The sequence below is a fragment of the Stenotrophomonas sp. TWI587 genome (genome assembly GCF_039674145.1).
Lineage (GTDB): Bacteria > Pseudomonadota > Gammaproteobacteria > Xanthomonadales > Xanthomonadaceae > Stenotrophomonas > Stenotrophomonas maltophilia_AY.
In genome coordinates, this window is the sequence record NZ_JBDJMW010000004.1 from 284,581 (window position 1) to 342,251 (window position 57,671).

45 protein-coding genes (1 of these 45 running past the window's edge) are annotated in these 57,671 nt (G+C 67.4%); 14 read left to right on the top strand and 31 right to left on the bottom strand.

Annotation, left to right across the window (positions count from 1 at the left end; translation table 11 throughout):
• Positions 1-34: 34 nt before the first annotated feature.
• Positions 35-946, bottom strand: coding sequence for a tRNA 2-thiocytidine(32) synthetase TtcA (gene ttcA, locus ABE464_RS08810; RefSeq protein ID WP_346471632.1), 912 nt, complete (start codon positions 944-946; stop codon positions 35-37).
• 96 nt (positions 947-1,042) lie between these two features.
• On the opposite strand from ttcA, the gene ABE464_RS08815 reads away from it, so the two are divergent.
• A complete protein-coding gene (locus ABE464_RS08815) occupies positions 1,043-1,246 on the top strand; it encodes a YdcH family protein (RefSeq protein WP_259260658.1) in 204 nt (67 codons plus the stop codon).
• A gap of 124 nt (positions 1,247-1,370) precedes the next feature.
• Here the strand turns inward: ABE464_RS08815 and plsB are convergent, their stop codons facing one another.
• From plsB to ABE464_RS08835, 4 genes are all read right to left on the bottom strand, one after another.
• On the bottom strand, positions 1,371-4,085 hold the full coding sequence (plsB, locus tag ABE464_RS08820; protein ID WP_346471633.1) for a glycerol-3-phosphate 1-O-acyltransferase PlsB: 2,715 nt from the start codon (positions 4,083-4,085) through the stop codon (positions 1,371-1,373).
• Positions 4,085-5,053, bottom strand: a complete 969-nt coding sequence (locus ABE464_RS08825; RefSeq protein ID WP_346471634.1) for a hypothetical protein — start codon at positions 5,051-5,053, stop codon at positions 4,085-4,087. Before ABE464_RS08825 ends, plsB begins: the two co-directional genes overlap by 1 nt.
• Positions 5,054-5,213: 160 nt before the next feature.
• On the bottom strand, positions 5,214-5,939 hold the full coding sequence (gene pyrF / locus ABE464_RS08830; RefSeq protein ID WP_346471635.1) for an orotidine-5'-phosphate decarboxylase: 726 nt from the start codon (positions 5,937-5,939) through the stop codon (positions 5,214-5,216).
• Complete coding sequence (locus ABE464_RS08835; protein ID WP_346471636.1) at positions 5,936-6,859, bottom strand: 5'-nucleotidase, lipoprotein e(P4) family; 924 nt, start codon at positions 6,857-6,859, stop codon at positions 5,936-5,938. Before ABE464_RS08835 ends, pyrF begins: the two co-directional genes overlap by 4 nt.
• A 111-nt stretch (positions 6,860-6,970) precedes the next feature.
• On the opposite strand from ABE464_RS08835, the gene ABE464_RS08840 reads away from it, so the two are divergent.
• A complete protein-coding gene (locus tag ABE464_RS08840) occupies positions 6,971-7,639 on the top strand; it encodes a DUF480 domain-containing protein (protein ID WP_346471637.1) in 669 nt (222 codons plus the stop codon).
• Between the two features lie 23 nt (positions 7,640-7,662).
• Here ABE464_RS08840 and ABE464_RS08845 read toward each other — a convergent pair whose 3' ends face one another.
• Together ABE464_RS08845 and ABE464_RS08850 are read right to left on the bottom strand one after the other, a co-directional pair.
• Positions 7,663-8,199, bottom strand: a complete 537-nt coding sequence (locus ABE464_RS08845; RefSeq protein ID WP_346471638.1) for a GNAT family N-acetyltransferase — start codon at positions 8,197-8,199, stop codon at positions 7,663-7,665.
• A gap of 72 nt (positions 8,200-8,271) precedes the next feature.
• Positions 8,272-10,248 carry a UvrD-helicase domain-containing protein gene (locus tag ABE464_RS08850; RefSeq protein WP_176990295.1) on the bottom strand — a complete coding sequence of 659 codons (1,977 nt, stop codon included), beginning with the start codon at positions 10,246-10,248 and terminating at the stop codon, positions 8,272-8,274.
• Positions 10,249-10,374: 126 nt separating this feature from the next.
• Here ABE464_RS08850 and ABE464_RS08855 point away from each other — a divergent pair, with 126 nt between their 5' ends.
• On the top strand, positions 10,375-11,100 hold the full coding sequence (locus ABE464_RS08855) for a hypothetical protein (RefSeq protein WP_346471639.1): 726 nt from the start codon (positions 10,375-10,377) through the stop codon (positions 11,098-11,100).
• A 38-nt stretch (positions 11,101-11,138) separates the two neighbouring features.
• The gene (locus ABE464_RS08860) at positions 11,139-11,759 is read left to right on the top strand and encodes a thymidine kinase (RefSeq protein ID WP_346471640.1); all 621 of its coding nucleotides are present in this window, start codon (positions 11,139-11,141) and stop codon (positions 11,757-11,759) included.
• On the opposite strand, the gene ABE464_RS08865 is transcribed toward ABE464_RS08860, so the two are convergent.
• The 6 genes from ABE464_RS08865 to ABE464_RS08890 form a co-directional block, all read right to left on the bottom strand.
• Positions 11,760-13,361 (bottom strand): glucan biosynthesis protein D, encoded by a 1,602-nt coding sequence (locus tag ABE464_RS08865; RefSeq protein WP_346471641.1) that lies wholly within the window; start codon positions 13,359-13,361, stop codon positions 11,760-11,762.
• Between the two features lie 48 nt (positions 13,362-13,409).
• Positions 13,410-16,286 carry a serine/threonine-protein kinase gene (locus ABE464_RS08870; protein WP_346471642.1) on the bottom strand — a complete coding sequence of 959 codons (2,877 nt, stop codon included), beginning with the start codon at positions 16,284-16,286 and terminating at the stop codon, positions 13,410-13,412.
• Between the two features lie 30 nt (positions 16,287-16,316).
• The gene (locus ABE464_RS08875) at positions 16,317-16,880 is read right to left on the bottom strand and encodes an ECF-type sigma factor (protein ID WP_088435324.1); all 564 of its coding nucleotides are present in this window, start codon (positions 16,878-16,880) and stop codon (positions 16,317-16,319) included.
• 65 nt (positions 16,881-16,945) lie between these two features.
• On the bottom strand, positions 16,946-17,758 hold the full coding sequence (mutM, locus tag ABE464_RS08880) for a bifunctional DNA-formamidopyrimidine glycosylase/DNA-(apurinic or apyrimidinic site) lyase (RefSeq protein ID WP_346471643.1): 813 nt from the start codon (positions 17,756-17,758) through the stop codon (positions 16,946-16,948).
• 74 nt (positions 17,759-17,832) lie between these two features.
• Positions 17,833-18,210, bottom strand: coding sequence for an EF-hand domain-containing protein (locus tag ABE464_RS08885; protein ID WP_346471644.1), 378 nt, complete (start codon positions 18,208-18,210; stop codon positions 17,833-17,835).
• 3 nt (positions 18,211-18,213) lie between these two features.
• Positions 18,214-19,416 (bottom strand): fatty acid desaturase, encoded by a 1,203-nt coding sequence (locus ABE464_RS08890; RefSeq protein WP_346471645.1) that lies wholly within the window; start codon positions 19,414-19,416, stop codon positions 18,214-18,216.
• Positions 19,417-19,566: 150 nt separating this feature from the next.
• Here ABE464_RS08890 and ABE464_RS08895 point away from each other — a divergent pair, with 150 nt between their 5' ends.
• Positions 19,567-20,397: an ATP-binding cassette domain-containing protein gene (locus tag ABE464_RS08895; RefSeq protein ID WP_346471646.1), complete on the top strand. Its 831-nt coding sequence runs from the start codon at positions 19,567-19,569 to the stop codon at positions 20,395-20,397.
• Positions 20,398-20,407: 10 nt separating this feature from the next.
• On the opposite strand, the gene ABE464_RS08900 is transcribed toward ABE464_RS08895, so the two are convergent.
• Positions 20,408-21,616: a DUF4785 domain-containing protein gene (locus tag ABE464_RS08900; protein ID WP_346471647.1), complete on the bottom strand. Its 1,209-nt coding sequence runs from the start codon at positions 21,614-21,616 to the stop codon at positions 20,408-20,410.
• Positions 21,617-21,627: 11 nt separating this feature from the next.
• Positions 21,628-22,461: a hypothetical protein gene (locus tag ABE464_RS08905; protein ID WP_346471725.1), complete on the bottom strand. Its 834-nt coding sequence runs from the start codon at positions 22,459-22,461 to the stop codon at positions 21,628-21,630.
• A 305-nt stretch (positions 22,462-22,766) separates the two neighbouring features.
• Here ABE464_RS08905 and ABE464_RS08910 point away from each other — a divergent pair, with 305 nt between their 5' ends.
• The gene (locus ABE464_RS08910) at positions 22,767-23,615 is read left to right on the top strand and encodes a phosphatase PAP2 family protein (RefSeq protein WP_346471648.1); all 849 of its coding nucleotides are present in this window, start codon (positions 22,767-22,769) and stop codon (positions 23,613-23,615) included.
• Between the two features lie 217 nt (positions 23,616-23,832).
• On the opposite strand, the gene ABE464_RS08915 is transcribed toward ABE464_RS08910, so the two are convergent.
• Positions 23,833-26,100 (bottom strand): TonB-dependent receptor, encoded by a 2,268-nt coding sequence (locus ABE464_RS08915; protein WP_346471649.1) that lies wholly within the window; start codon positions 26,098-26,100, stop codon positions 23,833-23,835.
• A 161-nt stretch (positions 26,101-26,261) separates the two neighbouring features.
• Here ABE464_RS08915 and ABE464_RS08920 point away from each other — a divergent pair, with 161 nt between their 5' ends.
• Positions 26,262-27,257: a patatin-like phospholipase family protein gene (locus ABE464_RS08920; RefSeq protein ID WP_346471726.1), complete on the top strand. Its 996-nt coding sequence runs from the start codon at positions 26,262-26,264 to the stop codon at positions 27,255-27,257.
• Positions 27,258-27,287: 30 nt separating this feature from the next.
• On the opposite strand, the gene ABE464_RS08925 is transcribed toward ABE464_RS08920, so the two are convergent.
• Positions 27,288-27,770 carry an Lrp/AsnC family transcriptional regulator gene (locus ABE464_RS08925; protein WP_123730980.1) on the bottom strand — a complete coding sequence of 161 codons (483 nt, stop codon included), beginning with the start codon at positions 27,768-27,770 and terminating at the stop codon, positions 27,288-27,290.
• A gap of 127 nt (positions 27,771-27,897) precedes the next feature.
• On the opposite strand from ABE464_RS08925, the gene phhA reads away from it, so the two are divergent.
• Entirely contained in the window at positions 27,898-28,794 is an 897-nt protein-coding gene (gene phhA, locus ABE464_RS08930; RefSeq protein ID WP_346471727.1) for a phenylalanine 4-monooxygenase, read from the top strand.
• A 112-nt stretch (positions 28,795-28,906) separates the two neighbouring features.
• Here the strand turns inward: phhA and ABE464_RS08935 are convergent, their stop codons facing one another.
• From ABE464_RS08935 to ABE464_RS08980, 10 genes are all read right to left on the bottom strand, one after another.
• Positions 28,907-30,010 carry a GDSL-type esterase/lipase family protein gene (locus ABE464_RS08935; RefSeq protein ID WP_346471650.1) on the bottom strand — a complete coding sequence of 368 codons (1,104 nt, stop codon included), beginning with the start codon at positions 30,008-30,010 and terminating at the stop codon, positions 28,907-28,909.
• A 176-nt stretch (positions 30,011-30,186) separates the two neighbouring features.
• Positions 30,187-30,942 carry a 2-dehydro-3-deoxy-D-gluconate 5-dehydrogenase KduD gene (gene kduD / locus ABE464_RS08940; RefSeq protein ID WP_070426315.1) on the bottom strand — a complete coding sequence of 252 codons (756 nt, stop codon included), beginning with the start codon at positions 30,940-30,942 and terminating at the stop codon, positions 30,187-30,189.
• 66 nt (positions 30,943-31,008) lie between these two features.
• A complete protein-coding gene (kduI, locus tag ABE464_RS08945) occupies positions 31,009-31,857 on the bottom strand; it encodes a 5-dehydro-4-deoxy-D-glucuronate isomerase (protein WP_346471651.1) in 849 nt (282 codons plus the stop codon).
• Positions 31,858-31,997: 140 nt separating this feature from the next.
• Complete coding sequence (locus tag ABE464_RS08950) at positions 31,998-33,056, bottom strand: LacI family DNA-binding transcriptional regulator (protein ID WP_346471652.1); 1,059 nt, start codon at positions 33,054-33,056, stop codon at positions 31,998-32,000.
• 43 nt (positions 33,057-33,099) lie between these two features.
• Positions 33,100-34,680: a family 43 glycosylhydrolase gene (locus ABE464_RS08955; RefSeq protein WP_346471653.1), complete on the bottom strand. Its 1,581-nt coding sequence runs from the start codon at positions 34,678-34,680 to the stop codon at positions 33,100-33,102.
• Between the two features lie 38 nt (positions 34,681-34,718).
• On the bottom strand, positions 34,719-35,876 hold the full coding sequence (gene pelA, locus ABE464_RS08960; RefSeq protein WP_346471654.1) for a pectate lyase: 1,158 nt from the start codon (positions 35,874-35,876) through the stop codon (positions 34,719-34,721).
• Positions 35,849-37,132 (bottom strand): TRAP transporter large permease, encoded by a 1,284-nt coding sequence (locus ABE464_RS08965; RefSeq protein ID WP_019184091.1) that lies wholly within the window; start codon positions 37,130-37,132, stop codon positions 35,849-35,851. The genes pelA and ABE464_RS08965 overlap by 28 nt, the downstream gene beginning before the upstream one ends.
• 3 nt (positions 37,133-37,135) lie before the next feature.
• Positions 37,136-37,666 (bottom strand): TRAP transporter small permease, encoded by a 531-nt coding sequence (locus ABE464_RS08970; RefSeq protein ID WP_019184090.1) that lies wholly within the window; start codon positions 37,664-37,666, stop codon positions 37,136-37,138.
• 12 nt (positions 37,667-37,678) lie between these two features.
• On the bottom strand, positions 37,679-38,683 hold the full coding sequence (locus ABE464_RS08975; RefSeq protein WP_026069922.1) for a TRAP transporter substrate-binding protein: 1,005 nt from the start codon (positions 38,681-38,683) through the stop codon (positions 37,679-37,681).
• Positions 38,684-38,720: 37 nt separating this feature from the next.
• Positions 38,721-39,542, bottom strand: a complete 822-nt coding sequence (locus ABE464_RS08980; protein WP_346471655.1) for a 2-keto-4-pentenoate hydratase — start codon at positions 39,540-39,542, stop codon at positions 38,721-38,723.
• Positions 39,543-39,692: 150 nt separating this feature from the next.
• Here ABE464_RS08980 and ABE464_RS08985 point away from each other — a divergent pair, with 150 nt between their 5' ends.
• The 4 genes from ABE464_RS08985 to ABE464_RS09000 all read left to right on the top strand — a co-directional run bounded on the left by ABE464_RS08985 (position 39,693) and on the right by ABE464_RS09000 (position 43,876).
• The gene (locus ABE464_RS08985; protein ID WP_346471656.1) at positions 39,693-40,691 is read left to right on the top strand and encodes an alpha/beta hydrolase; all 999 of its coding nucleotides are present in this window, start codon (positions 39,693-39,695) and stop codon (positions 40,689-40,691) included.
• Positions 40,684-42,306, top strand: coding sequence for a carboxylesterase/lipase family protein (locus ABE464_RS08990; protein WP_346471657.1), 1,623 nt, complete (start codon positions 40,684-40,686; stop codon positions 42,304-42,306). Before ABE464_RS08985 ends, ABE464_RS08990 begins: the two co-directional genes overlap by 8 nt.
• 44 nt (positions 42,307-42,350) lie before the next feature.
• Positions 42,351-43,169, top strand: a complete 819-nt coding sequence (locus ABE464_RS08995) for a rhamnogalacturonan acetylesterase (RefSeq protein WP_346471728.1) — start codon at positions 42,351-42,353, stop codon at positions 43,167-43,169.
• A gap of 116 nt (positions 43,170-43,285) precedes the next feature.
• Positions 43,286-43,876, top strand: a complete 591-nt coding sequence (locus tag ABE464_RS09000; protein ID WP_346471658.1) for a cysteine dioxygenase family protein — start codon at positions 43,286-43,288, stop codon at positions 43,874-43,876.
• 44 nt (positions 43,877-43,920) lie between these two features.
• Here the strand turns inward: ABE464_RS09000 and ABE464_RS09005 are convergent, their stop codons facing one another.
• The 3 genes from ABE464_RS09005 to ABE464_RS09015 form a co-directional block, all read right to left on the bottom strand.
• Positions 43,921-47,739, bottom strand: coding sequence for a LamG-like jellyroll fold domain-containing protein (locus tag ABE464_RS09005; protein ID WP_346471659.1), 3,819 nt, complete (start codon positions 47,737-47,739; stop codon positions 43,921-43,923).
• Positions 47,740-47,890: 151 nt separating this feature from the next.
• A complete protein-coding gene (locus tag ABE464_RS09010; RefSeq protein ID WP_346471660.1) occupies positions 47,891-51,070 on the bottom strand; it encodes a TonB-dependent receptor in 3,180 nt (1,059 codons plus the stop codon).
• A gap of 263 nt (positions 51,071-51,333) precedes the next feature.
• On the bottom strand, positions 51,334-54,093 hold the full coding sequence (locus tag ABE464_RS09015) for a TonB-dependent receptor (protein ID WP_346471661.1): 2,760 nt from the start codon (positions 54,091-54,093) through the stop codon (positions 51,334-51,336).
• A 272-nt stretch (positions 54,094-54,365) separates the two neighbouring features.
• Here ABE464_RS09015 and ABE464_RS09020 point away from each other — a divergent pair, with 272 nt between their 5' ends.
• On the top strand, positions 54,366-55,382 hold the full coding sequence (locus tag ABE464_RS09020) for a sugar kinase (protein ID WP_346471662.1): 1,017 nt from the start codon (positions 54,366-54,368) through the stop codon (positions 55,380-55,382).
• Positions 55,369-56,007 (top strand): bifunctional 4-hydroxy-2-oxoglutarate aldolase/2-dehydro-3-deoxy-phosphogluconate aldolase, encoded by a 639-nt coding sequence (gene eda, locus ABE464_RS09025; RefSeq protein WP_346471663.1) that lies wholly within the window; start codon positions 55,369-55,371, stop codon positions 56,005-56,007. The genes ABE464_RS09020 and eda overlap by 14 nt, the downstream gene beginning before the upstream one ends.
• 19 nt (positions 56,008-56,026) lie before the next feature.
• Here eda and ABE464_RS09030 read toward each other — a convergent pair whose 3' ends face one another.
• Positions 56,027-57,671: the 3' portion of a sigma-54-dependent Fis family transcriptional regulator gene (locus ABE464_RS09030; protein WP_346471664.1), read on the bottom strand. It continues 239 nt past the right edge of the window; only the last 1,645 of its 1,884 coding nucleotides appear in the window; its start codon lies beyond the right edge, outside the window; its stop codon occupies positions 56,027-56,029.

A 57,671-nucleotide genomic window follows, 5' to 3' on the forward strand; every position in this document is an offset into this window, starting at 1 on the left:
AGCGTGAAAGGGAGGGCGGGCGCGCCGGCGTGGCTCAGGCCGGGCCGGGGGCGTCGCCGGGGTCGTGGGCAGTGCCGGCCCAGGCCGGCGGATCGGGCAGCGGGGCCGCTGCGGCGCGCCCCAGTGCCATGAAATCAAACAGCGCCGGATCGGCCAGCTGCGAAGGATGGATGTTGCCCAGCGCGCGCGCGATCTGGTCGATGCGGCCGGGCTGGTCGCGCTCCCACTGCTGCAGCATCTGCTCCACCTGGCGGCGTTGCAGCGTGTCCTGGCTGCCACACAGGGTGCAGGGGATGATCGGGAAGGCACGCGCCTGTGCGTAGGCGCTGATGTCCGATTCACTCACATACGCCAGCGGGCGGATCACGATGTGCTGGCCGTCGTCGCTGCGCAGTTTGGGCGGCATCGCCGAGAGCTTGGCGTGGTGGAACAGATTGAGGAAGAACGTGGCCACGCTGTCATCGCGGTGGTGGCCCAGCGCAATCTTGGTGAAGCCGTGTTCGGCAGCATGCCGGTACAGCGCGCCACGGCGCAGGCGCGAGCACAGCGAACACATCGTGCGGCCTTCCGGAATCACCCGGCTGACCACCGAATAGGTGTCCTGCTCGATGATCTGGAAGGGCACACCGATCGAGGCCAGGTACGTCGGCAGCACGTGCTCGGGAAAGCCCGGCTGCTTCTGGTCCAGGTTCACCGCGACCAGCTCGAACGGTACCGGCGCTTTTTTCTGCAGCTGCAACAGGATGTCGAGCAGGGTGTAGCTGTCCTTGCCACCGGACAGGCACACCATCACTTTGTCACCGGCCTCGATCATGCCGAAATCGGCGATGGCCTGGCCCACCTGCCGCCGCAGCTGCCGCGCCAGCCGGTCCTGCACACCGCCGGGCGCGCGCGGATCGCGGGCGCGCGGAACGGGATCGGGCAGGCGGATGACGGCAGCGCTCATCCTTTCATTCTACCGGCTGGGACGCACCCTCACAGGTGCCAGGAAGTGACTGCGTTCACTCCCGGCGGTCATCCCGGATGTGTATGCTCGGAGCTTGTGGAAACCATGACGCCCACCGATATCAGTGCCCGCCTTGCCACGCTCCGGCAGGAGCACCGTGCGCTGGATGACCAGATCCTGCGCATGGCCGCCAATGGCGATGACGAGCTGGAAGCCAAGCGCCTGAAGCGGCGCAAGCTGCAGCTGAAGGACTGCATCGCCAAGCTGGAAGATATGTTGATTCCAGACGAACCGGCCTAGCGTTGTGCCGCGCTTGCGCGCGGGTACCGACCAACGGTCGGTACCTACGAATTGCTGGCGAACGCAATAAGATCCGGATACGTCCGGATTCGTCCCGATACGTCGGATTGACGACGCGCCGTCGTCAATCCGTGCTGACTGGCTCTTCCGGCTTCGCCGCTTCCGGGCTGACGCGCTCGATGGTATGGCGCAGTTCGCGGCCGAGGATGAATTTCGCATCCTTGGCCCACGCATCCAGGCGCGCATCGAACAGCAGCTTGCTGTTTTCATCCGGCCACACCAGGCGCAGTTCGCGCAGCTTCTGGATGAAGCCGCGGAACAGCGTGCGGTCGAAGAACTCCGGCGCGGCCGGTGCATAGAGCAGGCTCAGGCGCTGCGCGGCCTGCTGGCACAGGCTTTCCAGCTCCGCCGCACCCAGCGTACCCGGGCCGTTCTTCACCAGCACCGAGATCGCGATGTAATAGCGCTCGAACGCCTGCTGCAGCGAATGGCCGATCGCGCGCAGGCGGAAGACTTCGTCGGTCTGCCCGGTGTTGCGCGCCAGGATGCCGCCGTCGTCATCGTTGATGTTCTGCAGCAGCCCTTCGCGCACGAACACGTTGATGGTCTGCTCGATGCGCTGGGCGAACTCGTCTTCGGTCCACGGCAGGAACAGCTCGGCCTGCAGGAACGGATACACCGTGCGGCCCAGCTGGACCAGCCCGGTGCGGCTCATGCGGCGGTTGTTCTGGAAGCAGCAGGCCACCCACGACGAGGCCGTGAACAGATGGATGACGTTGTTGCGGAAATAGCTCAGCAGCACGGCGGTGTCGCCGCTGACGCTGAGCACGTCGCCCAGCGGGTGCTTGATGCGGGTGAGGACGTTGATTTCCTCGGCGTGGGCGATGATCCGCTCCGGCGAGTGCGGGGTCACCGTCACCCGGTCCGAGTACGGCATCTCCACCAGCAGGGTCTTGCACAGTTCGATCTGCGCGATCAGGTCCGCCTCGCCCATCGCATGCTTGGGCGTGGACAGCAGCGCCAGTGCGAGCAGGTTGATCGGATTGACGTCGGCCGCGCCGTTGATATGCACCTGGATGCGTTCGGCCAGGTGATCCACCGTGCCGGACAGCCACGAGGGCTTCTCGTCTTCGCCGACCGGCTGGCCGTTCCACTCCGGCGCACGCTGGGCGAGCACGTCGTTGAGCGCGATCGGCTCGCCGAAGTTCACCACCACCTGGCCGTAGTTCTGCTTGAGCACCTTGGGGATCGACCACAGCAGCGACCAGATCGATTCCTTTTCCTTCGGCCGGCCGGACAGTTCGTCCAGGTAGCTGCCGCCTTCCATCAGCTTTTCATAGCCGATGTAGACCGGCTGGAACAGTACCGGCTTGCGCGGCTGGCGCAGGAACGCGCGCAGCGTCATCGAGATCATGCCGCCCTTGGGCTGCAGCAGACGCCCGGTGCGCGAGCGGCCACCTTCGACGAAGTACTCGATCGAGTAACCGCCGGCGACCAGCTGCGCCACGTATTCGCTGAGCACCGCCGAGTACAGCGCGTTGCCGCGGATCGAGCGGCGGATGAAGAACGCACCGCCCTTGCGCAGCAGCGTGCCGACCACCGGCAGGTTCAGATTGATGCCGGCCACGATGTGCGGCGGCACGATGCCACGGTCGTACAGCAGGTAGGACAGCAGCAGGTAATCCATGTGGCTGCGGTGGCTGGGCACATAGACCACTTCGTGCCCGGGCGCGGCCGCCTTGAACTTGTCCAGGTGGTGAACCAGCACGCCCGCGTAAATGCGGTTCCAGACATGGCTGAGCATGAAGCTGGCCGAGCGCACCACGGGACTGGAGTAGTCCGCGGCAATTTCCCACGCGTAGGCGTGGGCTTTTTTCCAGGCATCGGCCGGCTTGGAGTTGTCGCGCTTGGCCTGCGAGGCAATCGCTTCGCGCACCGTGTCCGCGTCGAGCACCTTGTCCACCAGCAGGCGGCGGGTCGACAGATCCGGCCCGATCACCGATTCGCGGATGCGGCGGAAATGGGTGCGCAGCACGCGCTGCAGCTTGCGCACGGTGCGCTCGGGGTCCAGCCCCTCATCGACCGTGGTGCGCAGCGAGATCGGCGGGGCGAAGCGCACGATGGTGCTGCGACCGTTGAGCAGCACCGCCAGCAGGCGACGGAAACGACCCACCAGGGCCCAGTTTTCCGAGAACAGCACCGCGAACCAGCCGCTCTGCTTGTCCGGCGCGCGGCCGACGAAGATCGACACCGGCACCAGGTGCACGTCCAGCTCGCCGCGCGCACGGTGCGCCTGCAGGACCTTGGCCAGCGAGTCCGAGTGGGTCTTGGCGCCACGCTGCTCGGGGATCAGCGAGTTGCTGCTGCTCCGGCGCGACAGGGCCAGGTAGGCGCGCTTGCGCCCGGTCGGATCACCGGCGATCGGCACCAACGGCGAGGGCAGCCCGGCCTCGCGGCAGGCCTTGTCCAGGATCAGCGCGTTGGACAGACCGTAGTCCTCCAGCACGTAGACGACCGGGCGGCCATCGTTGTACTGGCCGGGGTGTTCGGGTTCGATCTTCAGCGACAGCCACGGCTCGACCAGGCGGCCAAGCAGGCGCGCCCACCACGGCGGGCGGCCGCTGGGCGCGCGCGTGCCCGGCACGATCGCGGACGGCACGACGGGCGTCGGTTCGCTATCGACGGCAACGGCCTCCACGGGCGCGCCAGCGACCGGCGGGACCGGGGCGGCAGCACCGTCGGACGGCACGGAATCGGGCGACGAGGACGTAGCGTCCGGCGTCTTGGGCGGCTCTTCGCCGGGGAAAGGCAGGGGATTCTGGTTCGGCATCGGCTTCATTATGGCTTAGCCGGTGCAGAAGCACCGTCCTTGACGGTCGCGGCGGCCTCTGCTTCGGCCGCTTGGCGGGCGTCATGTTCAGCTTGCGCAGCGTCGGCGGCCTGCAGCAGCGCATCGGTGTCTTCCAGCGTGCGGGTCACGTACCAGTGACCGTCGCGCCGTGTCATCCGCACCTGCGCTTCGATCTGCTCGCCGGCCAGCGTGTACTGGATACGCACGACCGCGTCGTCGCCCAGTTCGGAGGTCAGCTCGCCGCGCAGCTCGGTCAAGGCGCCGTCCAGCGACAGCCCGTAACTGGCCAAGGCCGTCTTGAAGGCTTTGATGAAGGGCCCGAGCCGGCGCAGGCTCTCTTCCATGCCCGCGGCCTGCAGTTCGGCGTCCGTGGACAGCCCCGCCGTGCGCGCGGTAGCGGTAAGCAGGGTGATGGTCGTCTTCGCCCGCTGCTTGTCCGTCAGTGGCGCCGCGGCGGCCCAGCGGCTGAGTGCGTTCACCACCTGGGTGTAGTGGGCGCGCTCGCTGTCGCTGTACTCGCTCTGGTTGCGCAGGTACTGCTCGCCGAACAACCCCATCGAATGCGCCGCCTGACGGACCTGGGTGGCCTGGCCGGCGATCTGGGTATCGAAGGAACGCTGCAGCCGCTGTGGCGCATCCGGCCGCGACAGCGCGGCCAGCATCGGCAGCAGTTGCCCATCCAGGGGCAGCTCGGTCAGCGGCCAGCGGCTGTGGCCCTGGCTCCAGGCGCCCTGCAGGCGCGCGTACTGGGCCGGCGGCACCGCCGCCTTGGCGTAGCCGACCAGATCATTGTCGGCCACCCGCTGCGCCAGCTGCTGCAGGGCAGCGACCGGCTCGGACGCGGGCGCATCCGGATCGATCTGCTTGCCCTTGCAGGCGCTGAGCAGCACCAACCCGCACAGGGCCAGTGCCAACGCATGCCCCCGGTACTGCCACGGCTTCAACGACATGGACATGAATTCGGACTCCCCGGACCGGTCCGCATCTTGCGGCCTGTTCAGTGACAGCGGCAAGCCGGCAACCCTGCCGACGCTGCGCCATATGCGCAAGCCCTTGAATGTACAGAAAAACCTGTTGAGCCGAAAACATCGGGGCGACGGGCGCCCCGTCACCGCCTCAGCGCGCGGCGAGCGCCTGGGCGATCTCGGCCTGGATGGCGCGCGCAGCGGCCTGCGGATCGCTGGCCAGGCGGATCGGACGGCCGACCACGATCGCATCGGCGCCATCGGCAAAGGCCTGGGCCACGCCCACGGTGCGCTTCTGGTCATCGCCGACCGGGCCACCAGGGCGGATGCCCGGGCAGACGATCGAGAAGCCGGCGCCGGTGGCGGCGCGGATCGGTCCCGCTTCCTGGCCGGAGGCGATCACGCCGTCGATGCCGGCGGCCTGGGCGGCCAGCGCGCGTTCGACCACCACCTCGACCGGCTCGCGGTCGATGCCCATCTGGGCCAGGTCGCTGCGGCCCATCGAGGTCAGCACCGTCACCGCCAGCAGGCGCATGTCGCTGCCGTTGGCGGCCGCGCAGGCCTCCATCATCGCCGGGTGCCAGCCGTGGATGGTGGCGTAGCTCACCGGCCACTGCGACAGCCGCTTGATCACCGCCGCCGCGGTGGCCGGGATGTCGAAGAACTTGAGATCGACGAACACGCGCTTGTCGCGCGCGGCGAGTGCGTCGAGCACCTCGAAGTACTCGCCGGAGGCCAGCAGTTCCATGCCGATCTTGTAGAAGGACACGGCATCGCCGAGGCGATCGACCCAGGCCAGCGCGTCAGCGCGGCCCGGCACGTCGAGCGCGAAGATCAGGCGCTCCTCGTCACGCAGCGGCAGCGGGGCGCGGCTCACGGTGCGTAATCCAGCGCGGCGCGCTTGGCGTCGTGACGGGCCTGGCGCGACTGGCTGTAGTCGTTGTTGAACTGGGCCGGCTCGAAGCCGCCGTAGGTCGGGTTGGGCAGCATCCACCAGCGTTCGCCGAACCAGTCGTGGTACTGCTGCAGCAGAGCATCACGGCCGTCGTTGGTGTTGGCGGTGACTTCCACGAAGTCGCCCAGCTGGTCACCGAACTGCATCAGCACGCGGTACTGCTGGCCGGCCAGGCGGCGGCGGCAGTTCTTCTCGCTGCCCGCCTGCTCGCAGCCCTCCACCACGGTGCCCAGGCCGAGGAACACGCTGTCATCGGCCACCGGCAGCCCCTGCTCGCGCAGGTTGGCCAGGGTGGCCTCCTTGAGGTGCACGGCGCGGTTGGAGATGTACAGCAGGGTCACGCCCTTGGCATTGGCGGCCTTGGCAAAATCGACCACGCCCGGAATCGCCTTGGCCTTCTTCTCGGCCACCCACTGGTCCCAGCTCAGTTCGTCGTATTCCTTGCCATCGCGCACCAGGCGCGCCTGGTAGGGCGAGTTGTCCAGCACGGTCTCATCCACGTCCAGCACCACGGCCGGCTTCAGGCCCTTGGCGGCATTGCCGCGTTCTTCGGGCACCAGCGCGTCCCAGTTGGCTTCCTTCAGCGCCTTGTCCAGGTGATCGGCGGCCGCGCGGTAGGTCTGCTCGGTGATCGCCCGGTATTCCTGCGAGCGCTGGATCCAGAGCACGGCATTGAGGTTGTCGTTGGCGGCCATGGCGGCATCGCCGGTGGCGGCCGGCGCGCTGGCAGCGGCAGCGGCGGCCGGCGGAGCGGCATCGGCCGGGGTTTCAGTGCGCTTGCAGGCACTCAGCGCCATCACGGCGCAGGCAAGCACGGACAGGGAAACAGCACTACGACGCATGGCATTCACCGGCAACAGATTCGCGCCAGTTTACCGGCTTGTCCCGCGGCATTCATGCCACAGGCAGGGCTCGGCTATGCTGCACGCCCCTGAAACACCCCGGAGCGCCCCATGACCGACGACACCCAGACCCCTGCCCTGCCCGTGCTCAGCGCGGCCCAGGCCCGCGCGTTGGGCTGCCTGATCGAGAAGGAGGCGACCACCCCGGACGCCTACCCGCTGACGGTCAACGCCGCCCAGGTGGCCGCCAACCAGAAGACTGCCCGCGAGCCGGTCATGGCCCTGTCGGCCGGCGATGTGCACCACGCGCTGCGCCAGCTGGAGACCCTGGGCCTGGCGCGCCAGCAGTACTCCTCGCGCGCCGAGCGCTACGAGCACCGCGCCGGTGCCGCGCTCGACCTGACCCGCCAGCAGCTGGCGATCCTGGGCCTGTTGCTGCTGCGCGGCCCGCAGACCCTCAACGAGCTGCTGACCCGCAGCGAGCGCCTGGTCCGCTTCCAGGACGTGGACGAACTGCGCCACCACCTGGAGCGCATGATCCAGCGCGGCATGGCGGTCCAGCTGCCGCGCGCCAGCGGCCAGCGCGAAGACCGCTACATGCACCTGCTGGGTGGCCCGGTGGACGTGCAGGCCCTGGCCGAGCAGTACAAGTCTGCACCGAGCAGCGCTGGCGGCGGCGGTGCCAATCCGGCACTGGAGTCCCGTGTGCAGCAGCTGGAGGCCACGGTGGCTGAGCTGCAGGAGCAGTTGGCGGCGTTGCGCGCACAGTTGGGGGGCTGAGAGCAGCCGACCAACGGTCGGCTCTACCGTTGGGGGGCAGGCGCACCGGGTGTGGCAAACAGCAGCACCACTTCTTCGTGTGGCGGCGGCAGCAGCAGATCGCCGCGATCCTCCATGCCCAGCTTGCGCAGCAGCGCCGCCGAACGCACGTTGTCCGGCGAGACGATGCCGTACAGATCGGCATGGCCGAGCACATCGCGTGCGTAGTGCATCACCCCGCGCGCGGCCTCGAACGCATAGCCGTGGCCTTCGTACTGCGACAGCAGTGCATAGCCGATATCCGGCGCCGGCAACCCGGCGCGGCGGACCAGACCGGCATTGCCCAGCCATGCACCATCGTCGCGACGGATGACGGCGTACATGCCAAAGCCGTTGAGGCTGTAACTGCCCAGCACGCGCTCGGCGGTGTAGTCGCGCGCCTGCGCCAGCGTACGTACGCCGCGGTCGGCGATGTTGCGGATGAAGCCTGGCTCGTTGAGCAGGGCCAGCATGTCGGCCGCGTCATGGTCGGGGTCGATCAGGCGCAGGTGCAGGCGGTCGGTCTGGATCACGGCGGACATGCGGGTCACTGCGAAGGGCGATGCCCCGATTGTGCAACGCGCCTCTCGAACACGGTAGAGCCGACCGTTGGCTCAGTCGAACAACGCCTGGATCGCCGCCAAGCCGGCACTCGCACGCTCTTTCTTGCGCGCCGCATCGGCGACGGGATCGGCACCGTCGCGCTGCATTTCCTCGGCGGGTATCTCATCGAAGAAACGGCTCGGCTTGAGCCGCACGTGCTCGCCGAACTTGCGGGTGAGCTTGCTGTAGCTCATCCACAGCTGCACCTTGGCGCGGGTGATGCCCACGTACAGGAGGCGCCGCTCTTCCTGCAGGTTGCCTTCATCCAGGCTGACCTGGTGCGGCAGCACGCCGTCCTCGCAGCCGATGATGAACACGTACGGGAACTCCAGGCCTTTGGAGGCGTGCATGGTCATCATCCGCACCTGGTTGCCGCCGTCGTCCTTGTCGTTGCGCGAGAGCAACGCCAGCTGCGCGGCCAGATCCGCCGTGGAGGCACCCCGCGGGCCGCCTTCGAACCACTGCGCCAGTTCTTCCAGGTTGCCCAGGCGGCGCTGGTACACGGACTCTTCCTTGCACGCACTGCGCAGGTCCGAGACCAGCCCGGAGTCCTTCACCAGCTTGCGCACCAGATCACCGGAGCTGAGCTTGGGCATCTCCGCGCGCAGATCGCGCAGGATGTCGGTGAAGCGGCTGAGCCCGTTGGCCGCACGCGGCGGCAGCTGCGAGAGCGCGCCGATCGCTTCAGCGGCATGCGCCATCGGCAGATCTTTTTCCGACGCCAGCTCGGCCAGCTTGGCCAGCGTCCCGGCGCCCACTTCGCGCTTGGGCGACTGCACCGCGCGCATGAAGGCCGTATCGTCGTCCGGGTTCACCAGCAGGCGCAGCCAGGACAGCGTGTCCTTGACCTCTTGGCGCTCCAGGAACGCGGTGCCGCCGGTGATGTGGTACGGCGCGCGCACCAGCTGCAGCGCTTTCTCCAGCGGCCGCGACTGGAAATTGCCGCGGAACAGGATGCAAAAATCGCTCCACGGAATCTTCTTCGAGGTGGCCAGGAAGGAGATTTCCGCCGCGACCTTTTCCGCTTCGTGCTCGCTGTTGCGGCACTCCCACACGCGGATGCGCTCGCCGTCGGCCTGGTCGCTCCAGAGCTTCTTCAGGTGCTCGTGCGGGTTGTTGGCGATCAGCGCGTTGGCTGCGCGCAGCACGCGGTTGGAGCAGCGGTAGTTCTGCTCCAGCTTGATGATTTCCAGCGCAGGATAATCGCGCGCCATCTGCTGCAGGTTTTCCGGATTCGCACCGCGCCAGGCGTAGATCGACTGATCGTCATCGCCCACGCAGGTGAAGTTGCCCTTGCTGCCGGCCAGCTGCTTGAGCAGCCGGTACTGCGCATCGTTGGTGTCCTGGCATTCGTCGACCAGCAGGTAGCCGATGCGTTCACGCCAGGCGATGGCGATCTCCGGATTCTCTTCCAGCACCTGCACCGGCAGCCGGATCAGATCGTCAAAATCCACCGCATTGAAGGCCGTCAGGCGCAGCTGATAGCGCTCATAGACGCTGGCCGCTTCCTTCTCGCGGGTGCTGCGCGCCGCCGCCATTGCCTGCTCGGGCGAGAGGCCGGCATTCTTGGCGCGCGAGATCAGGTTTTTCACGTCCTCGATGTCGTCCGGCTTGGCCCCGTACATCAGGTCCTTGACCTGCGCGGTCGAATCGTCGGCATCGAAGATCGAGAAGCCGCGCTTGAGCCCGACGGCCGCATGTTCAATCTGCAGGAACTTCAGCCCCAGCGCGTGGAAGGTACAGATCGTCACTTCATCGGCATCGTCGCCGCGCAGGCGCTTGGCCACGCGCTCGCGCATTTCCTTGGCCGATTTATTGGTGAAGGTGATCGCCGCGATCCGCCGCGCCGGGTAGCGCTTGCTGGCGATCAGCTGGCCGATCTTCTCCACGATCACGCGCGTCTTGCCGCTGCCCGCGCCCGCAAGCACCAGCAGAGGACCTTCGCAGTGCATCACTGCCGCGTGTTGGGGAGGATTGAGACCGTGCATGCCATCTCCAGGGGAGGGGCATTGTACCGGCCTTGATCGGCCTGCATCGACGGGCATCCGCGTGGATTTGACGCCTTCACGCGGGTGGGTTATCCAGATGACCTGCCCACGCAACGGACGCGAAGGATGACCCGATTCAGCAACTGCAGGTGGGCATGGGCGGTGGTCACAAGCCTGGCGGCGCTGCCCGCGTGGGCCCAGCCCGCCGACGTCACGGACCTGCGCGCGCAGGAGATCGTGCACACCTCGGCTTTCCTGGCCAGCCACCCGGATCTGCGCTACCGCGCGCTTGCCCAGGAGGCCGTGGCGCTCGGCCGCCTGGAGGAGGCGCGCACCTACTTCCGCCGCAGTGCCCGTTATGCCGACAAACTCTCGCAGGCCGCGCTCGCGGAGATGTGGTGGGAGGGCCAGGGTGGCGAGCAGGATCGGGCACTGGGCTATGCCTGGATGGACCTGGCGGCTGAGCGGGGGACCGCCTTCCTGCTGGCGCTGCGCGAACGCTACTGGGCCGCGCTTGATCCGGCCGAGCAACGACGTGCCCAGCGTGAAGGTCCGGCGCTGTACGCCGAGTATGGCGATCCCGCAGCCCAGCCACGGCTGGAACGTGAGCTGCGCACCGCGCTGCGCCAGGTCACCGGGAGCCGCACCGGCCGGGTGGGCGGCGGGATGGAGATGGAGGTCCGCGTGGCAGGGGGGATGCGCCGGAAAGTAGATCCGGATGTCTTCTATCGGGATGAATTCTGGAAGCCCGCCGAGTACTGGCAGCGACAGGCGCGCGAACTGGACCAGGCCGGGCGCAGCGAGGGGAAAATCGACGTCGGCCTGCCGACCACCGTGCCGACGACCGACTGAACACCATGTCCGGGGCGCTGAGCGGATAAAATCCTGGCATGGCCAAGCTCTATTTCTACTATTCGGCGATGAACGCCGGCAAGACCACGACCCTGCTGCAGTCGGCGCACAACTACCGCGAGCGGGGCATGCGCGTGGCCATCCTGACCCCGCGGCTGGATGATCGTGCCGGGCGCGGTGTGGTCGCCTCGCGGATCGGTCTGAAGGCCGACGGGATCGCGTTCCAGCAGGACACCGACCTGCAGCAGCTGATCGCCGATGACATCGGTACGCACGGCCCGCTGGGCTGCGTGCTGGTCGATGAAGCGCAGTTCCTGACCCGCAGCCAGGTCTGGCAGCTCAGCGAAGTGGTCGACCAGATGCGCATCCCGGTGCTCTGCTACGGCCTGCGCACCGATTTCCGCGGCGAGCTGTTCGAAGGCAGCCAGTACCTGCTGGCCTGGGCCGACGAGATGCAGGAGATCAAGACCATCTGCCATAGCGGCAAGAAGGCCACGATGACCGTGCGCGTGGACGAGCACGGCCACGCGGTGCAGGACGGCCCGCAGGTGGAGATCGGGGGCAACGAGCGCTACGTGTCGGTGAGCCGCGCGGAGTTCAAGAAGATCACGCGCGGTGAGGGCCGCATCGACCCGATGCAGGCCCCATTGCCGCTGTGATCAATACAGCGTGCGCTCCGGCGCGCCCTTCGGCGGAGGGCTGTACTGGTACAGCCAGGTTTCGGTCAGCGTCTTGCCGCCGCTGCGCAGGTACAGGCGGATGTCGATCTGCTCGGTGGCGTCATCCGGCGGCACCAGATCGAACATGGCGCGGTAGCCCTTGATCTCGCGCAGCGGACGCGCCGAGACAATCTCGGTACGGCCGCGGCTGACCTGGACCACGGCGTCCACCTCGCCCTTGTCGATCAACGCGGCCAGTTCGCCGCCTTCGAAATCGACCGCGAAGCGCCAGGAGAAATACTCGCGCTTCTTGCCGATCACCCCGCCCAGGCCGGTACGGCTGGCCACGCAGTGCGCCAGCGGCGTACGCGCCGGCGGCTCGGCGCCCCAGTACAGGCGGTAGCCGAGCAGCAGCTCCTGGCCGGGCTGCGGCTTGGCCTCGGGGTTCCAGAACGCCACGATGTTGTCGAAGGTCTCATCCACGGTCGGGATTTCGACCAGCTGCACCGAACCCTTGCCCCACTGCCCCTTCGGTTCCACCCACAGGCACGGGCGCTTCTCGTAGAAAACGCCGTCGTCCTGGTAGTGATCGAAGTTGCGGTCGCGCTGGAGCAGGCCAAAGCCGCGCGGATTGTTGTCCACGAACATGTTGAAGCGCAGGTTGTGCGGGTTGCACAGCGGGCGCCAGATCCATTCACCGGCACCGGTCCACATCGACAGGCCATCGGTATCGTGGATCTCCGGGCGCCAGTCCCAAGCCATGCGGCGGTCGTTCTCGCCCACCTGGTACATGCTGGTGCACGGGGCGATGCCGAGCCGCTCGATGGCCTTGCGCGGGTACAGCGCGCAGTCGATGTCCATCAGCAGCACGTCACCGTTGGTGATCGCGAAGCGGTAGGCGCCGGTGGTGCTCGGCGAATCCAGCAGCGCGTACACCACCAGCGTGTTGGAGTCTGCCGCCGGCTGCTCCAGGTAATAGGCGATGAAATCCGGGAATTCTTCGGGCTTGCCCATGCCGGTATCGATCGCCAGGCCGCGCGCGGATTGGCCGTACTGACCTTCCTTGCCGACCGCGCGGAAGTAGCTGGCACCCAGGAAGGCGGCGAAGTCGCGGTCGGTGTCCTTGCGCGTGTTGAGCCGGAAGCCGGCAAAGCCCAGGTCGGCCGGCAGATGGCTGCCCTTCAGGCCACTCTTGCCGTAGTCGAAGGCCGCACCGTCATACGCCAGTTCCTGCGCCTTGCCGTCGGTCACATCGAACATCCGCACAGGCGAGTGGAAGTACAGGCCGAGGTGGAAGAATTTGGCCTGGTAGCGGCCGGGCTGGTCCGCCCACAGCGCGTGATCCTGGCGGTACTGGATGGACTGGTACTGATCCCAGTCCAGCGCTTCGACCGGACCGGGAAGGGTGCGCTTGTGGCTCTGGTAGGCGGCCTGGGACAGCGCGCGCGCCTGCCCTTTCAGCGAAGCGAAATCGAACGGCTGCGGCGCGCCCAGCCGGCGCAGGCCGACCTGGTTGCCCTGCGCGGCACATGCCGGCAGTGCAGGCAGGCCGAAGGCGGCCAGGGCCACGGAGGCATTGCGGAGAAAGTCGCGTCGTTGCATGCAGGCAGCGATGGCAAGGGAGGGCCGGCCATCATAGGCACGCAGACGTTAATTCGCCGAGGTGAATGCGGGGCGGCGTTCAGCCAGCGTGGGTGACGGGGTGCCCGCAACCGTCGCCGGCGCACAGCGCTCAAGGATCTGCCCGAGCTCCTGTCGCAGCTGTCCGCCCTGCGGCCACTGCGCCTGCAGCTCCTGCTGAAGCTGCTCCAGCGCGGCGCGCGCACGCACGGGTGCGGTGCCACAGTCCAGTTCGGCCATCGCCGCACGGGCGCGCCAGCGCAGCGCGCGGCTGTCCAGGTCGGCGGCGTCGCCCACCAGCAGGGGCGCCAGCGCCCGCCGCGCCTCCACGGTCTGGCCCATGCGGCCCAGGTTTCGGGCCCAGGCCAGCTGCAGCGCGCGGTGCAGACCCGCACTGGCCGGCCCGGCCCGGTCCACCCGCCGCATCAGCGCCGCCAGTTGCTCCCCCGCCTGCCGGGGGTCTCCATAGGCACTGACCAGCTCGGCCATGCGCCGGTCGGCCTGCTGCACCGAGGCATCGTCATCGCCGCGCTGCGCCGCCTGCCATTGTCGCCCCTCATGCAGGGCGGCCAGCGCGGCCTGCCAGCGACCGGCCAAGGCCAGGGCCTCGCCCTGGTCGTACAGGCCCTGCGGTAGCAGCCCCACGCAATCGGGCTGGCGCCAGATCGCCACGGCTCGGGCGAAGTCATCGATGGCCGTCGCGCTGTCGCCCTGCTCCAAGGCCAGTCGGCCCAGCGCATGCCAGGTCAGCCCGGTATCACGGTGCTGCTCGCCCAAGGCCTGCCGGGTCAGTTGATGGACCTGCTGGAGTTGGACCTGCGCCTGCGCCAGGTCGCCGCGCTGCATCGCCAGCAGCGCGCGCAGGCGGCGGATCGACAGGGTTTCCGGGTGATCGGGCCCATACAGCCCCACGGCATCGGAGGCGGCCAGCTGCAGGGCCTGCTCGGCCGCGTCCAGATCGCCCTGCGCAGCCAGGGTCTCGCCCATGTGCCGACGCAGTGCGATCAACTGGGGATAGCGCACCGTGTCACCAGCCTGCAGCAGCTGCAGTGCTTGCCGGTAGCCGGCCAGGGCAGCAGGCGCGCGGCCATCGTCACCGTCCAGTGCGGCAAGGTCGGCCAGGCTCTCCGAGGTGCCGGGGGTGTCGCGCAGCACCTCACGGCGCAGCACCAGCGCCTGCTCGAACGCTCCGCGCGCCTCGTCGCGGTAGCCCAACAGCTGTTGGCACCGCCCCAACTGGGTGTGGTACTCGGCCACGGCGGCCGGCAGCCGCAGGCGGTACTCGGCGGCCAGCGACTGCATCGGTGTCAGGTGGGTCACACAGTCGCGGGAGCGGCCGAGCATGCGCAGCGCACGGCCGCGCTGCGTCACCGCCTCCAGCTGCAGCGTTGGCGGTACCTCGCCAGCCTCCTCCAGCAGCGCGCGCTGTCGGTCCAGCGTCTGCAGCGCCAGCTGGTAATCGCCCATGCCGATCCGCAGCCGACCGATCACGCCTTCCAGTTCGGCCAGCGACAGCGGTTGATCGCGCAGTTCCGCCTCACCACGTTGCTGACCGGTGGCCAGCAGCTGGCGCAGATCGAAGCTGCCATGGCGCACGCCGGCGGCGCGGTCGAACAGGCCCACCGTGAAATCCTGCATGGCCTGCGCACGCGCGATCTCGCGCCGGGCCTGCTGCATCTGCCACAGCGCGGTCAACGCAAGCGCGATCAGGGCCAGCACGGCCACGCTGCCCAGCGCGACACCCCAGCGATGACGGCCCAGGTACTTACGCAGCCGGTAGCCCACGTGCTGCGGACGCGCGTGGATCGGGCGGCCTTCGAGGAAGCGGCGCAGGTCCTGGGCGAGTGCTTCCACTGAGGCGTAGCGCTGCGCAGGCTCCTTCTGCAGGGCCTTGAGCAGGATGGTGTCCAGGTCGCCGCGCAGCCGCCGCGACAGGCGCCTGGCCGCTGCTGCCTGCTCCCCACCGGCAGCGGCCACGCGGGCCATCACCGCCGAGGCGCGCGGTGCCTGCACGTCCAGAATGGAGCGCTCCCACTCGGCATCGCTGTGCCGGCGCAGGCGGTAAGGCTTCTGGCCGGTGATCAGTTCGAACAGCACCACGCCGAGCGAGTACACATCGGTCAATGTGGACACCGGTTCGCCACGCACCTGTTCCGGCGCGGCGTAGTGCAGGGTGAAGGCGCGCGCTTCGGTGGGCGGATGCGCGGGCGGCTTGCCGTCGTCGTCGTCCAGCAGCTTGGCGATGCCGAAATCCAGCAGTTTCACCTCGCCCTCGGGCGTGACCAGAATGTTGGAGGGCTTCAGATCGCGGTGCACGATCAGGTTGCCGTGCGCGTGGCTGACGACCGCACAGACCTGCAGCATCAGCTGCAGCCGCCGCTCCAACGGCAGCGACAGGCGCTGGCAGTGCTCGGTGATCGGTTCGCCTTCCACATAGGCCAGCGCCAGATACGGCTGCCCCTGCAGATCCACGCCGGCATCGAACAACTGTGCCAGATTGGGATGCTGCAGCCGCGCCAGGATCTCGCGTTCGCGGCTGAAGCGCTGGCGCAGGCCGGGATCGGCGTAGCCGCTGCGCAGCAGCTTCAGGGCGACCTGGCGCTCGTACAGGCCGTCGGCCCGTTCGGCCAGCCACACCTCGCCCATGCCGCCTTCGCCGAGCGGCCGCAGCAGCCGGTAGGGACCGACCCGCGTGCCCGCCCGGCTGTCTTCGGGCGGCGCCGTCCAGAGTGGTTGTGCAAGGAACTCGTGGCTGTCGCGCTCATGCGCCAGCAGACGTTCCACATCGTCGGCCAGCCCCGGATCCTCCGCGCGCAGGCGCAGCAGCCGCTGCTCACGCGCCGGTTCGGGCAGTTCCAGCAATTGATCCAGCAGGCAGGACAGCTGCCGCCAGCGTGACGCCTCCATCGGTCCTCTCCCCGGACGATGCGTGGCTGTTCAGGGCTCCCCGACCGAGGCCAGCAGGAACATGCGCGCCTTCTGCCAATCACGGCGGATGCTGCGCTCCGAGCGTTGGCACAGATCGGCAATCTCCTGCTCGGACAGGCCGGCGAAGTAACGCAGTTCCACCACCTTGGCCAGGTGCGCATCCACCGCATGCAGCTGGGCCAGCGCCACATCCAGCGCCAGCAGGTCTTCATCCAGGCGCACGCCGCTGCTGCTGTTTTCGGGCAGCTCCACCCGCTTGAGGTCACCGCCGCGTTTGCGCGCCAGCCGGTTGCGTGCGTAGTCGACCACCACGCTGCGCATCGCCGAGGCGGCGTAGGCGAAGAAATGCGCGCGGTCCTCGAAGCGGGCCGCGCCCCGGGAGCCGAGCAGCTTCAGGTAGGACTCGTGCACCAGCGAGGTGGCATCCAGGGTGCGCCCCTGCTGCCCGGCCAGCTGCCGCCGGGCCATGCTGTGCAGCTCGTGATAGAGCAGGGTCAGGACCCGATCGAGCGCGGCGCGGTCGCCCGCGCGGGCCGAATCCAGCCACACGGTGATATCCGGTCCTTCGTCCATCGCACACCCCCGCCGGTGACGTTGGCCGGACTATACCGCCCGGGAGGCGACGGGCGCGCGACGGCTCAGCGCTGGCAGTGCCCGCACCAGACGCTGGCGCGCTGGCCGATGGTGGCGTGCCGCAGCAGTCGGCCGCACTGGCGGCAGGGCTCGCCTTCACGCCCGTAGACCAGCAGCTCCTGCTCGAAATAGCCCGGCGCCCCGTCTGGATTGATGAAATCGCGCAGGGTGGTACCGCCGCGGGTGATGGCGTAGGCCAGGATCTGTTTCACCGCATCGGCCAGGCGCTGGTAGCGCGCGCGGGAGATCTTGCCGGCCTCGCGCAGCGGGTTGATCCCGGCCATGAACAGGCTTTCGGCCGCATAGATGTTGCCCACCCCGACCACGATGCCCTGGTCCATCAGGAAGGTCTTCACCGAGGCGCTGCGGCCACGGCTGCGGGCGAACAGGTAGTCGCCATCGAAGGCGGCATCCAGCGGCTCGGGCCCCAGCGCTGCCAGCAGCGCATGGGTTTGCCCGGCCGGCTGCCAGAGCAGGCTGCCGAAGCGGCGCGGGTCGTTGAAGCGCAGCAGGCGGCCGTTGTCCAGGCTGATGTCGACGTGGTCATGTGCGCGCACCGGGGTGTCGCCCGGTAGTACACGCAGGCTGCCGGACATGCCCAGGTGCAGCAGCGCGCTGCCGATGGCGGTATCGAGCAGCAGGTACTTGGCGCGGCGGCGCACGCCCTGGATGGCCTGCCCGGGGAGCAGCGTGCTGATCTCCGGCGGGATCGGCCAGCGCAGGTCGGGGCGGCGCAGAATCACGCCGTGGACGTTGCGGCCTTCCAGGTGCGGGGCGAGGCCGCGGCGGGTGGTTTCTACTTCGGGGAGCTCGGGCATGGGAGGGATTCTAAGGCGTGCCCCGATGAACCGCGCTAGAGCGGCGGGCCGCCCCGCTACGGTCCGAGTGACGCTCAGCGCGGCGGTGCAGCCAACTCGCGCGCACTCAAATACCCGTCGCCATTGGCATCCTGTTTGTGGAACCGCTGGATCAGCGTCTGCCGCTGCTGCTCCCGCGTGATCGGCGGGCCCTTGCCACCGGGCAGCTCATCGGCGCTGAGCACGCCATCGCCGTTGCGGTCCATGCGATCAAAGGCGTACAGCAGCCACTGCACGTATTCCTCCACGCTGACCCGACCGTCGCCATCGGTGTCCATGCGCTGCAGGTAGCTGCCGGTATCGGTGACCTGCGCCTTCGCCGTCGCATCGAGCAGACCAACGGCCAGCGCCAGACACGCAAAACGCCGCACAAGGCGGCGTTTCGCGGAGACATTCCCGGTCGGGAAGCGCATCGATCAGTGCGCCGTCAGTGCGTAGCCCTTCAGGCGCGCGGCGTAGTTCTGCAGCGCGGCGATGCCACTGGCTTCGGCTTCATGGCACCACGCCTGCAGCAGCTTCAAGCGTTCGGCGGCGTCATTGCCACGCGCTTCCAGCAGGGCCGCCAGACGCGCACGGTGTTCCACCAGCACGCGGATGCGCGGGCGCTGTTCAACCCACGTGCTGAGCTGGGCGCGGCAATCGGGCTTGAGCCAGCGGCCGTCGTTGACCAGGCCGCGGCGCATGCGGCGCGGCAACAGCTTGCGCAGCTTGGCGCCGGCCATCGCGGCCTCTTCGCGCAGGGCCGGCACGAACACGTTGCGCTGGTAATCGGTCATCGCCTGGAAGCGGTGCGACAGCAGGGCCTTGAGGGTTTCCGCATCCGGCACGGCGATGTTCGGGCGCACGTCCATGCTCGGCGCGACACGCAACACCTTGGCCAGACGCACTGCCTGCAGACCGCGGATCACCGCCCAGCCGATATCGAACTCCCAACGGCGCATCGAGAAGCGGGCCGAGCTCGGGAAGGCATGGTGATTATTGTGCAGCTCTTCACCGCCCACCCAGAACGCCCACGGCGTCAGATTGGTGGAGGTGTCGGCCGATTCGAAGTTGCGGTAGCCCCACCAGTGGCCCAGGCCATTGATGACGCCGGCCGCCCAGAACGGGATCCAGGCCATCTGGATCGCCCACAGGGCGACGCCGGGCAGGCCGAACAGCACGCTGTTGATGACCAGCAGTGCGACCGGGCCGAGATTGGCGTGCGGGGTGTACAGATGACGCTCGATCCAGTCATCCGGAGCGCCGCGGCCGTACTGATCGATATCCGCGCGCATCGCGCGGGCCTCGCGGTACAGCTCCACGCCCCGCCAGAACACCATGCCGATGCCCTTGGTCACCGGGCTGTGCGGGTCTTCATCGGTTTCCACCTTGGCATGGTGCTTGCGATGGATCGCCACCCACTCCTTGGTGATCATGGAGGTGGTGAGCCAGGTCCAGAACCGGAAGAAGTGCGCGATCACCGGGTGGAAATCCACCCCGCGGTGCGCCTGGCTGCGGTGCAGATACAGGGTCACGGCGAAGATGGTCAGCTGGGTGAACACCAGCAGCACCAGGCCCATGCCCCACCAGCCGAGGCCGACGACACCGCCGGTCAGGAAGTTGAGGAGCGTATCGAACATCGCAGGACTCCGGGCCGCAGTCGGCCGTCAAGGAAACAGGGATACCTCCAGACATGATGGGGCCAGACGTTGCAAACTTCATCCCTTCGATGCCATTTTTGCGCAGTCATTCAGTTCTCCCCTTACCTTCGTGAGCATGCCCCCGCATTCATGACAGTCGCAGCCTCGCCGGTGGTGCCGGCTTCCCCCGTCCCCCTGATCGAGCTCGACCGCGCCTGTGTCATCCGCGGCCAGGTCCGGGTCCTGCATGATCTGAGCCTGCGCATCGAACAGGGCCAGCACACCGCCCTGCTCGGCCCCAATGGCTGCGGCAAATCATCCTTCATCAAGCTGATCACCCGCGAGCTGTACCCGCTGGCACACGGCGACGGCACGGTGGCGGTGCGCGTGCTCGGCCAGAACCGCTGGCAGGTGGACCGCCTTCGCTCGCAGCTGGGCATCGTCACCGGGGACCTGAGCAGCAACCTCTCGGACATGCCCGGTCTGACCGTGGAAGAGGCCGTGCTGACCGGCTTCTTCGCCAGCTTCGTGGTGCCGGCCTTCCGCGAGGTGAGCCCGGAGATGCGCGGCCGAGCGCGTGAAACCCTGGCGATGACCGGTGCCCTGCCCCTGCTGCAGCGCGGCTATGCCGAACTCTCGGCCGGGGAAACCCGGCGCGTGCTGATCGCCCGCGCGCTGGTGAACCGGCCGCAGGCGCTGCTGCTGGATGAACCCTCCACCGGGTTGGACCTCATCGCCCGCGAGCAACTGATCGCCACCATGCGCGAACTCGCCCGCCAGGGCATCACCCTGGTACTGGTGACCCACCACATCGAGGAGATCATTCCCGAGATCGAGCGGGTGGTGATGCTGCGCGGCGGCAAGATCCTCGCCGATGGCCCGCGCGCGGAGCTGCTGCGCGATGCGCCGTTGTCCGAGCTTTTCGGCGGCCCGATCCGCGTGGTGGATCAGGCCGGCCGGTTGAGTGCGTTCGCAGGTTAGGTCACGCGGCCTAGAACCTAACCGCCACCGCGCGTGATTCGATCGGGGCCATCCGGCTCTGGTCCTGCAACTGCAGGTCGCGCACTTCGAACGGGGCGGCATAGCCACGCGGGAGTGCCACGCTGGCGAACGGCAGCCGCAGCTCACCCGCCCCCGCCGTCGCGAACCACGCCGCACTGTGTGCCTGCGCCACTGGCCGCAGCGTCCCGTCGGGGCCGGTGGCATACAGCGTGCCGCGCGCTTCGTAGCGGCCGGGCGCACCAATCTGCAACGGCAGGCGCACCTCGCGGCGGCTGGCATTCGCCTCGACCTGGCCCTGGAAGCGCGCCGTCGGTTGCGCCACGGCGAACGCCACCTTGGCATCGCGCTGCACGCCATCGGCACTCACGAACGCCTGCAGTTCCCACAGCCCCTGCGTGATTCCGATGTCCTGCGGCACGGTCACCTGTGCACGCAGACCGTCTTTGCCGACGACCAGCGGCACCGGCCAGCTGCGGCCATCGGGCGCCACCAGCAGGGCCTCGCCCACGGCCGGCAGCGGCCGCGCGCTGGCACGGCCAAGCTGCGCCGCTGCAGCGCCACCGTCGTTGACCAGACGCGCGCTCAGCGTGAGCGTGCCACCGGCCAGCACCCGTTCGCCGCTCGCCTGCAGCTGCAGGGCGATCGGGCTGTTGGGTTCGAGCACCTGCACCACATAGCGGCCCTGGGCCTGTGTGCTCTGCAGGCGGTAACTGCCCACCGCCGACGTGGTGCCCGTGCGGACCATGGCCGTGCCCGTGCCGACCGACATCCCGGCCGCGCGCAGTTGCTGGTCATCGACCACCTTGGACACCGCCAGCGCTCCGGCCGGGTCACGCACCTGCCATTGGGTGGTATCCAGCGCACGGGCGCCCTGCACCGGGCTGAGCTGGATCACCGCGTCGGGCGCGGTCAGCGGCAACACCAGGCCCCGCTGCAGCGCCGGTGCGTCCACCATCTCCCAGTAGCTGCGGCTGCTGGCCATGAAGGCCGGCGCAGGGGTCAGCGCCTGGGTCGGATCCAACGCCCAGGCAAAGCTCACCGGCGCCTGCTCCACCGGCCCGGCCGGCAAGGGCGCGCGCTCCACCGCGCGTGGCACCTGGTCGCTGGCGCGGGCGGCCAGCAGCGGTTGTGCCGCCTGCAGTGGCAGGGCTGCCAGGGCGGCGAGCAGGGCCACCGCGATCGTCGTCTGTCGCATCATGGTGGTGCTCCTCACAGGGTCAGGTCGTTGCGCAGGATCGTGCCCAGGCCGAAGCACTCGCGCCGACTCTGGTTGTGGCTGAGCGGCTCGGCGCCTTGGGTGCGCTGTTTGTCGGTGAACCAGGTGGTGCCGGCCGCCTTCTGGCTGCTGCACTCCAGGAAGCCGTCCGAGCAGCTGTTCAACCAGTTCTGGGTGAACTCCAGGCCCACGTTCTGCGCGTAGCCACCGCAGTAGCTGTTGCTGTCCCATACCGCCGATTCCACATCCGATCCGACCACCGCGCGGAACGGCCTGGGCAATGCAGGCCGGCCAGCGGTGCCGTAGAGGTTCTGCGCGTTGTAGGTGGCCATGTGGCCCACCTGCTGCTGGCGCACGGCGTCGCTCTTGTAGCCCAGCAGCCAGCCCACCGAGGTTTCGAACGCGTTGCCGTTGAGCACCGCGTCGGCCAGCGGCGTACCGGCGGAGGACGGCGCCAGTGCGGTGACCTTGCTGACCGTCTGGATGATCTTCGGATAACGGCTGTCATAGGTGGGGTTGGACAGGATCCAGCGCACCACGTTGCCGCCGTTGGAATGGGTGATCACCACCAGCTTGGTGATGCCACGGGTGTTGATGAAGCTGGTCAGCTGCCCCGCCAGACAGCCGGCTGCCTCCGGCTTCCACATGTACTGCTCGAAATCGCAGTTGATGACGGTGTAGTTGCTGCTGTTGGGCAATCCCTGGCGCACGGTATCGATGATGCCCGGCTGCCAGTAGTCCACGCGCGCATCGGTCTGTTTGCCGGTGCCATGCACGAACGCCACCCCCACCACATCGGCCGCGTGAACACTGCCGCACGCCAGCATCACTCCCAGGGCGATACCGCCACCCCACCTTCCTGCGTTGCTTCGCATCCGCTGTCTCCTTGCAGGTGATCCCCCTGATGACCGGCGCTGCCGCGTTGCCATGGGGTGCATGTATCCATGCAGATATGACGAACGATGGCGCCTGCGATGACGCTATGTCGTGCGATCCATGAAATCCGTGAACCAGTCGCGGGTTTCCGTCATCCGGGGCACGGCCATGCCGGATCTGGCCGGATGACGAACGGCCGCTGTCGTTGAAGGATGAAGCTGCGATCATGCCGCTCCCTCTTCTTCGAGACCTGCCGATGTCCTCGTCCCTGCGCTCCGCTGCCGTTCGCCCGCTGCTGGTGACTGCCCTGCTCGCCGCGCTCGCCGGCTGCGCGTCCACGGCCGCACCGCGCACCACGGCGGTGGAGGCCTCGGTCACGACCAAGGCGGTCGGCTACCTGCAGAGCACGGCCGTACCGGACAGCCTGGCCCTGGTACCGTCACCGCCGGCCGCCGGTTCTGCCGGCTTCGCACTGGACGAACAGGTCAGCCGTGAAGCCCGTGCCCTGCGCGGCAGCCCGCGCTTCGAACAGGCCCACCGCGATGCGGAACTCGCCTTCCCGGCCGGTGCCAACCAGTTCTCCTGCGCGATCGATGTCGACGTGGATGCGGTGAAGACGCCGGCCCTGTACCACCTGCTCGAACGCAGCCGGATCGATGCCAGCGCGGCCACCCGCACCGCGAAGAAGCACTACCAGCGCGCGCGGCCGTTCATGGTCAATGGTGAGCCCACCTGCTCGCCGGAAGACGAGCAGGACCTGCGCGGCAACGGCTCGTATCCCTCCGGCCACACCTCGATCGGCTGGGCCTGGGCCCTGATCCTCTCGGAGATCGCCCCGGACCGCGCCGATGCGATCCACGCACGCGGCCGCAACTACGGCGAGAGTCGCCTGGTCTGCAACGTGCATTGGCAGAGCGACATCCTGGAGGGCCGTTTCATGGGCGCTGCTGCTGTGGCACGCCTGCATGACAATGCCGCCTTCAACAGCGACCTGCTGGCTGCACGCAAGGAAATCGTGGCGGCACGCAAGGCGGGGCTCCATTCGGCACGGGATTGCGCGACTGAAGAAGCGGTGTTGAAGGTGCGGCCGGCCAGCGCGTTGTAAGACAGCGCGTGTCGGTGGAGTTGCGTTGCTGGTAGTGCCGGCCGCTGGCCGGCTCCTCACGGCGCCGATCGACAAACAGCAGAGCTGTAACGGGATTGGGGCAGCCGACCAACGGTCGGCTCTACCTCGCAGGACGAAAAACGGCGCGGATTTCTCCGCGCCGTTTTCGTTTCAGGGGCGTGCCCACCAACGGTGGGCACCTACCGCATGACGTGGATCAGAACTTCGCGGTGAACTCCAGACCGAACGTACGCGGCTCGTTGAGGAAGCCGGTCAGGTTGTTGAAGTCGATTGCGCCGACCACGCGGACCTGGTCGGTCAGGTTGCGGCCGTACACGGCCACGTCGTACTGGCCGTAATCCCAGTTGTAGCCCAGGCGCAGGCCACCTTCCAGCGAGGAGCGGCTGCGGAACTCCGGCGACTCGTACAGGAAGAAGTTCACTTCGCTGCGGTAGGCCCAGTCGGTGTAGACGTAGAACTCGCTGGCATCGTTGACCGGGAAGCCGGCGCGCAACGTCAGGTTGTGGATCCACTTCGGCGCCTGCGGCAGCGGGTTGCCGTTGACCAGTGCGTAAGTGCCGCCATCGATGACCGTGGTCGGGTCGGTGATGGTGCAGCCGCCGCCACAGATCGCCACCGCCAGATCCTTGTCCTTGATCTCGGTGTCGTTGTAGCTGCTGCCCAGGGTCAGCAGCACGTGGTCGGTCAGGTAGGCTTCGAAGTCGAGCTCGGCGCCCTGGCCGAGGGTCTTGTCGGCATTGAGCAGGGTCGCGGTGTTGTTGGTGCCACCCACGGCGATCAGCTGCTGGCCATCAACGTTGTAGCGGAACACGTTGAAGCCCAGGCGCGCGCGACGGTCGAACAGGTCGGCCTTGATGCCGGCCTCGTACGAGATCACCTTCTCCGAATCGGCCTGCGAGACGCCACCAAAGGCCAGGCGGCCCTGGATCGACGGCGCGCGGAAGCCCTTGGCCACGCGGGCATACGCGTTGAGGTTGTCGGTGATCTGGTAGACGCCGCTCAGGTCCCAGCTGACGTCGTTGACGTCGGTCCTGGCGATGTACGGGCCGCTGACCGGGGTACCGAACGGCACCGCCTGCAGCACGCTGGCGCTGAAGTCCTTCTTGTCCTGCGTGTAACGCACGCCACCGCGCAGCTTGAAGCGCTCGGTCACGTCGAAATCGCCGGAGGCGAACGCGGCCCACGCCTTGTTGCGCTGCTGCTGCACGGCGTGACCGGTCTGCGGATTGCCCGGGGTCAGCGAGTCGTAGTTGAAGCTGTCGATGGTGACATCTTCATCGAAGTAGAACACGCCGGCCTGCCAGTCGAAGCGGCCCCACTCATTGGATTCCACGCGGAATTCCTGGGTCCACTGGCGGTGGTGCGGCAGGCCATCGGCCGATTCGGAGGCGAACGGGATGTTGCCCGGGCCGTAGTTGCCGGCGCCCAGGAAGCTGGCACCGTAGCCGCCGTCGATGTCGCCGTGGTTCAGCGATTCGGCGGTCTCGTAACCGGTGATCGAGTGCAGCGTCACGCGGCCCAGATCCCACTTCAGGCGCGCGCTGCCGCCCCAGGTTTCCAGGTCGGAGAAGTTCTGGCCATCGGTGGAGACTTCATCGCGGTCGAAGTTCTCGACCAGCTGGTTGGTGCCCGGCTTGATGATGTTGGCGCGGAACAGGCGCGCGGTGCCGTTGAGCTTGCGCTTGTGCAGGTTGAACAACGCTTCGACGTCATCGCCTTCGTAGAGGAACTGCACGCGTGCGGCGGCTTCGTCATACCCCTCGAAGCCCTGCGCCGGGGCGCCTTGGCGGGTGTTGGTGACCCAATCGTCGCGGCGCTGGTACAGCGCGGAGACGCGTGCCGACCAGCGGTCGGTCAGCGGGCCGCCGTAGGCGCCCTGCGTGTTCCAGGTGTTGTAGCTGCCGTAGGCGACCTTGATGTAGCCGTCGGCATCCTGCGAGGGACGCGCCGAATCGAACTTCACCACGCCCGCCGGGGTGTTGCGGCCGAACAGCGTGCCCTGCGGGCCACGCAGCACTTCCACACCGGCCAGGTCGAACAGCGGGAAGCCCTTCAGCAGCGGGCTTTCCTGCACCACATCGTCATACACCAGCGAGACCGGCTGCGAGGCATTGAGGTCGAAATCGGTGTTGCCCAGGCCGCGGATGTAGAAACGCGGGAAGGCACGACCGTAGGACGATTCAATGTTCAGGCTCGGCACACGCGCCGACAGGAAGCGGATGTCATCGCCAGCCGAACCGAGCACGTCGAGCTTTTCACCCTGGATGGCCGAGATCGAGACCGGCACGTCCTTGGCGTTTTCGACGCGGCGTTGCGCCGTGACCTGCAGCGTATCGAGGGCCACCGGATCCTTGGTGGCGGGGGCGTCCTGGGCTGCGGCCGTCAATGGCAGCAGGGCGGCGAGGGCGACAACGAGCGGGTGCACGGACGGAAAACGGCCGTGGGCAGTGCGGTTCGGGAACATGGCGTTTAGGCTGTGTTGGGAGGGGTGGTGGACCGGCGCTACCAGACAATTGTTGCAGTACAGCAACAGAGCCGCAAACAACCGCTATTCATTACGCCTGCCGGCCTGCCCCCGCTTCGGTATGCTGGCGGCCCTCGATGCCCATTCACGTTGCCACGCCGATGACCTTACTGCGCCGTACCCGCCTGACGCTGTCCGTTGCCCTGCTCGGCCTGCTGGCCGGCTGCGGCGGTGATCCCGTGCGCCCGACTCCCCCGCCCGCAGCCATTCCGGTCACCCCGGCCAAGCCGGTCAAGATCGGCATCGCGCTTGGCGGCGGCGCGGCCAAGGGCTTCGCCCATATCGGTGTGATCAAGATGCTGGAGGCCAACGGCTTCGAGCCGGTGGTGGTGTCCGGCACCAGCGCCGGCAGCGTGGTCGGCGCGCTATATGCCAGCGGCATGGACGCGTTCCAGATGCAGTCCAAGGCGGTGGCCCTGGATGAAGCCAGCATCCGCGACGTGCGTCTGTTCTCCGGTGGCCTGGTGCAGGGCCAGAAGCTGCAGGATTACGTCAACGCACAGGTCGACAACCGCCCCGCCGAGAAGCTGAGCAAGCCCTTCGCTGCGGTCGCCACCCAGCTGGAGACCGGCGAGCGCACCGTGTTCGTGCGCGGCAACGTCGGCCAGGCGGTGCGCGCCTCCAGCAGCATCCCCGGCGTGTTCGAGCCGGTGAAGATCGGCAAGTACAACTACATCGACGGCGGCGTGGTCAGCCCGGTGCCGGTCGATGCGGCGCGCCAGCTCGGCGCGGACATCGTGATCGCCGTGGACATCTCCAGCAAGGCCAGCGGCAAGGCGCCGACCGGCATGCTCGGCATCGTCAACCAGTCGATCTCGATCATGGGCCAGCGCCTGGGCGAGCAGGAGCTTGCGCGCGCGGACGTGATCATCCGGCCGAAGGTGCTGGACATCGGCGCCGCCGATTTCGGCCAGCGCAACAACGCGATCCTGGAAGGCGAGAAGGCCGCGATGGCGGCGATGCCGCAGATCCGCGCCAAGGTCCAGCAGCTGCAGAAGGCACGTGCCGCCGCGCTGGCGCCGCCGCCGCCCACGCCCAAGTGCGATGAGCCCTCGCGCGTGGGCAGGCTGATGGGGCGCAAGGAAAAGTGCTTGTAATCCGGTAGCGCCGGGCGCTGCCCGGCGGCCTTACTCCAGCTGCGACAACGGCAGCGCGCGGAAATCCTTCACCGTGCGCAGCACGAAGCTGGAATTGACGTCGGCCACGCCGGCGGCATTGAGCAGCTTGTCCAGCAGGAAGCTGGAGAAGTGCTCCAGGTCGCGCACGTAGATGTGCAGCAGGTAATCCATGTCGCCGGTGAGCGCATGGCAGGCCACCACCTCATCCCAGATCAGCACGCTGTCGGCGAACACGCCGATGGCGTGCTGGTCGTGTTTCTCCAGCTGCACCCGGACGAAGGCCTGCAGCCCAAGGCCGATCTGGCGGGGCTCCAGCCGGGCACCATAGCCGGCGATCACGCCCTCGCTCTCCAGCCGCTGGACGCGCCGCAGACAGGCCGACGGGGACAGATTCACCCGTGCAGCCAACTCGGCGTTGGTCGCGCGGCCGTGTTGCTGGATTTCCGCCAGCAGGCGCAGATCCGTGCGGTCGAACTGGGCAATTCCGGTCATTGCTGCCCCGCAACATGAGGTGGACGCAACGATCTTGCGCCAGAAGCCCATATCCGCGCAACTTTGCAAACCTCTTGCGCGCCCCCTGCCCTAGCATCGACAGATGACTTCCCAGGAGACCACCACGATGGAAACCGCCACCGCCCCGCGCCGCGTCGAACACCAGCAGACCGACAAGGGATACGTGCCGGTCTATACCACCGCCATCGTGGAACAGCCCTGGGACAGCTACACCGCCGACGACCACGCCACCTGGAGCACGCTGTACCAGCGCCAGCGGGCGCTGCTGGAAGGCCGCGCCAGCAAGGAGTTCCTGCACGCGCAGGACGAGATGGGCATGAGCGCGCACATGATCCCGCGCTTCGATCAGCTCAACGAGGTGCTGGGCGCCGCCACCGGCTGGACCCTGGTCGGGGTGGAAGGCCTGCTGCCGGAGCTGGATTTCTTCGATCACCTGGCCAACCGCCGCTTCCCGGTGACCTGGTGGATCCGCCGCCCGGACCAGATCGACTACATTGCCGAGCCGGACATGTTCCATGACCTGTTCGGGCACGTGCCGCTGCTGATGAACCCGGTGTTCGCCGACTACATGGCCGCCTACGGCCGCGGCGGCGTCAAGGCGCATGCGATCGGCCCGGAAGCGCTGCAGCACCTGACCCGGCTGTACTGGTACACGGTGGAGTTCGGCCTGATCAACACCGATGAAGGCCTGCGCATCTACGGCGCCGGCATCGTGTCGTCCAAGGGCGAATCGCTGTACTCGCTGGAGTCGGCAGCGCCGAACCGGATCGGCTTCGATCTGGAACGGATCATGCGCACCCGGTACCGGATCGACACCTTCCAGAAGACCTACTTCGTCATCGACAGCTTCGAGCAGTTGATGGAGGCCACCGCACCGGATTTCACCCCGATCTATGCCGCGCTGGAGGCCAAGGAGCATCTGCCGGCCGGTGAGGTGCAGGACGGCGACCGCGTGTTCCAGAAGGGCACTGGGGAAGGCTGGGAAGACGGCGGCGACGTGTAACGTCGTGACGCAATTCACCGGGGCTGTTGAAGTTTAGACACCTATCCTTCAAAAGCCTCGGGAGCTTTTGAAGGTTGGCAATGGGTGGAGCCGGGTCATGCGCTGCTGCCTTTCATCGCGGATACGCCAACAGCACCACCAGATCCATCTCCCCCACCTGCTGCAGCGCATGCGAGCTGCCGGTCCTCGTCAGCAGCGCATCCCCCGCCGCCACGTCGTACTGCTTCCCATCCAGTACGTAGCTGCCCTGCCCGCTGACGATGTAGTAGATCTCGTCCTTGTGCTGCGGGTGCAGGCCGATCCCCGCGCCCTTGTGCAGCACACGCTTGCGCAGCACGAACGGAAGGTCCGTGTCCCCGGCGAAAAACGGATACGCCGTGGTCGGCCCCGCTCCACCATGCGGGCCGGGCTGGGTCACCGCGATATCGCGCTCGTGGACCACGCGCGAGGGTTTGGTGGCCTCACCACCCTGCCCTGCACTGCGCACCTCGCAGTCGATGTCGCGCTTCAGTGCAGGCCTCATCGTCGGCTGCAATGCCACCCAGTCACGCATCACCAGGCACGCCACCGCCGTCGCACCGGCCACGCTGAAGTGCGTGCCATCGGCCTTGTTCTGCTCGGGCACGAACATGAAATACGGTTTGGCGCCCTGCTCGCCCAGCCCGCGGATCCAGCGCGTGGAGCTGTCGTTGAGATCGATCAGCGCGACCTGCTCGCGGGTGGCCAGCGCTTTCACCGCCTGGGTGTACACGCCATGCGTATCCAGCAGCGAACCGAAGTCATACAGCAGCCGCGCCACCGGGGTGATCAGCACCGGGGTGGCGCCCTTGTCGCGGGCCAGCTGCACGTAGCGCATCAGGAACTGCGGGTACGCGGTGGCAGGATCGGTGTAGCGGGTGGGGTCTTCGAACTTGGCGTCGTTGTGACCGAACTGGATCAGCAGCACGTCACCGCGCTGGAGCTCGGCGGCGATCGCATCCAGGCGCTTCTCATCGATGAAGCTGCGCGTGCTGCGGCCGCCCTTGGCATGGTTGCGGACCTCCCACACGGCGGGATCGAGATAGCTCTGCAACGCCTGGCCCCAGCCGGCCTGTGGCGCGCGCTCCGGGCCGTACGCGGCGGCGGTGGAATCCCCGGCAATGAAGATGCGGTGCGGGGCGCACAGCGCGCTGGGGGCCGCCATCAACAGCGACAGGGACAGCAGCAAACGCAGCATGGTCATGCTCCTGGGTGGAGAGCTGCCGGCCGGCGGCCGGCACTACCGGCGTGCATCTGGGGGAAAGCCCCCTGCGTCAGGGGGGGCCGCGAAGCGATGGGGTCTGGAGGTAACGATTGCTTGAGGCCCACGATCTGCCGCGCAGATCGTGGGAGCGCCAGCGCGTAGCGAGGGTGTTACCGGGCCAGCCAACCACCGTCGACCGGCAGCACCGCGCCGTTGACGTAGTCCGAGGCGCTGGAGGCGAGGAACACGGCGGTGCCGCCGAGGTCTTCCGGGGTGCCCCAACGCGCGGCCGGGATGCGGTCGAGGATGGACTTGTTGCGGTCCTCATCGGCACGCAGCGCGGCGGTGTTGTCGGTCGCCATGTAACCCGGCGCGATCGCGTTGACGTTGATGCCCTTGCTGGCCCATTCGTTGGCGAGCAGGCGAGTGATGCCGGCGATGCCGCTCTTGCTGGCGGTGTAGGACGGCACGCGGATACCGCCCTGGAAGGACAGCATCGAGGCGATGTTGATGATCTTGCCGCGGCCCTGGGCGATGAAATGCTTGCCGGCGGCCTGCGAGATGAAGAACGCGGATTTGATGTTGACGTTCATCACGTCGTCCCAGTCCTGCTCGCTGAACTCCACCGCATCGGCGCGGCGGATCAGGCCGGCGTTGTTGACCAGGATGTCCAGGCCGCCGAGGCCTTCGATGGTTTCGCGGATGACGCGCTCGACCGGCTCGATGCTGATCAGGTTCGCTTCGATCGCCAGGCAGCGGCGGCCCAACGCGGTGATCTTTTCGATGGTCTCGGTGGGCGGCGCGATGCCGGCCACGGCGACGTCGGCACCGGCCTGCGCCAATGCGACCGCGATGCCCTGGCCCAGGCCGGTGTTGCCACCGGTGACGAGAGCGACCTTGCCTTCCAGACTGAACGGATTAGCCATTGCGTATGTAGTCCTTGTCCAATGCGTAACAGGCGCCGCCGGCGCGATGCCGGCGGCGCGTCGGGGTCACTTGAGCTGGCAGATGTCCAGCACGTGCATGTCGGTGTAATCCAGGTTCTCGCCGCCCATCGCCCAGATGAAGGCGTAGTTGCTGGTGCCCGCGCCCATGTGGATCGACCACGGCGGCGACACGACGGCTTCGTTGTTCTGGATGACGATGTGGCGCTGCGCGTCCGGCTCGCCCATGAAGTGGTACACGCGGTCGTTCTGGCCCAGGTCGAAGTAGAAATAGACTTCGCTGCGGCGGTCATGCAGGTGCGGCGGCATGGTGTTCCAGACGCTGCCCGGCTTGAGCACGGTCAGGCCCAGCAGCAGCTGCGAGGACTGGCAGGTGGCCGGCACAATGTACTGGTAGATGGTGCGCTCGTTGCTGGTTTCCAGCGCGCCACGGTCCAGGGCCACGGCATCCTTGATCGACAGCGCCTTGGTCTCGAAGCGCGCGTGCGCCGGGGTCGAGGCCAGGTAGAACTGGGCCGGGGTGACGGCGTCGTCGGAGGCGAACACCACGTCTTCGCTGCCCATGGCCACGTACAGGCCGTCCTTCGGGCCGAGCTTGAACACGGTGCCATCGACCGTGACGGTGCCGCTGCCGGCGCCGACGTTGATCACGCCCAGCTCGCGGCGCTCCAGGAACGCATGGCCGGCGGCCGAGGCCGGTTCGGTCTGCTTGGGCAGCGAGACCGGGCCGTTGACCGGGGCCGCACCGCCGAGCACGAAGCGCTCGTAGTGGGTGTACTTCAGGGTCACCGCATCGGCGTTGAACAGACCGTCGAGCAGGTACAGATCGCGCAGGTCGTCATTGCTGGCGCCCTTGATGGCGTCGGGATGGGTGGCGTAATGGGTCTTGCAGTACATGGCGTCTCCAGAGCAGGGGTGGGGCGATGCGTCGGCCCCGGCACGATTTCAGCTGATTGTAGCCAGTTGGTAAACCGGTGTCATTTTGCAGCGCACGATAGGCCGGGGCGGGCCCCGGCGGGCGGAATCTCCCGCAGATATCAATCCTCGGGGGGCTGGCAGGAGTCGCGCACGATCAGGTGCGGACGCACGCTGGCGTGCTGCATCACGGCCTGGCCATCGGGCTGGATGAGCATCGCGGCCGCCGTGCGGCCGGTGTCGCGGGTGTGGCGGCGCACCGAAGTCAGCGACGGCCACAGGCGCGAGGCCAGCGGACTGTCGTCGTAGCCGATGATCGAGAGCTGGCGCGGAATGTTGATGCCCGCGCGCAGGGCGACCTTGTAGATACCGGCGGCCATTTCATCGTTGCCGGTGAAGATGGCGGTGGGGCGCTGCTTGCCCAGCAGCAGCTTCTCGGCCGCGGCCACACCGGATTCGAAGGTATAACCGGCCTCGACGATGCGTGCCGGGGGCAGCTCGATGCCGCGCTTGGCCAGCGCGTCGATGAAGCCGGCGGTGCGCTCGTGCGCGGAGCGGTAGGCGCTTGGGCCGGTCACTAGGGCGATGTCGCGGTGGCCCAGCGAGAGCAGGTAGTCGGCCGCCTCGGCGGCGCCGTCGCGATCGTGGGTGACCACCATCTGCGAGGTGTCATCCAGCGGCAGCGAGGCGATCCGGGTGAAGCGGCAGCCGATTTCATCGAGCATGTCCACCAGCGCCTGGTCTTCAGAGGCACGCGGCACCAGGATCACGCCGTGCAGTTTCTGTTGCTGCACGAAACGGCGCACGCCGTCGATATATCCGGGGCTGCGCGAATCGCAGGGGTGCACGACCAGCTCGAAACTGGAGCCGCGCAGCGCATCCAGCGCACCGTACTGCATGTCCACGATGTACTGGGCGGTCGGGTTGTCGTAGACCATGCCGATCAGGAACGAGCGGCGGAACGCCAGGCCGCGGGCCAGCGGGTCCGGCGCGTAACCGACCTCGCGCATCAGCGCCTCGACCTTCTCGCGCGTGTCCTTACGCACCAGCGGTGAGTTGTTGATGATGCGCGAGACGGTCTTCTTCGATACCCCGGACAGACGCGCGATGTCGTTGATCGTGGCGGCCTTGCCTTTGGTCAATCCGTGCGGCGACGGATCGGTTTTGCTGCGCAATGACATGTCGTTCAAACCGGGGATGAGTCAGGGGATTCTAGCGGGGAGCTCAATCGAGGGCGCGGTAGCGGAAGTTCCGGAACTGGACCTTGCCGTCGCCGGCAGCATAGATCGCCGGCTTCAGGGCCAGGAACTTGCCCGCCACATTGTGATGGTAGCCGGAGACTTCCATCTGAACCGGGTACTTCTGCCAGGTTTTGCCGTCGGTGCTGGAGTGGATGGTGACGATATGGCGGTTGTTGGTCACGCGCAGCCACAGCTTGCCACCGGTGGCACTGGGCGCCAGCCGGGTGGGGCGCTCCTCGCCGTAGCGGTGCATGATGAACTTCTCGCCGTTGCTGCCCACACCCACGTACAGGCGGTCGCTGTAGAAGAGCAGGGCACCGCCGACCGCGCCGGGCGCGATCTCCATCTCGACCTCGAACTGGTAGGCCTTGTCGCCGGCGATGGCGGTCAGCGGCGAGCTGTCGCGCGGGGTTTCGCCCTTGCCCTGCAGCACCAGGCCCTTGCCGGTGAAGGACAGGCGCTTGTACTCGTCCTGGGCCGGGTTGAAGAAGGACCACTGCGCACCGAGCGTGCTGCCGCGGAAATCATCGGACAACGCCATGCCGTGCGGGCCGACCGACGTACCCGACGGCTTGGCCAGCGGCTGGCCCAGGTCGCCGCCCTTGGCCACGAACCAGCCATCGGCGGTCCATTCGATCGGCTCCAGCAGCGCCTGGCGGCCCAGCGTCCAATACCCGTTCTGGTAGCCGTGATACATCATCCACCAGCGCCCGTCGGTGCCTTCGATCACCGTGGCGTGGCCGCGCGACCACCACGGCTCGGCGGCCGACTGGGTACGCATGATCGGGTTGTTCGGCGCGTTCACCCACGGGCCGTGGATCGAGCGCGAGCGCGCGGTGATCACCATGTGCCCGGTCGGCGGGCCGGCGGTGCCGCCCACGGCGGTGGTCATGTAGTACCAGCCATCGCGGAAATTGATCTTCGGGCCTTCCTGGGCATAGGCCTCCACGTCCCAGCTTTCCGGGTACTTCCAGCCGTCGTAGACGTGCTTGGGCGTGCCGACCACGCTCAGGCCGTCATCGGCCAGCTGCACATAGTCGCCGCCGCTGAGGAACAGGTAGCGCTTGCCGTCTTCGCCCACGGCATGGCCCGGGTCGATGTAGCCGCCCAGGCCGATGTCGATCGGCTCGCTCCACGGGCCCTTGATGCTGTCGGCCCAGACCACGAAGTTGCTGCGGGTCTCGCCGGTGCGGGCGGGGAAGTAGATGTAGTAGCGGCTGCCGTGCTTGACGATGTCCGGGGCCCAGATCGCACCGACGTTCTTGGTGATGGCGTGGCCCAGCGGCTGCCAGTTGACCAGATCGCGCGAATGCCAGATCGGCAGGCCGGGGTAGGCATCGAACGAGGACAGGGTGAGGTAGTAGTCCTCGCCATCCTTGAGCACCGAGGGATCCGGGCGGTCACCGGCGAACACCGGGTTGAGGAAGGTACCGTTGCCCAGATCGGCCTGGCGCTGGTTCTCGATGCCGCGCTTCCAGGTGGCGGCGGGCTCTGCAGCGTGGCCGGCACCGGCCAGCAGCAGGCAGGCGGTGGCGAAGCTCGCCAGGGTCTTCCTCAGGTGCATCGTCTGTCTCCCTTGAACGTATCGTGGGCCGGCCGCGCTCAGCGCGCCCCGGGCCCGGCAAGACGCTGTTGCCAGCGTGGGTACTCGGTGGTGATCAGGGTCTGCGGCCAGGTTCCGTACCAGTGATAGCCGGTACGGCGCTCGCGAGGGATGTCGTTGAACGTGGCCACGAGTTCACCCTCGCGGTTGGCCAGCAGCACCGAACTGTCGTGCAGGTCGTGAAAGCGGCCCCACAGCAGCGGCGCGTCTGCATCAGCGACCAGGCGGCGGTCGACCGTGGTGCGGTGGAACGCGAACTGTTCCGGCGTTGTCTCGAAGGTCTCCAACCGCCAGCCGGTCAACGCGTGCGCCTGGAACCACGCCATGGCGGCGTTGACCGAGGCGACCACCTCCGGCGAGGGATCCGGGATCGACATCAGGTAGCGGACCACGCCGACACTCTCGTCGGTGACCAGCGCCGGCAGTTCGAACTTCCGGCCCTGCGCGGGCTGCAGCGTGGTGCGGTCGTACTGACCGGCCCAGATCGTCGGCACGCCGTCCTGGCGCACCTGCAGGCGCAGCAGGCAGGCGTCGCCGGCGGTCACGGCCGCGTCCACGCGGGCACGCTGATCGGCCGTGATGAACCCGAACACCGCCTCGCGCTGGATGCGCCGCAGCGTGGTCAACACACCGCTGGTGACATCGTCGGCGAAGGTGATGTGGCCGTGGTACGACGTGCGCGAGGGCACCGAATGCGGCCAGCCACCACAGCCGGGGATCTGCTCGGCGAGGATGAAGTCCAGCCCGCGCACCGCCGCGTCGCGGTAGCGGGCATCGCCGCTGCGCGCGAAAGCGTCGGCCAGGTAGCTGACCTGGGTGTAGATGTTGCGGTTGTCGAAGCTGCCGCCGGGGGTGGCCTGGTCGGCCAGCACCTGTGCCTTGGCGGCATCGTCGAGGATCCGCTGCGGATCCTGGTTGACCGCCCAGCCGCCACCACGACGCTGCAGCGCGACCAGGTTGTCGGCGATCTGCCGGTACTGATCGGGGGAATAGCGCGGGTAGTCCGTGCCGTGCCCGCTCTGCCAGTGGTTGATGCCGTCCTGGAAGCCGCGCAGCGGGATGTCCTGGCCCTGCGCCATGACGGCGCAGGGCAGGGCGATCCACAGCAGGGCTGCCAACCGCCGCACGCTTACGCGCGCAGCAGGGCGGGCAGCCACAGCGACATTTCCGGGAAGAAGGTCACGATCAACAGCACGCCCAGCGCGGCGAACCAGAACGGCCAGATCGAGCGCATGCTCTCGCCGACACTGATCTTGCCGATTGCCGTACCGATGAACAGCACCGAGCCCACCGGCGGCGTCACCAGGCCCAGGCCACCGGTCAGCACCAGCACCAGGCCGAAGTGGATCGGATCGATGCCGTAGGCCTTGGCCACCGGCAGGAAGATCGGCGTGCAGATCAGGATCATCGGCGCCAGGTCCATGAAGGTGCCCAGCAGCAACAGCATGATCACGATCATCAGCAGCACCATGAACTGGCTGTGCGCGAACGACTGCAGGAAGTTGACCGCGGCCGAGGGCACTTCGAGATACGCCAGCAGCCAGCCGAACACGGCGGCCGTGGCGATCACGAACAGGATCACACCGGTGCTGCGTGCGGCATGGGTGACCGTGCCGAGGAACTCGCGCCAGTCGAGCTGGCGGTACAGCACGGTGGTCACCAGCAGCGCGTAGACCACGGCGATCGCCGCGCTCTCCACCGCGGTGAAGATGCCCGCACGGATACCGATGAAGATCAGCGCGACCAGGCCCAGGCCGGGCAGGGCCGAGACCAGGCGCAGCAACACGGCGCGCCAGCCCGGGAAGATTTCCACCCCGTAGCCGCGGCGTCGCGCCACGACGTAACCGGTGATCATCAGGGCGACGGTCATCAGCAGGGCCGGCACGATGCCCGCCGCGAACAGATCGGCGATCGACAGGCCGCCACCGGCTGCGGCCGAGAACAGGATCAGGTTGTGCGACGGCGGCACCAGCAGCGCGACGAGCGCCGCGGTGATGCTGACATTGACAGCGAAATCACGGTCGTAACCGCGCTTGACCATCTGCGGAATCATCGTGCCGCCGACCGCCGAGACATCGGCGATGGCCGAACCGGACACACCGCCGAAGAACAGCGAGGACAGGATCGAGACCTGGCCCAGGCCGCCACGCATGCGCCCGACCAGCGAGGAGGCCAGCGAGATCAGTCGCTCGGAGATGCCGCCGCGCATCATGATTTCACCGGCGAAGATGAACAATGGAATGGCGATCAGCGAAGCCGAGCCGGTGCCGGCCGAGATCTGCTGGACCAGCACCAGCGTCGGCAGATCGAGGTACCACAGGGTGGCCAGGGCGGCAGCGGCAAGCGCGAACGCAACCGGCACACCGAGCAGCAACAGCACCGCGAACACGGTGAAAAGAATGGTAATACCCATGACTCAGCGATCTCCCTCGGCAACGGCATCGGCCGGCCGTACAGCCAGCGCCATCTGGTTCACGGCGAAGATCGCCATCAAGGCGCCACCGATCGACAGGGGCAGGTAGTTGATGCTCTGCGGCAGGTTGGCGCCGGCGGCCTTGATATCCAGGCCGTCCATCAGCAGCACGGCCGCCCACCAGGCGATGACTACGCCCAGCACGGCCACCACCAGCGCGGCGAACACATCGACAGCGCGGCGCAGGCCCGGGCCCATGTGCGCGGCCAGCAGGAAGAAACCGAAGTGGCGGCGGGTATGCACACCGGTGGCCGCACCCAGGCTCATCGCGGTGGCCAGCAGCAGCAGCGTGACCGGCTCGGTCCAGCTGGGCGAATCATTGATCACATAGCGGGCGAACACCTGCCAGCCCTGCACCACCACCAGGCCCAGCAGGGCGATGACGGCAATGTAGATCGCCACATCGGCGATGACGTTGAGCAGGCGCTGCGGCGCGGTGGGGGTGATGACGGTTTCGGAAGTCGAGTCGGACATCGCGTCGGGGCCTCAGGCGAAGTCGCGGATGCGACGGGTGAGGGCGGCCAGCTCCGGCTGCTGCAGGTAACGCTGCAGCAGCGGGTCGGCGGCCTTGCGGAAGGCCGGCATGTCGACCTCGTTGAATTTGATGCCGAAGTCGGCCACGGCCTGGCGGGCGGTGTTTTCCGAGGCATCCCACTGCTCGCGCATCACCTGCACCGATTCGCGCGCGGTCTCGATCACCAGGGTACGGTCGGCCGGACTCAGCGCATCGAAGCTCTGGCGCGACATCAGCAGCACGTCCGGTGCATAGGAGTGATCGCTCTGCGACCAGTAGTGCGCGGCCTCGAAATGACGGCTGGAATGGAAGCTGCGCATGTTGTTTTCCGCACCGTCGATCATGTGCGTTTCCATGCCCGAGAAGGTGTCGCCCAGCGACATCGGCGTCGGGTTGGCGCCGAGCAGGCGCATCAGCTGGATGAAGATGTCCGAGGACGCCACGCGCAGCTTGAGACCGTGCAGATCCTTGGGCTCCACGATCGGGTGCTTGGTGTTGTAGAAACAGCGCGCGCCGGAATCGTAGATCGCCAGACCGACCAGATCGCGGGTTTCAAAGCCCTGCAGGACCGTATCGGCGACGCCGCCATCGAGTGCGCGGCGCATGTGCGCCACCGACTCGAACACGTAGGGCAGGCACAGGCCCTGGGTCAGCGGAAATGCGTTGTTGAGCGCGCCGGAGTAGACGCGGGTGATATCGATGGCGCCGAAGCGGGCCATGTCGATCGCCTCGGACTCACGGCCCAGTTGGCCGGAGTGGTACTGGCGCAGCCGCAGCCGGCCGCCGGTTTTTTCTTCCAGCGTCTTCCCGATCCATTTCACCGCGGTCACAGTGGGGTAATCGGCGACGTGGACGTCGGTGGCGGTCAACAGCTGCGCACCGGCCGGTGCGGCGTTGGACGACCGCGAACAGGCTGTCAGCGCGGGCGCGGCAAGCGCGCCCAGACTGGTAGCCAGGAAACTTCTGCGAGTGAACATCTGCGCCCTCCCAAGCGTGCTCGCCATGTCCGCGCGGTCAACCGGCGGCGATGGCCTTGCAGGTAATGTCGCCGTAACCGACGAAACGGATCAATGCTTCCTGGCCCACGGCGATGTCGTGGATGCCGGTCGCGTTCCCACTGGCGATCAGATCGCCGGCCTTCAACGGCCGCCCACGCTGCGCCGAGCGGCCCAGGGCGAAGGCATAAGCGGTACGCAGGCCGCCCGGCAGCAGGGTCGCGCCACCGGTACCGACCACCTGGCCTTCGATGCGGGTTTCCGCACGCAGGTCGGCGTCGTCCAGGCGGGTCCAGTCCGGGATTTCCGGGCCGAGCACCAGGCCGTTGTTGTTGCCGAAGTCCGACACCACCACGCGCGGGCCGAGCTTGTTGATGGTCGCCAACGGGCTGCTGGCCACTTCAACGCCGATGAAGAGCTTGGCGGCCAGCGCCTCGGCTTCTTCCGGGGTCCAGTGCAGCTTGTCCGCCGGAGCGTCTTCCTGCAGCTGGATCACGTACTCGGCCTCGACCGCGCCGAAGCCGCCGACGAACACCGGAATCTCTACTGTTCCACCGGTAGCATTCCAGAGCTGACGCGAGAAAATCGGGCCCAGCAGACGGTCGTCGCCGGAGACGTCGCGGCGCTCGGCCGCGATATAGCCGACCTTCCAACCCACCACCTGGTCGTCCCACAGCGCGATGGCCTGGTCCTGTACCTGGTAGGCGGTGACGAGGTCTTCCGGGATGTTTCCCGGGAAGTCCGGCAGGGATTGGCCTTGTTGGCGGGCGCTGACGAAGTGGCGGGCGATCTCGCCCAAACCCTGGTCTGGCAGGTCCTGTTTGCCGTGTTCGTTGCTCAAGCGGGTCTCCCGGAAAATTTGTTGCACTGCCAATCGACAGTGGCTGGATGAGCTGTATATGGTAAACCGGTGTCATTGGCAATGTGCAGCGCATCAGAAGTGCTGCCGGTCGGGCACGATGGCCGTTCCCACCCAGCCTGGAAGGATCCCATGCGGATGCCCCGCACCGTGTTGATGCCCCTGTTGACCCTCGCATTGCTGGCCTGCAGCCTCGCCCATGCTGCCGACCGCGCCGTTCCGGATACCGAGCCGCCGCCCGGTGCGCCCGACCACATTGCACTGTGGCCGGAGGGCCAGGTGCCGGGCGAAGCCGGGCCGGCCACGGCCCCCAACGTGGTCGAGCGCAGCATCGACCCGGCACGGCCGGACCGCTATATCGACAACGTCAGCGCGCCCTATCTGGTGGTGTACCGCCCGGCGCGCCCGAACGGCAGCGCCCTGCTGGTGGTGCCGGGCGGCGGTTACCAGCGCATCGTGCTGGACAAGGAAGGCACCGCGCTGGTGCCGGCGTTCGTCGATGAGGGCGGCGTGACCCTGTTTGTGCTGCGCTACCGGCTGCCGGCCGGCCGCAGTGATCGTCAGGCTGCGCTGGCCGATGCGCAGCGCGCGATGCGGGTGATCCGGGCCGATGCTGCGCGATGGAAGATCGATCCGGAGCGCATCGGCGTCATGGGTTTCTCGGCCGGCGGGCACGTCGCCGCGCGGTTGAGCAACGGCTTCGATGCACCTGCCTACCCGCACCGCGATGCGATCGATGCGCTCAGCGCGCGCCCGGATGTCGCGCTGCTGATCTACCCGGTGATCGACATGGGCACGCATGCGCATACCGGCTCGCGCGAGCGCCTGCTCGGACCTCGCCCGGATGCGGCGCTGCAGCAGCAGTTTTCGATACAGGATCAGGTCCGCGCCGATACGCCGCCGACCTTCCTGGTGCATGCGCAGGACGACGATGTGGTCCCGGTCCACAACAGCCTGGTCTATTACCAGGCGTTGCTGCGCGCCGGCGTCACCACCGAAATGCATCTGTTCCCGTTCGGCGGCCACGGCTTCGGCGTGCGCATCCCGGCCGGTCTAACCGTCGCGCAGTGGCCCGAACTCGCCCTGCGCTGGATTCCCTCGCGCCACACGGAGCCTGCGCGCCATGACTGATTCCCCCGCCGATCTGCAGCGGCGCCGTTTCCTGCGCGACAGCGCGCGCTATGCCCTGATGCTCGGTGCGACCAGCCTGCCGTTGCTGCCCGCCTTCGCCGGCGTGCCCGGCCCGCGCCACGCTGCCGCGCCACTGGCGCGCGTGCGCAGTGGCCGCGTGCGCGGGCAACTGGAGCAGGGCATCCACGTGTTCCGTGGCATTCCCTACGGCGCCGATACCGCCCCCCGGCGCTTCCAGCCCGCCGTGCAGGAATCGGCCTGGCGCGGGGTGCGCGATGCACTGGCATACGGCAATGCCGCACCGCAGGGCGGCAACGAAGGGCCGGGCAGCGAAGACTGCCTCTACCTCAACGTGTGGACCCCGGCGCTGCGCGACGGGGGCAAGCGCCCGATCGTGTTCTACATCCACGGCGGCGCCTACAACAACGGCTCGGGCAGCGATCCGCTGTATGACGGCAGCGCGTTGTGCCGGCGCGGCGACGTGGTCGTGGTTACGGTCAATCATCGCCTCAACGTGTTCGGTTATCTGTACCTCGCACAGCTGGGCGATGCGCGTTTCGCCGATTCCGGCAACGTCGGCCAGCTCGATCTGATCCAGGCACTGCAGTGGGTTCGCCAGCATGCGCATGAGTTCGGTGGCGATGCGGGCAACGTCACCGTGGTGGGGCAATCCGGCGGCGGGGCGAAGATCGCCACGCTGATGGCCATGCCCGCCGCGCGCGGTTTGTTCCAGCGCGCGTGGACCATGAGCGGGCAGCAGGTCACCGCGGCCGGCCCGCGGGCGGCCACCCAGCGCGCGCAGATCGCGATGCAAGCGGTGGGGGCGGCCGATGCCGAGGCGCTGCGCACGATGCCGATGGAAGCGCTGCTGGCCGCCACCCGTGCGCGCGACCCCTCGCGCGTGGAAAACAGCAGTCTCTACGTTGGGCCGGTGCTCGACGGGCGTTCGTTGCCGGTACATCCGTTCTGGCCGGAGGCGCCCGCACAGTCCGCCGGGATTCCGATGGTGATCGGCAACACCCACGATGAGACCCGCGCCTTCCTCGGCAACGACCCGGCCAACTTCGCCCTCACCTGGGAGACGCTGCCGGCCAAGCTGGAAAAAGAGCAGTACGTAGACCTGCTGCCGGCGGTGGTGATCGCCGAGTACCGCCGCCTGTATCCGCACTACACGCCTTCGGAGGTGTTCTTCGCGGCCACCACGGCCGGTCGTTCATGGCGCGGTGCGGTGGAGGAACTGGAGGCCCGTGCGCGCCAGGGCGCACCCACCTGGGCCTACCAACTCGATTGGGGCTCGCCGCTGGACGGCGGCAAGTTCGGTGCGTTCCACACGCTGGATATCCCCTTGGTGTTCGACACCACCGACCGCCCCGGCTCGCGCACCGGTGACGGCGAGGAGGCCACAGCCGTGGCAGCCACGATGAGCGAGGCCTTGATCGCCTTCGCCCGCCATGGCGATCCGAATCATGGCGGACTGCCACGCTGGCAGACCTATTCGCTCGCGCGCCGCGAAACGATGCTGTTCGATGCCACTTCTCAGCAGGCCGACGACCCGCGCGGTGGCGAGCGTCGTCTGTATCAGCAGGCCCCCTTCATTCAACGAGGTACGTTCTGATGCGGTGTACGTCCTGGCTGCTGGGCAGCGCGCTGCTCGGCCTGATGAGCGCGGCGCAGGCCGCCGTGGATCCGGCGGTGATGGATCGCCCGGCACCGGCCCCGATCCGGGCCAGCAAGATCGTGCTGGTCGGTGATTCCACCACGGCCGTGCAGGGCGGCTGGGGCCCTGCGTTCTGCGCCCGGCACGTGACCTCGTTCCTGACCTGCACCAATCTGGCCCGTGGCGGCCGCAGTACCTACAACTACCGCGCCGAAGGCTCGTGGGCGCTGGCCGAGGCGGAGATGCGCACACCCGGCTATGCGCGCACGTGGGTGCTGGTCCAGTTCGGCCACAACGACCAGCCCGGCAAGCCGGGCCGTTCCACCGATCTGCAGCGCGAGTTCCCGGACAACCTGCGCCGCTACGTGGCTGAGATCCGTGCCGCCGGTGCGCAGCCGGTGCTGCTGACCCCGTTGACCCGCCGCCAGTTCGCCGATGGCGTGCTGATCGATGACCTCGCCCCCTGGGCCGAGGCGGTGCGCACGGTCGCGCGCGAGATGCAGGTGCCACTGGTCGATCTGCACGCCCGCAGCCGCGCGGTGGTGCAGGCGCTGGGGCCGGTCGCCTCGATGCCGCTGGCGCAGGCCGCGGCCACCCCTGCACAGGTCAGCGCGGCCCTGGCGGGGACCACCGTGGGTGCGGCGCCCGTGGCTGGCGCACCGGCCACGCAGAACAACGCCGTGACCGAGCCCATGGGGCAGGCCAAGGTCGCCTTCGATTACACCCATCTGGGCCCGGATGGCGCAGCGCTGTTCGCGACGCTGGTCACCGAGGAACTGGCCCGGCAGGTCCCGTCGTTGCGACCGCTGCTGATTCCCTGATCGATAGGCAGACCCTTCGAATTCTTTCGAATGGATTGCTACGTCGGGCATTGTGGGTCGATTGGATGTGATTCAGGTCAAACACGTTGTTCACCGCGATCACCTAGACTCGGGGTATGCAAGACCAATGCAACCCGTTTCCGCCGTTCCATGGCCGTGATCGATTGATCGCTGCGGTCGACCATGCCGTCCAGCACGAGCACGCGCACCAGATCGCCGCCACGCTGCGCACGGCGTTGCGCGAGGCGATCGCCGACAGCCGCATCCAGCTGCCGGCATGCGTGCACCACCCGATCGAGGATCACTACGCCCGCCGTGAGCTGTACCGCAGCCCGGTGCACGGCTACAGCATCGTCGCGATGAGCTGGGGTCCGGGCCAGGGCACGCCGCTGCACGACCACAGCGGGCTGTGGTGCGTGGAGGGGGTCTGGCTGGGACAGCTGGAGATCACCCAGTACCGGTTGCTGGAACGTGACGGCGAGCGGTTCCACTTCCGCCCCGAGCCACCCGTGCTGGGCGACTGCTGCAGTGCCGGCAGCCTGATCCCGCCGCACGAATACCACACCATCCGCAACACCAGCGATGACGACCTGGCCATCTCGGTGCACGTCTACCAGGGCGAGATGACCCGCAGCGCCATCTTCGAACCCGAGACCGATGGCTGGTACCAGCGCCGCGTGCAGGTGATGGAAACCGACGCGGCCTAGCACCGGCGGTGTGCCGGCGCCGCGGCGCCATGCACCCCACCGTGTTACGGGTCCAGCGCCACCACGTTGTTGCGCTGGGTCACTTCCGCCGCCCCATCGGCCTGCATGACACGCACGCGCAGGCCACGGTGATCCCCGGCGGGCAGCGGCAGGCTGACCGTCGTGGTCTTCGGCACCAGATCGCTCGGCGCGGCCAAGCTGGGGATTTCGACCCGGGCCAGCTCACGGCCCTTGGCGTCTTCCAGCATCGCCGCGCCCACACCGGTCGCGACATGGCCCAGGCTGTGCACGGTCACCTGCACCTGACGCCCGTCCACACGTACATCGCCCCGCCCGATACCGAGGTCGGGCCGCTGTTCGACCGGCGTACCGGCCTGCACCAGCTCGAACTCGAACACCTGGCTCTGGCCCGGCGCGAAGCGCAGCATGGTCGAGCCACTGCGCTCCAGAGTGAGATCGCGCGTGGTGGCCTTGCCATCGATCATGTCATCGCCGTCGCGGTCCACGCCGCTGGTCATCCGCCATTGCCCGGCGGTGACGTTCCAGGTGCTCATTTCCGCGTCCACTGCACGCGAGCCCAGGTTGTAGGCGATCACCTTGAAACGGTCCGGCGAGGGCGCATGCACCAGCAGCGCGACCTGCTCGGCCGCCTCCGGCTGGATGAAGCGCCAGCTGACGGTGTGGCCGGGCCAGCTCTGGTTGCGCTTGAGCGCGATACCGCCCAGGCGCGCACGCTGCAGGAACTCGCTCGGCGCTTCGACACGGTCAGACCACCAGTGCCCTTCGGTGTTCATGTATTCGCGCTGCGCCTTGGCCTGGATGCCATCGGCATGCAGCGCTTCCAGGTACTTCTTGTCGCCGGTGGCCTGCCACGCCATCAGGCTGGCGAAGCCGGTGCTGCCGCCGTCGGCATCGCTGATGAAGCGCGGGTTCCACTCGGCACCGCGGCCCAGCGCTTCCACGTAGTTCTCGCCCAGATTGGACAGCGCGCCCGGCCCACCGCGCTCGACGCGGTAGTCCAGCGCCTTGAGGTATTTGTCATCGCCCGTCCAGCGCCATGCCGCCCAGAAGGTATGCATGATGTCGCCGCTGCCCGAGCCGTTGTTGAGCTCGCCGCCACGGGTCTTGCCCGTCGCCCAGTTGATCTCGTTGGGCAGCGCCCAGCGGCCCTTGTCGTCGGTGTAGGCGTGGGCCAGGTAGCCATCGGCCAGCCCGGTGACCAGTTTGCGACCGGTCGGATCGGCGTTGTACTGGCCGATCAGGAAGGCCGGATGCAGCACCGGGAAGGAGTACGGCTTCTGCCATTGCCAGTTCGGTTCGCGGTAGACCTTGTTGCCGCCGAACCAGTTGCTGGAGAACAGCAGATGCCCCTGCGGGTTGGGCAGGATGATGCGTTCGTCGAAAGCCTTCACCGTTTCCATCAGGCGCTCGACGGTGAGCGGATCGCCCCAGTTGAGGTAGAGCATCGCGCTGTTGGTGTTGATGCCTTCCTCGTACGCGTGCAGCTCATCGGTTTCGATGGTGCTCAAGCCGTTGCTGAACATGCCATTGCGATACACCGCATCGGACAGCGCGGTCAGCGAGGCATTGAGCTTGTCCGGCTGCACACCCATCAGGGCCAGGCCCGGCCACTGCTGGGTCAGATCGGAATCGTCGGAAATGCCGCCGCCGAAATCACCGTAGGCAATCTGGCGATGGTCGATCCACCACTCGATGAAGCGGCGCACGTACTTGAGGTCTTCGGTCTGCCGGAACGCCCACAGCGGCACGCCCTTGGGCGCCTCGGGCTGGGTGAACGGCGGCTTGCCCTGGCTGTTGTAGCTGATGTAGTTCCAGTACAGGCGGCCGAGTTCGTGGTCCGGGTCCACCCGCAGCAGATCACTGAGATCGGCATACACGCGCGCGTACAGGCGCTGGCGCTTGGAGGTGGTGTGCTCTTCGACCAGGAAGCCCCAGTTGTCACGCACCTGGTTGAAACGGTCGGCGATGTGTTCTTTCTTCGCCTCGTCGCGGTCCTTGTAGACCATGCGGATTTCCGCACCATCCAGCGAGGTGGCGTTGAACCCCGGTGCGGCCGAGGCGATGGAGATCCACAGGCTGTCGGCAGTCAGGATGCGATCACGCAGGTCCAGCCACAGGGTGCGCTTCTGGCCCGGCTTGACCGAGACCGACACATCGATCATGTCGCGCGCCGGCCACAGCGGGTCCTTGATGCGGATGTTGAGCGGGATCAGGCCGTCGTGGGTCGCCGGCAGGTCCAGCTTGGGCAGATCGATCGCGATGCCGTCCAGGCCGTCATACATGTTCTCCCAGCTGTGCGCCCAGCTGCGGATAAGCGGCTGTGCAGCCGGTGCGTCGCTCACGCCGGAGGGAATCAGCACGTGCACGATCGGCAGCGGCTGGGCGGGCAATGTGTCGGCCGCGCGCTTGCGTGAACCGGCGCCCTTGGGCAGCGCCATCACCGTGCTGCGTTCGGCCACCGGGTAGCGGCCATCGATGTACTCGCGCAGCGCCGCGATGTTGGTGTAGTCCGGCAGGGCCTGGCTGTCGATCAGGTAGCGCTGCTTGACCGTGCCCTCCGGCTCGGCGGCATCGCTCACCTGGTAGGCCCAGATCTCCTGGATCGGGGTTTCCTGCGCTGTGTTGCGGAAGTGCAGCACGCCACCGTCCTGCGCGGGAATCGTGTTGACGCTGCGCACCACACCCTGTGGGCGCTCGAACAGCGTCTGCGCGGGCTGGCCGTCCCCGCTGTGGCTGAGCCCGCCGAAGGCGGCGCCGCGCACTTCGATGCGGTTGACGGTCTCCCCGGCCGGCAGGGTCAGGTCGAGCTGCTGGCCACCGTCGACGTAGGTGTTCCAATCGGGCAGCTGGAAGTAATCATCGCGCCCGGCCAGCCGCGAGCGGTTGTACACGCCCGGCCAGGTGGTCTCGGCGATGCCATCGGTCGCCTTCCACATCCACTGCTTGTGGTCCTTGGTATCGGCGAACTCGATCTTGCGGATCGTGGTGGTCGGGGCGGTCAGCGCCGGCGGCGGTGCAGCGTCCCAGCCGTGGCGATGGCGCCAGGCGCGCATCGGGTCCGGCTCGGCCACTGCCGTGCGGGGCGCGGCATTGCGGGCCAGCGCGGCCATGCCAGACGGGTCGAGCAGGCGGTCATAGACGCGGATCTCGTCGAAATCGCTGCCGCGCAGGAAGTTGTAGCGGCTCTGCACCTGGTAGGGCGCCATCACGCGGCCGGCCAGGCCGAGCTGATCGAGCGCGGCGTCGTAGTCGGCGGTGGTCTCCTGGCGGGCGACCTCCTTGCCATCCACGTACAACCGCACGCCGTGATTCTCATCCCAGCCGAAGGCGATGTGCTGCCACTGCTGGGGCGAGGGGTTCTGGTCGAGTTTGAACGACACGCGCGTGCGCGCCAGGTTGGCATCGGTGACAAAGGCATCGAAGCCGTGGCCGTTCCAGTCGATGCGCAGCCAGGCCATGTCCCAGCTGCTGTGGTCGGCATAGCCGACCCGGAAGATCACGAACGGCGCTTCACCCACCGCATACCGCGAGCGCCAGAAGAAGCCGAGCGTGCCGCGCTGGGCCTGGATGTTGCCCGGCGCGTTCCACGACAGCACGCCGTCATCGGCCCATTCGATCGCGCTGCCGTGCGCACCGTTGGGCACCCGCTTCACCTTGTCCTGGAAGTTCGGGACCGGATCACCCGCGGCGGTATCGGCCTGCAGACTCTGGTCGGCCGACACGTGGAACAGCAGCTGCGGCGCGGTCTGCGCCCAGGCGGTGCCACTGCCCGCGAGCAGCAGCGCCAGCAGGCTGGCGGACAGGCGGGAGGGGCGGATCGAGGGGGCGACAACGCGATGCATGAGACCTTCCTTTCGACAGCAGAAACAGTACAGCGGAACCAGCAGCGGGGGTCAGCCGCTCACGGTGGCCTCCCGCCCCGGCACCGCGCCCGCCATCCCGGAGAGAAGGACGGGGACGGGCGCGATAGCGGTGGCGGAAGACGCAGCACGGTCAGAACTTGTAGCGCAGGCCGAGGTAGTACTGGCGGCCGGTATGGGTGTAACGGTCCGGCAGCGACAGCGCCGAATCGACATAGCGCTCATCGGCGGTGTCGAGCAGGTTGATCGCTTCGAAGGTCAGCGAGAGGTTCTTGTTGACCTTGTAGGACATGTTGAAATCCACGTTCTCCACGCTGTACTTGCCCTGCACATCGGCGGTGGCGAACTGGTTGCCGTCCAGGTCCCACACGTTCTCCTGCGACAGGATGGTGCTGATGTATGCGTCGCGGTAGCTGGTGGAGACGCGGGCGCTGAAGCGGCCATCGTCGTAGTACAGCGTGGCGTTGTACGAGTTCGGCGAGAGATTCAGCAGGTCGTTCTCGGTGTACGTGGTGACGATCGTGCTGCCGGTGCCCGAGCTGAACATGTATTTGATCTTGGATTCGACGTGCGTGTAGTTCAGCTGCACGCCGAAGTTGCGCCAGAACCCGGGCAGGAAGCTGAAAGGCTGCTGGTAGGACACCTCATAGCCCTTGAGCGGGCCGCCCGGGGTGTTGAAGTAGCTCTGCACGTTGAACACGGTGTCCGGGCTGAAGCCGGTCGGCAGCAGGTCCAGCGAGTAGCCCATGTCCGCCCAGGTGGTGAGCAGGCGGGTGCGCTGCACATAGCTCTCGATGTCCTTGTAGAACACCGCGGCCGACAACAGTGCGCCTTCGTCGAAGTACCACTCCGCGCTCAGGTCGTAGTTGGTCGAGCGGAACGGATCCAGCTTGGGATTGCCCAGGTTGATCGAGTAGCTGCGGTCGTCATCGAAGTAGGCGGTGGGACCACCGCTGACGCTCGGCGACAGGTTGGACAGGGTCGGGCGGGCCATGGTCTTGGCCGCGCCGAAGCGCAGCACGAAGGTGTCGCTCAGGTCCCAGGCCAGGTTCAACGAGGGCAGCCAGTCGTCGTACTTGTGGCCGACCCGCGTGCCGACCTGCAGGCGCTCGCCCGGATCGGCCGTGGCGCTGGCCACCCCGAAGAACGGTTCGCACGCCGAGGACAGATCGTTGGCGTTGGTGGCCGTGCACGGCGCATAACCATCGGCGGTGATGCGGGTCTGCACGTAGCGCACCCCCAGGTTGCCGCGGAACGCACGGCCCAGCAGATCGGTGTTGAAGTCCAGCTGCAGGTAGCTGCCGTAGCTCTTTTCGTTGACGTCGAAGTTGTTGTTCGATGCGCCGAAGTGACCGACGCTGGCCAGGCGGTAGTCACCGCCGAGCGTGCCGGTGTTGCAGTTGCAGTAGATGTCCAGCAGCTTGGCGATCTGGTTGAAGTCCGGCACCAGCCACGCATTGGGCAGGTTGCCGTCCATGCCCTTGCCGAAGCCGCTCAGGGTGTCGCTCAGGTCACCCACGCCCACACCGGCCGGCAGCGCCTGCGACAGGCGGCCGTAGCTGATGTTGCGGAACTCCTGCGTGCTCATGTCGTAGTCCTTGTAGGCCAGACCGCCGCGCAGGGTGAAGGTGGGATTGATGTTGAACGTGAGGTCGACCTTGGCCGTGTCGAAGGCGTTGTCGACATACTGCGGGTTCAAGCGCACTTCGCTGATGTTGCCGCCACGCGCGGTACCGTTGGCATTGACCGGCGTGCTGCCGTAGCCCAGCCACTTCCAGTTGTCCACGGCGTTGAGGTCGAACGGGAAGGACATCGCCGGGACCTTGCCGTTGCGCATGTCCAGCACGAAGCCATCCAGGTTGCTGTTGTCGAAGCTGACCATCGAGAAGATCGGCCGCTCGTAGTTCGATTCGGAGTGACCGACCACCGCATCCAGGCGCACCGCGTCGTTGAAGCGATGTTCCAGGTTCAGGCTGAACTGCTTGAACTCGGTGCTCTCTTCGATGGCGGTGGATTCGGTGCGGAAATCGACGTTGTCGAACACGCCGTAGGTCAGGCGGTTCTGTTCATCGGCCTGCGCTTCGCGGACCACGATCTGGGTCTTGCCGCCGTACTGCGCGGTGCGATGCAGGTTGGCGCCGATGGAATCTTCGCGCACGTTCTTGTCGAGCTTGGAGTACAGCATGTCCAGGTTCAGCTGCGTGTCGTCGCTGACCTTGAACTGCAGCGCGCCGGTGACGCCCAGGCGCTCGATCTCGTGTTCGGTGCGGATGTAGCGCGGGTAACGCGGAATCCAGGCGTTGGTCGCGGTCTCGTAGGCGGCGATGTTCTCGGCCGTCGCAGCCGGGCGGTCCAGACCGGGGCCGCAGTGCGTGGCATCGATGCCGTAGCTGCCCCAGCCATTGCTGCGCGCCTGGTTGGCGGCGCTGCCGACACCGGCGGCGGTCTCATTGGACAGCGGATTGCGCGGGGTCTGCGGGTTGTAACCGGCCGGGCTGCAGAAGCCGTAGGTGCCATTGTTGGCCGCGGTGCTCTGGTTGGAGTTGCGGTAGTTGCCGTGCTCCCAGCGGACCGGGTTGTAGCCTTCCTCGAAGATGGTGCGCTTGCTGTAGGCCACCGACATCAACGCACCCACCCGGCCGTCGGCCCAGGTGTTGCTGATCAGGCCTGAGATGCGCGGATCCTTGTTCTTGGACAGCTCGTTGTAGCCGTACTGGCCACCGAGCGAGGCCTGGAAGCCCTCGAAATCGAACGGGCGCGAACCGCGCAGATCGACCGTGGCACCGAGCGAGCCCTCGTCGGTCTGCGCCGACTGGGTCTTGTTGATCTTGACCCGGCTGAACAGCTCCGAGGCGAAGGTGTTGAAGTCGAAGCCGCGGCTGCGGTTGACGCCGGTGGTGCCACTGCCGGCGGTGGACAGTGCTTCCAGGCCGTTGATGCGCACGCGGGTGAAATCCGAGCCCAGGCCGCGTACCGAGATCTGCTGGCCTTCGCCGCCTTCGCGATCGATCGACACGCCGGCAATGCGCTGCATCGACTCGGCCAGGTTCAGATCGGGGAATTTGCCGATGTCCTCGGCATAGATCGCATCGACCTGTTCGACGCTGTAGCGCTTTTCATCCAGCGACTGCTGCAGGCTTTCACGGTAGGTCGCTTTGACTTCCACCTTGTCCAGGTCGACCGCGTTGAGCACGGCGGCCTGTTCGGGCGTCTGCTGGGCGGCGGCAATGCCGGCCGCGCTCTGCAGCGCGAACGCGATCGAGACCGCGAGCAAGGTAACCGGTGTCTTTTTACGGGTAGTGAGTCGTTCCATCGTGTGTAAGCCCCTCCCAGGGTTCGCCGCCATGCGACCGTGCTGTTGATGAGTCATGGACGTCCGGCCTCCCCCGGAACGTCTGTCGCGCATGCGCCGCAGTGATACCGCTGGTCATCCGGAACGTAACAAACCCTTCACGCGCCGGCATCTTGCGCCGCAGCAGCGTGCCCCGTGGGGTGAGGGTGTGGATGGCCGCGAGTGCGGCGTGCGCGCAGCCGGCGGCGTGATCGCTCACGCCGCCGGTGGGTAGTGCCGTTGAATCAGAACTTGTAGCGCACGCCGAGCAGGAACTGGCGGCCGGTTTCGGTGTACTGCAGCGGCAGGCGACCGGTGGCCGGCGAGTAGACCCACTCGTCGGACGCTTCGTTGGTCAGGTTGATGCCCTCCAGGCTCAGTTCGAGCTGGTCGCTGATCGTGTAACGGATCGAGGCATCGATGACGGTGGTACCGGTCATGCCGTGGTAGCCGTCGAGGTTGAAGCCGGTTTCCGTACCCGGTGCCTGGGTCAGGTAGTCATCGCGGTTGGTCGCCGAGACACGGCCGGAGAAGACCTTGCCTTCGTAGAACAGCGTGGCGTTCCAGGACGACTTGGACAGGCCGGTCAGGTCGGTCTTCATCACCGGCTGGCCAGCGGCGTTGAGGTACTGGATCTGCGATTCCACCCAGGTGTAGTTCAACTGCACGCCGAGGTTGGACCACTTGCCCGGCAGGAAGGTGAACGGCTGGGTGTAGTTGGCTTCCACGCCGTGCAGTTCACCACCCGGGGTGTTGACCGGACGGCTGTAGGTGAAGTCATCCGTGGGCGAGGCACCGGTGCCGATCAGCAGCGAAGCAGGCAGACCGCTGTCGGAGTACGGGCGCACTTCGCGGGTCGTCTGCACGAAGCTCTCGATGTCCTTGTAGAACAGACCGATGCCGGCCATCGCGCCTTCGGAGAAGTACCACTCGAAGCCGAGGTCGACGTTGGTCGCGCGGATCGGTTCCAGATCCGGGTTGCCGCTGGAGATGGTGCGAGCACCACCGGCCACGGCCACCGTTGCGCCAGGCGTCAGGCTGCCCAGGCCCGGGCGGCTCATCACCTTGGCCGCGCCGAGGCGGATCAGGAAGTCCGGGCTGACTTCAGCCACCAGGTTGAACGAGGGCAGGGTGTCGTTGTACGTGCGGTTCTCGGTGGTGGACACCGTACCGGTGGCCAGCGTGGACAGGCCGGTGGAGCTCTGCTTGGTGCGCACGTAGCGCACGCCCACGTTACCCGACAGCGGCAGCGTGCCGATCTCGGTGGAGAACTCGCCCATCAGGTAGGCACCACGGTCCTTCTCTTCGACGCTGCGCACGTTGTTGGCGCGCGGGGCGACGGCGAAGATGCCGCTGTTGCTGTAGATGTCGAACTGATCGGCGATGGCGTTCAGATCCGGCACCACCCAGTTGGACGGGCTGCCGTTGATGCCCTTCAGGCCCGCCTGCTCGGTCATGTCCACCGGCACGATGCGGGTGCCACCCGGGAAGGTCGGCACGGCCAGCTCGCTGGCACGGCGCAGCTCGGTGGTCTTGAAGGTGTAGTCCTTGGCGAGTACGCCACCCTTCAGGCGGAAGCCCGGGCTGATGTTCCAGTTGAAGTCCAGCTGGCCGGTGTCGAAGTCATTGTCCACGTACTGCGGACGCAGACGGATTTCGGCCAGTTCCCAGCCTGCCGGGTTGGTCGGATCGACGCCGTAGTTCAGCGTCGGGAACCGGCTGTTGCCCCGGTAGTCGTAGCTGTAATTGTCGACGTCGTACTTGTCCATGATGATGGTGGTCTGCACCGGGTTCTCGTGCTTGGAGCGCGAGATGCCGAGCTTGCCGGACAAGGTGAAGTCATCGCCGAAGCGGTGCTGGCCGTTCAGGCTGAGCTGCTTGAATTCGGTGCTCCACTCGTCGTGACGGTTCTCCGAGCGGATGTCGACATTGTCGAATTCGCCGTAGACCAGTGCATTGTTCTCGATCACGCCGTTCTTGACGACCATCGCCGGCTTGCCGGCCAGGCGCGGCTGCGCGGTGTTGGCGCCACGGCTGAAGGAGATCGCTTCGATGTAGTGCTCGTCGCGGGTCGCATCGATCTTGGAGTACAGCGCGTCCAACGAGAACTCGGTGGCGTCGCTGGGCTTCCACTGCAGGGTGCCGGTCACGCCCAGGCGCTTCTGCTCATGTTCCATCTGCACGTAACGCGGGAAGCGCGGGTGGTAGACGTTGGCCGAGCGCGCGGCAGCGAACGGCGAGGCCGCGTTGAAGCCACCGTTGCTTGGGCCGTTGGCCCAGCGGCCGGTGTTGGAGCCTTCTTCCAGCGCCTGGCGCTCGGAATAGGCCACCGACAACAGCGCCCCGAAGGTGCCGTCGGCGAAGGTGTTGGAGATCAGCGCGGCCATGCGCGGATCGGCCTTCTCGGCCATCGCGTTGTAACCGGCCTGGCCGCTGGCGGCGAAGGTGAAGCCGTCATAGTCGAACGGGCGCGCGGTGCGCAGGTCGACGGTGGCACCCAGCGAGCCTTCCTCGACATCGGCCGAGGCGGTCTTGCGCACCAGCAGCTGCGAGAACAGGTCCGAGGCGAACACGTTGAAATCGAAGCCGCGGCCACGGTTGGTACCGCCGCTCTGGTCACCGGCGCCGACCGTGGTCAGTGCCTCCATGCCGTTGATGCGCACGCGGGTGAAGTCCGGGCCGAGGCCGCGCACGGAGATGTTGCGGCCTTCGCCGGCTTCACGGGTGATGACCACACCCGGGATGCGCTGCAACGACTCGGCCAGGTTCAGATCGGGGAACTTGCCGATATCCTCGGCGACGATGGCATCGACAACCCCGGCTTCGCCGCGCTTGATGTCCAGCGCCTTCTCGACACTGGCGCGATAGCCGGTGACGGTGACGGTATCCAGGTCGGTGGGGTTGGTGCCCGCATCCTGGGCCAGCGCGGTACCACTCAGCGCCAGGCCGATCGACAATGCGAGCAAGGTAACCGGTGTCTTTTTCTTCGTGTTCTGGACTTGCATGTTTTCCCTCTCCCAAGGTGCTACATGAAACAGCTATCCAACGACATGTCAGTGCAATGACACCGCTGGTCAGGGCGGACGTTAACAGCCCGTTACCGATCCGGCATCTTGCACCGCAACAGACTTTTATTGTCCCGTAGACGCTTGCGGGACAATGCTTCCGACATTCAGGACAGGTGGACGGGCGGTCGTCCACCGCTAGAATGACACCGCTAGCCATTGCTGCCGTCCGCCCTTGCTGCGGTCTGCGGCCCTCACAAGGATCCAGGACCATGAGTCGTGTTGTCTGTTTCGGAGAGTTGTTGCTGCGCATGAGCGCACCCGGCCGCGAGCTGCTGCTGCAGCAGCCGCAGCTGGCAGTGCACGCCGGTGGCGCGGAGGCCAATGTCGGTGTCTCGCTGGCCCACCTCGGGCACGCGGTGGCGGCCGTCAGCACGGTGCCGGCCAACCCGCTGGGCGAGTTCGCGGTGGGGGAGCTGCGCCGGCATGGCGTGGATACGTCGGGGGTACGCCGTACCGATGGCCGGATGGGCCTGTATTTCCTGACCACCGGTGCCGTGCAGCGTGCCAGCGAGGTGGTCTACGACCGCGCCGATTCGGCCTTCGCCAACAGCAGCGCGGCCGACTACGACTGGGACGCGTTGCTGGCAGGTGCCGACTGGCTGCACCTGTCCGGGGTCAGCCCGGCGCTCAACCCGGCCATGGCCCAGGCGACGCTGGCCGCGGCACGCGCGGCGTGCGCGCGTGGCGTCAAGGTGTCCTTCGATGGCAACTTCCGCCCGTCGCTGTGGGCGCGCTGGCAAGGCGACGCGCCCGGCATCCTGCGCGAACTGTTCGCCTGCGCCGATCTGGTCTTCGCTGACTACCGCGACATCGGCGTGGTGCTTGGCGGTGAGTTCGAGCAGGCCGACGTGCGTGAGCGGGTCGATGCGGCCGCCGCGCAGGCCTTCGCCGCGTTCCCGCGGTTGCAGTGGATGGCCTGCACCCAGCGCACGCCGCACAGTGTGGACAACCATGCCCTCGGAGCGATGCTGATCGGCCGCGATGGCACCCGCGCCGTGGCACCGACCCGCGAGATGATCGGCATCGTAGACCGTATCGGCGGTGGCGATGCCTTCGCCGCCGGCATCCTGCATGGCATGATGCGCGGCTTCGCGCCGGACGCGATCGTGCGCTTCGGCCTGGCCGCAGGTTGCCTGAAGCACTCGATCCCCGGCGACTTCAACCCTGTCAGCGAGGCTGACATCATGGCCCTGACGGGCGAGGAGCGATTCGATGTCCGGCGCTGATCCGCGCGTACGCGCAGTCCTGAAACTGGCCCCGGTGATTCCGGTGTTCACCCCGGAAAACGTCGATGATGCGGTCGAGGTCGCGCGCGCACTGTTCAACGGCGGTCTGCCGGTGATCGAAGTGACGCTGCGCACGCCGATGGCGATGGACGCGATCCAGGCGATGGTCGAGGCCGTGCCCGATGCGGTGGTCGGCGCCGGCACCGTGCTGACCGCCGCGCAGATGGAGAAGGTCAAGCAAGTGGGCGGGCGCTTTGCGGTATCGCCAGGCGCGACCCCGCGCCTGTACGCGGCTGCGCGCGACACCGATCTGCCGTTCCTGCCGGGCGTGGCGACCTCCTCCGAGCTGATGCTCGGCCTGGAGCACGGTCTGGATACCTTCAAGTTCTTCCCGGCCGTACAGGCCGGCGGCGCGGCGATGCTGTCGGCATGGAATGGCCCGTTCGGCGATGTGCGGTTCTGCCCGACCGGCGGGATCAGCGCGCAGACCGCGCGCGATTTCCTGCACCTGCCCAACGTGCTGTGCGTAGGCGGTTCCTGGCTCACCACGCGGGCGCTGCTGCAGGCCAAGGACTGGGCTGGCATCGAGCAGCTCGCGCGCGATTCGGCGGCGCTGGTCGGCTGATTCCGCACAGCCTGCCGCCTCAGTGGCGGCGGGCGGTCGCACCAACCCGGCGGTACAGCGTGCTGCGGCTGATGCCCAGCGCGCGGGCCGCTTGGGCGACGTTGCCCTGACTGGCGCGCAGCGCATCGCGCATCGCGGTTTCGGTCATTGCCTCCAACCCTTCCGCGGTGGATGGCAGGGCCGGTGCGGGCGCGGTCTGCAGATAGGCCGGCAGCATGCCGTGCCGGATCACCTCACCCGGATCACTCAGCGCCACCAGCGTGCGCAGGCACGAACACAGCTGCCGCACATTGCCCGGCCACGAATAGCCGGCCAGCGCATCGAGCGCGGCGGCCTCCAGTTGCCGGCCCTGGCCGAGCCGATCCCACAGACCACGCACCAGCACCGCACGCTCGGCGTGTTCGCGCAGGGCGGGCAGACGCACGCTGTGATCGGCGATGCGGTAGTAGAGATCGCTGCGGAAGTCACCCGCCGCCATCGCCTGATCCAGATCGCGGTGGGTAGCGCAGATCAGGGCGAAATCCAGCTGCACCGGCTTGCCGCCGCCCAGCGGTGACAGCGTGCGCTCCTGCAACACCCGTAACAAACGCGGCTGCAGCGCCAGCGGCATGTCACCGATTTCATCGAGGAACAGCACACCGCCCTGGGCCTGGCGCAGCAGGCCGGTGTTGCCGCTCTTGCGCGCACCGGTGAAGGCGCCTTCCTCATAGCCGAACAGCTCGGCTTCGATCAGGCCTTCCGGCAGCGCCGCGCAGTTGACCGCGACGAACGGTTTATCGGCACGCGTGCTGCGCCGGTGCAGTTCACGCGCGAACACCTCCTTGCCGGTGCCGGTCTCACCCTGCAGCAGTACCGGCAGCTGCGCGTCCAGCACGCGGCAGGCGCGCTCGAGCACCTGTTGCTGGGCCGCATCGAACAGAGGCGTGGCATCCACCCGCACCGCCACCGCCGCGGCACGCGCGGGTGCGGCGGGGGTTGGACGCGCGGGCAGCGGCGAGCGGACCGTGGTGCCACCGGCAGGGCTTACGTGGCCGTACAGCGCGCGTCCCTGGCGATCCACCAGCGCGCCATCATCATGCAGCCGTGAGAGCGGACCATCGAACAGCGCCTCGTAGGGCGCCCTGCCGATGTCGCCGTGGTCCAGCCCGAACAGGGCCAGCCCGGCACGATTGGCGGCCACCAGACGGCCATTGCGGAAGCCCAGTACACCTTCGCGCGCGGTACCCAGCAGGCCGGCGTCGTGATGCAGGCGGACCACCTCGCAATCGCCCAATCCCGCTTCGAAGTAGCGGTGCTCGATATGCGCCACCGCCTGCCGCGCCAGCACTCGGGCATGCAGGTGCTGCTGGCGCGCGTCGCCGGAGATATCGAGTACGCCGACGCGCTGGCCGTACGGATCGAAGATCGGCGTAGCCGAGCAGGTCAGGATTCCATGCGGTGCGAAGTAGTGCTCACCACCACGGACCTCCACCGAGCGGCCTTCGACGATGGCCGTGCCGATCGCGTTCGTGCCCACCGTGGTTTCATCCCAGCGCACGCCTGGCATCAATGCCACCCGCCCGGCTTTGTCCAGGAAGGCGGGGTTGCCCTCGGCATCCAGGATCCAACCCGCCTCGTCGGTCAGCAGCGCGATGCTGCCGGTCGCGGCGATGTCGGCGGCCAAG

What these genes read in the sequence shown, in the direction of transcription:
- ttcA (WP_346471632.1), bottom strand. Translation starts at nt 946, where the DNA reads ATGAGCGCTGCCGTCATCCGCCTGCCCGATCCCGTTCCGCGCGCCCGC.
- plsB (WP_346471633.1), bottom strand. Translation starts at nt 4,085, where the DNA reads ATGAAGCCGATGCCGAACCAGAATCCCCTGCCTTTCCCCGGCGAAGAG.
- ABE464_RS08825 (WP_346471634.1), bottom strand. Translation starts at nt 5,053, where the DNA reads ATGTCCATGTCGTTGAAGCCGTGGCAGTACCGGGGGCATGCGTTGGCA.
- ABE464_RS08835 (WP_346471636.1), bottom strand. Translation starts at nt 6,859, where the DNA reads ATGCGTCGTAGTGCTGTTTCCCTGTCCGTGCTTGCCTGCGCCGTGATG.
- ABE464_RS08840 (WP_346471637.1), top strand. Translation starts at nt 6,971, where the DNA reads ATGACCGACGACACCCAGACCCCTGCCCTGCCCGTGCTCAGCGCGGCC.
- ABE464_RS08845 (WP_346471638.1), bottom strand. Translation starts at nt 8,199, where the DNA reads ATGTCCGCCGTGATCCAGACCGACCGCCTGCACCTGCGCCTGATCGAC.
- ABE464_RS08850 (WP_176990295.1), bottom strand. Translation starts at nt 10,248, where the DNA reads ATGCACGGTCTCAATCCTCCCCAACACGCGGCAGTGATGCACTGCGAA.
- ABE464_RS08855 (WP_346471639.1), top strand. Translation starts at nt 10,375, where the DNA reads ATGACCCGATTCAGCAACTGCAGGTGGGCATGGGCGGTGGTCACAAGC.
- ABE464_RS08860 (WP_346471640.1), top strand. Translation starts at nt 11,139, where the DNA reads ATGGCCAAGCTCTATTTCTACTATTCGGCGATGAACGCCGGCAAGACC.
- ABE464_RS08865 (WP_346471641.1), bottom strand. Translation starts at nt 13,361, where the DNA reads ATGCAACGACGCGACTTTCTCCGCAATGCCTCCGTGGCCCTGGCCGCC.
- ABE464_RS08870 (WP_346471642.1), bottom strand. Translation starts at nt 16,286, where the DNA reads ATGGAGGCGTCACGCTGGCGGCAGCTGTCCTGCCTGCTGGATCAATTG.
- ABE464_RS08875 (WP_088435324.1), bottom strand. Translation starts at nt 16,880, where the DNA reads ATGGACGAAGGACCGGATATCACCGTGTGGCTGGATTCGGCCCGCGCG.
- mutM (WP_346471643.1), bottom strand. Translation starts at nt 17,758, where the DNA reads ATGCCCGAGCTCCCCGAAGTAGAAACCACCCGCCGCGGCCTCGCCCCG.
- ABE464_RS08885 (WP_346471644.1), bottom strand. Translation starts at nt 18,210, where the DNA reads ATGCGCTTCCCGACCGGGAATGTCTCCGCGAAACGCCGCCTTGTGCGG.
- ABE464_RS08890 (WP_346471645.1), bottom strand. Translation starts at nt 19,416, where the DNA reads ATGTTCGATACGCTCCTCAACTTCCTGACCGGCGGTGTCGTCGGCCTC.
- ABE464_RS08895 (WP_346471646.1), top strand. Translation starts at nt 19,567, where the DNA reads ATGACAGTCGCAGCCTCGCCGGTGGTGCCGGCTTCCCCCGTCCCCCTG.
- ABE464_RS08900 (WP_346471647.1), bottom strand. Translation starts at nt 21,616, where the DNA reads ATGATGCGACAGACGACGATCGCGGTGGCCCTGCTCGCCGCCCTGGCA.
- ABE464_RS08905 (WP_346471725.1), bottom strand. Translation starts at nt 22,461, where the DNA reads ATGCTGGCGTGCGGCAGTGTTCACGCGGCCGATGTGGTGGGGGTGGCG.
- ABE464_RS08910 (WP_346471648.1), top strand. Translation starts at nt 22,767, where the DNA reads ATGTCCTCGTCCCTGCGCTCCGCTGCCGTTCGCCCGCTGCTGGTGACT.
- ABE464_RS08915 (WP_346471649.1), bottom strand. Translation starts at nt 26,100, where the DNA reads ATGTTCCCGAACCGCACTGCCCACGGCCGTTTTCCGTCCGTGCACCCG.
- ABE464_RS08920 (WP_346471726.1), top strand. Translation starts at nt 26,262, where the DNA reads ATGACCTTACTGCGCCGTACCCGCCTGACGCTGTCCGTTGCCCTGCTC.
- ABE464_RS08925 (WP_123730980.1), bottom strand. Translation starts at nt 27,770, where the DNA reads ATGACCGGAATTGCCCAGTTCGACCGCACGGATCTGCGCCTGCTGGCG.
- phhA (WP_346471727.1), top strand. Translation starts at nt 27,898, where the DNA reads ATGGAAACCGCCACCGCCCCGCGCCGCGTCGAACACCAGCAGACCGAC.
- ABE464_RS08935 (WP_346471650.1), bottom strand. Translation starts at nt 30,010, where the DNA reads ATGCTGCGTTTGCTGCTGTCCCTGTCGCTGTTGATGGCGGCCCCCAGC.
- kduD (WP_070426315.1), bottom strand. Translation starts at nt 30,942, where the DNA reads ATGGCTAATCCGTTCAGTCTGGAAGGCAAGGTCGCTCTCGTCACCGGT.
- kduI (WP_346471651.1), bottom strand. Translation starts at nt 31,857, where the DNA reads ATGTACTGCAAGACCCATTACGCCACCCATCCCGACGCCATCAAGGGC.
- ABE464_RS08950 (WP_346471652.1), bottom strand. Translation starts at nt 33,056, where the DNA reads ATGTCATTGCGCAGCAAAACCGATCCGTCGCCGCACGGATTGACCAAA.
- ABE464_RS08955 (WP_346471653.1), bottom strand. Translation starts at nt 34,680, where the DNA reads ATGCACCTGAGGAAGACCCTGGCGAGCTTCGCCACCGCCTGCCTGCTG.
- ABE464_RS08965 (WP_019184091.1), bottom strand. Translation starts at nt 37,132, where the DNA reads ATGGGTATTACCATTCTTTTCACCGTGTTCGCGGTGCTGTTGCTGCTC.
- ABE464_RS08970 (WP_019184090.1), bottom strand. Translation starts at nt 37,666, where the DNA reads ATGTCCGACTCGACTTCCGAAACCGTCATCACCCCCACCGCGCCGCAG.
- ABE464_RS08975 (WP_026069922.1), bottom strand. Translation starts at nt 38,683, where the DNA reads ATGTTCACTCGCAGAAGTTTCCTGGCTACCAGTCTGGGCGCGCTTGCC.
- ABE464_RS08985 (WP_346471656.1), top strand. Translation starts at nt 39,693, where the DNA reads ATGCGGATGCCCCGCACCGTGTTGATGCCCCTGTTGACCCTCGCATTG.
- ABE464_RS08990 (WP_346471657.1), top strand. Translation starts at nt 40,684, where the DNA reads ATGACTGATTCCCCCGCCGATCTGCAGCGGCGCCGTTTCCTGCGCGAC.
- ABE464_RS08995 (WP_346471728.1), top strand. Translation starts at nt 42,351, where the DNA reads ATGAGCGCGGCGCAGGCCGCCGTGGATCCGGCGGTGATGGATCGCCCG.
- ABE464_RS09000 (WP_346471658.1), top strand. Translation starts at nt 43,286, where the DNA reads ATGCAAGACCAATGCAACCCGTTTCCGCCGTTCCATGGCCGTGATCGA.
- ABE464_RS09005 (WP_346471659.1), bottom strand. Translation starts at nt 47,739, where the DNA reads ATGCATCGCGTTGTCGCCCCCTCGATCCGCCCCTCCCGCCTGTCCGCC.
- ABE464_RS09010 (WP_346471660.1), bottom strand. Translation starts at nt 51,070, where the DNA reads ATGGAACGACTCACTACCCGTAAAAAGACACCGGTTACCTTGCTCGCG.
- ABE464_RS09015 (WP_346471661.1), bottom strand. Translation starts at nt 54,093, where the DNA reads ATGCAAGTCCAGAACACGAAGAAAAAGACACCGGTTACCTTGCTCGCA.
- ABE464_RS09020 (WP_346471662.1), top strand. Translation starts at nt 54,366, where the DNA reads ATGAGTCGTGTTGTCTGTTTCGGAGAGTTGTTGCTGCGCATGAGCGCA.
- eda (WP_346471663.1), top strand. Translation starts at nt 55,369, where the DNA reads ATGTCCGGCGCTGATCCGCGCGTACGCGCAGTCCTGAAACTGGCCCCG.